The organism is Fictibacillus phosphorivorans (assembly GCF_023715845.1).
Lineage (GTDB): Bacteria > Bacillota > Bacilli > Bacillales > Fictibacillaceae > Fictibacillus > Fictibacillus phosphorivorans_D.
Genome location: NZ_JAMBOR010000003.1, coordinates 230,687 through 278,200, shown reverse-complemented (window position 1 = coordinate 278,200; position 47,514 = coordinate 230,687). Strand labels below are relative to the sequence as shown.

General features: G+C 38.4%; 49 protein-coding genes, 15 tRNA genes, 2 rRNA genes and 2 pseudogenes. 48 read left to right on the top strand and 20 right to left on the bottom strand.

Annotated elements, in window-relative coordinates; translation table 11 throughout:
* The 19 genes from M3206_RS04560 to M3206_RS04470 all read left to right on the top strand — a co-directional run.
* Positions 1–103, top strand: a 23S ribosomal RNA gene (locus tag M3206_RS04560); the annotation flags it as partial.
* A gap of 68 nt (positions 104–171) precedes the next feature.
* Positions 172–287, top strand: a 5S ribosomal RNA gene (rrf, locus tag M3206_RS04555).
* 9 nt (positions 288–296) lie between these two features.
* Positions 297–371, top strand: a tRNA-Asn gene (locus M3206_RS04550).
* 4 nt (positions 372–375) lie between these two features.
* Positions 376–467, top strand: a tRNA-Ser gene (locus tag M3206_RS04545).
* A gap of 28 nt (positions 468–495) precedes the next feature.
* A tRNA-Glu gene (locus M3206_RS04540) sits at positions 496–570 on the top strand.
* A gap of 28 nt (positions 571–598) precedes the next feature.
* Positions 599–674: transfer RNA gene (locus M3206_RS04535), tRNA-Val, on the top strand.
* Positions 675–690: 16 nt separating this feature from the next.
* Positions 691–767 (top strand) — tRNA-Met (locus tag M3206_RS04530).
* A 75-nt stretch (positions 768–842) separates the two neighbouring features.
* Positions 843–918, top strand: a tRNA-Asp gene (locus M3206_RS04525).
* A gap of 163 nt (positions 919–1,081) precedes the next feature.
* Positions 1,082–1,157, top strand: a tRNA-Phe gene (locus M3206_RS04520).
* An 8-nt stretch (positions 1,158–1,165) separates the two neighbouring features.
* Positions 1,166–1,241 (top strand) — tRNA-Thr (locus M3206_RS04515).
* Between the two features lie 115 nt (positions 1,242–1,356).
* Positions 1,357–1,441 (top strand) — tRNA-Tyr (locus M3206_RS04510).
* 28 nt (positions 1,442–1,469) lie between these two features.
* Positions 1,470–1,543, top strand: a tRNA-Trp gene (locus tag M3206_RS04505).
* A 16-nt stretch (positions 1,544–1,559) separates the two neighbouring features.
* Positions 1,560–1,635 (top strand) — tRNA-His (locus M3206_RS04500).
* Positions 1,636–1,645: 10 nt separating this feature from the next.
* Positions 1,646–1,720, top strand: a tRNA-Gln gene (locus M3206_RS04495).
* Positions 1,721–1,747: 27 nt separating this feature from the next.
* Positions 1,748–1,822 (top strand) — tRNA-Gly (locus tag M3206_RS04490).
* Positions 1,823–1,835: 13 nt separating this feature from the next.
* Positions 1,836–1,910: transfer RNA gene (locus M3206_RS04485), tRNA-Cys, on the top strand.
* 29 nt (positions 1,911–1,939) lie between these two features.
* A tRNA-Leu gene (locus M3206_RS04480) sits at positions 1,940–2,024 on the top strand.
* 127 nt (positions 2,025–2,151) lie between these two features.
* Complete coding sequence (locus M3206_RS04475) at positions 2,152–2,367, top strand: hypothetical protein (RefSeq protein WP_251311299.1); 216 nt, start codon at positions 2,152–2,154, stop codon at positions 2,365–2,367.
* Between the two features lie 114 nt (positions 2,368–2,481).
* Positions 2,482–3,168, top strand: a complete 687-nt coding sequence (locus M3206_RS04470; RefSeq protein ID WP_251311298.1) for a coiled-coil domain-containing protein — start codon at positions 2,482–2,484, stop codon at positions 3,166–3,168.
* A gap of 146 nt (positions 3,169–3,314) precedes the next feature.
* On the opposite strand, the gene M3206_RS04465 is transcribed toward M3206_RS04470, so the two are convergent.
* Complete coding sequence (locus M3206_RS04465) at positions 3,315–3,968, bottom strand: B3/B4 domain-containing protein (protein ID WP_251311297.1); 654 nt, start codon at positions 3,966–3,968, stop codon at positions 3,315–3,317.
* Between the two features lie 78 nt (positions 3,969–4,046).
* On the opposite strand from M3206_RS04465, the gene queG reads away from it, so the two are divergent.
* The 20 genes from queG (at position 4,047) to M3206_RS04365 (ending at position 22,326) form a co-directional block, all read left to right on the top strand.
* Positions 4,047–5,192, top strand: a complete 1,146-nt coding sequence (gene queG, locus M3206_RS04460; protein ID WP_251311296.1) for a tRNA epoxyqueuosine(34) reductase QueG — start codon at positions 4,047–4,049, stop codon at positions 5,190–5,192.
* Between the two features lie 59 nt (positions 5,193–5,251).
* Positions 5,252–5,791, top strand: coding sequence for a methylated-DNA--[protein]-cysteine S-methyltransferase (locus M3206_RS04455; RefSeq protein ID WP_251311295.1), 540 nt, complete (start codon positions 5,252–5,254; stop codon positions 5,789–5,791).
* 67 nt (positions 5,792–5,858) lie between these two features.
* The gene (locus tag M3206_RS04450; RefSeq protein WP_251311294.1) at positions 5,859–6,743 is read left to right on the top strand and encodes an amidase domain-containing protein; all 885 of its coding nucleotides are present in this window, start codon (positions 5,859–5,861) and stop codon (positions 6,741–6,743) included.
* An 84-nt stretch (positions 6,744–6,827) separates the two neighbouring features.
* A complete protein-coding gene (gene trmL / locus M3206_RS04445) occupies positions 6,828–7,301 on the top strand; it encodes a tRNA (uridine(34)/cytosine(34)/5-carboxymethylaminomethyluridine(34)-2'-O)-methyltransferase TrmL (RefSeq protein ID WP_251311293.1) in 474 nt (157 codons plus the stop codon).
* 895 nt (positions 7,302–8,196) lie between these two features.
* Positions 8,197–10,092 (top strand): PrkA family serine protein kinase, encoded by a 1,896-nt coding sequence (locus M3206_RS04440; RefSeq protein WP_251311292.1) that lies wholly within the window; start codon positions 8,197–8,199, stop codon positions 10,090–10,092.
* 191 nt (positions 10,093–10,283) lie between these two features.
* The gene (lepB, locus tag M3206_RS04435) at positions 10,284–10,859 is read left to right on the top strand and encodes a signal peptidase I (protein ID WP_251311291.1); all 576 of its coding nucleotides are present in this window, start codon (positions 10,284–10,286) and stop codon (positions 10,857–10,859) included.
* A gap of 32 nt (positions 10,860–10,891) precedes the next feature.
* A complete protein-coding gene (locus tag M3206_RS04430; protein ID WP_251311290.1) occupies positions 10,892–11,068 on the top strand; it encodes a hypothetical protein in 177 nt (58 codons plus the stop codon).
* Positions 11,069–11,262: 194 nt separating this feature from the next.
* Positions 11,263–12,429, top strand: coding sequence for a sporulation protein YhbH (gene yhbH / locus M3206_RS04425; RefSeq protein ID WP_251311289.1), 1,167 nt, complete (start codon positions 11,263–11,265; stop codon positions 12,427–12,429).
* Between the two features lie 120 nt (positions 12,430–12,549).
* A complete protein-coding gene (locus M3206_RS04420; RefSeq protein ID WP_251311288.1) occupies positions 12,550–13,407 on the top strand; it encodes a ComEC/Rec2 family competence protein in 858 nt (285 codons plus the stop codon).
* 76 nt (positions 13,408–13,483) lie between these two features.
* Positions 13,484–14,149: an HAD family hydrolase gene (locus M3206_RS04415; RefSeq protein WP_251311287.1), complete on the top strand. Its 666-nt coding sequence runs from the start codon at positions 13,484–13,486 to the stop codon at positions 14,147–14,149.
* Positions 14,149–14,541 carry a VOC family protein gene (locus M3206_RS04410; protein ID WP_251311316.1) on the top strand — a complete coding sequence of 131 codons (393 nt, stop codon included), beginning with the start codon at positions 14,149–14,151 and terminating at the stop codon, positions 14,539–14,541. Before M3206_RS04415 ends, M3206_RS04410 begins: the two co-directional genes overlap by 1 nt.
* 27 nt (positions 14,542–14,568) lie before the next feature.
* Positions 14,569–16,119 carry a bifunctional GNAT family N-acetyltransferase/carbon-nitrogen hydrolase family protein gene (locus M3206_RS04405; protein ID WP_251311286.1) on the top strand — a complete coding sequence of 517 codons (1,551 nt, stop codon included), beginning with the start codon at positions 14,569–14,571 and terminating at the stop codon, positions 16,117–16,119.
* Positions 16,120–16,333: 214 nt separating this feature from the next.
* A complete protein-coding gene (locus M3206_RS04400; RefSeq protein ID WP_251311285.1) occupies positions 16,334–18,082 on the top strand; it encodes a phospho-sugar mutase in 1,749 nt (582 codons plus the stop codon).
* Between the two features lie 121 nt (positions 18,083–18,203).
* Positions 18,204–18,467: a metal-sensitive transcriptional regulator gene (locus M3206_RS04395; RefSeq protein ID WP_251311284.1), complete on the top strand. Its 264-nt coding sequence runs from the start codon at positions 18,204–18,206 to the stop codon at positions 18,465–18,467.
* 160 nt (positions 18,468–18,627) lie between these two features.
* A complete protein-coding gene (locus tag M3206_RS04390; protein WP_349773992.1) occupies positions 18,628–18,930 on the top strand; it encodes a rhodanese-like domain-containing protein in 303 nt (100 codons plus the stop codon).
* Positions 18,931–18,953: 23 nt separating this feature from the next.
* Positions 18,954–19,526, top strand: coding sequence for a sulfurtransferase TusA family protein (locus tag M3206_RS04385; RefSeq protein WP_251311283.1), 573 nt, complete (start codon positions 18,954–18,956; stop codon positions 19,524–19,526).
* A 36-nt stretch (positions 19,527–19,562) separates the two neighbouring features.
* Positions 19,563–20,690 carry an MBL fold metallo-hydrolase gene (locus tag M3206_RS04380; RefSeq protein WP_251311282.1) on the top strand — a complete coding sequence of 376 codons (1,128 nt, stop codon included), beginning with the start codon at positions 19,563–19,565 and terminating at the stop codon, positions 20,688–20,690.
* A gap of 43 nt (positions 20,691–20,733) precedes the next feature.
* Complete coding sequence (locus M3206_RS04375; RefSeq protein WP_251311281.1) at positions 20,734–20,961, top strand: sulfurtransferase TusA family protein; 228 nt, start codon at positions 20,734–20,736, stop codon at positions 20,959–20,961.
* A 75-nt stretch (positions 20,962–21,036) separates the two neighbouring features.
* The gene (locus tag M3206_RS04370) at positions 21,037–21,519 is read left to right on the top strand and encodes a DsrE/DsrF/DrsH-like family protein (protein ID WP_251311280.1); all 483 of its coding nucleotides are present in this window, start codon (positions 21,037–21,039) and stop codon (positions 21,517–21,519) included.
* 27 nt (positions 21,520–21,546) lie between these two features.
* Complete coding sequence (locus M3206_RS04365; RefSeq protein WP_251311279.1) at positions 21,547–22,326, top strand: sulfite exporter TauE/SafE family protein; 780 nt, start codon at positions 21,547–21,549, stop codon at positions 22,324–22,326.
* Positions 22,327–22,390: 64 nt separating this feature from the next.
* Here the strand turns inward: M3206_RS04365 and M3206_RS04360 are convergent, their stop codons facing one another.
* The 4 genes from M3206_RS04360 to M3206_RS04345 all read right to left on the bottom strand — a co-directional run bounded on the left by M3206_RS04360 (position 22,391) and on the right by M3206_RS04345 (position 25,622).
* The gene (locus M3206_RS04360) at positions 22,391–22,978 is read right to left on the bottom strand and encodes a YitT family protein (protein WP_251311278.1); all 588 of its coding nucleotides are present in this window, start codon (positions 22,976–22,978) and stop codon (positions 22,391–22,393) included.
* A gap of 507 nt (positions 22,979–23,485) precedes the next feature.
* Positions 23,486–23,950 (bottom strand): ArsI/CadI family heavy metal resistance metalloenzyme, encoded by a 465-nt coding sequence (locus M3206_RS04355; protein WP_251311277.1) that lies wholly within the window; start codon positions 23,948–23,950, stop codon positions 23,486–23,488.
* Positions 23,951–23,968: 18 nt separating this feature from the next.
* Positions 23,969–25,261, bottom strand: a complete 1,293-nt coding sequence (locus M3206_RS04350; RefSeq protein WP_251311314.1) for an arsenic transporter — start codon at positions 25,259–25,261, stop codon at positions 23,969–23,971.
* Between the two features lie 40 nt (positions 25,262–25,301).
* Complete coding sequence (locus tag M3206_RS04345; protein WP_251311276.1) at positions 25,302–25,622, bottom strand: ArsR/SmtB family transcription factor; 321 nt, start codon at positions 25,620–25,622, stop codon at positions 25,302–25,304.
* A 129-nt stretch (positions 25,623–25,751) separates the two neighbouring features.
* On the opposite strand from M3206_RS04345, the gene arsC reads away from it, so the two are divergent.
* The 4 genes from arsC (at position 25,752) to M3206_RS04325 (ending at position 29,947) form a co-directional block, all read left to right on the top strand.
* Complete coding sequence (arsC, locus tag M3206_RS04340; protein ID WP_285876713.1) at positions 25,752–26,153, top strand: arsenate reductase (thioredoxin); 402 nt, start codon at positions 25,752–25,754, stop codon at positions 26,151–26,153.
* A 90-nt stretch (positions 26,154–26,243) separates the two neighbouring features.
* Positions 26,244–27,479: a TolB family protein gene (locus M3206_RS04335; RefSeq protein ID WP_251311275.1), complete on the top strand. Its 1,236-nt coding sequence runs from the start codon at positions 26,244–26,246 to the stop codon at positions 27,477–27,479.
* A gap of 223 nt (positions 27,480–27,702) precedes the next feature.
* The gene (locus M3206_RS04330) at positions 27,703–29,112 is read left to right on the top strand and encodes a SpoVR family protein (RefSeq protein ID WP_251311274.1); all 1,410 of its coding nucleotides are present in this window, start codon (positions 27,703–27,705) and stop codon (positions 29,110–29,112) included.
* Positions 29,113–29,446: 334 nt separating this feature from the next.
* Positions 29,447–29,947 (top strand): arsinothricin resistance N-acetyltransferase ArsN1 family A, encoded by a 501-nt coding sequence (locus M3206_RS04325; RefSeq protein WP_251311273.1) that lies wholly within the window; start codon positions 29,447–29,449, stop codon positions 29,945–29,947.
* Positions 29,948–30,016: 69 nt separating this feature from the next.
* Here M3206_RS04325 and M3206_RS04320 read toward each other — a convergent pair.
* A pseudogene (locus tag M3206_RS04320) lies at positions 30,017–30,397 on the bottom strand (hypothetical protein); the annotation flags it as partial.
* A 357-nt stretch (positions 30,398–30,754) separates the two neighbouring features.
* Here M3206_RS04320 and M3206_RS04315 point away from each other — a divergent pair.
* Both M3206_RS04315 and M3206_RS04310 read left to right on the top strand, forming a co-directional pair.
* Positions 30,755–31,666 (top strand): cation diffusion facilitator family transporter, encoded by a 912-nt coding sequence (locus M3206_RS04315; protein WP_251311272.1) that lies wholly within the window; start codon positions 30,755–30,757, stop codon positions 31,664–31,666.
* Positions 31,667–31,810: 144 nt separating this feature from the next.
* Positions 31,811–31,981, top strand: coding sequence for a hypothetical protein (locus tag M3206_RS04310; protein WP_251311271.1), 171 nt, complete (start codon positions 31,811–31,813; stop codon positions 31,979–31,981).
* Positions 31,982–32,293: 312 nt separating this feature from the next.
* Here the strand turns inward: M3206_RS04310 and M3206_RS19170 are convergent.
* The 10 genes and pseudogenes from M3206_RS19170 to M3206_RS04265 form a co-directional block, all read right to left on the bottom strand.
* Positions 32,294–32,404: pseudogene (locus tag M3206_RS19170) on the bottom strand (hypothetical protein); the annotation flags it as partial.
* 44 nt (positions 32,405–32,448) lie between these two features.
* A complete protein-coding gene (locus tag M3206_RS04305) occupies positions 32,449–32,688 on the bottom strand; it encodes a PepSY domain-containing protein (RefSeq protein WP_251311270.1) in 240 nt (79 codons plus the stop codon).
* A 440-nt stretch (positions 32,689–33,128) separates the two neighbouring features.
* Positions 33,129–34,316 carry a chromate transporter gene (locus M3206_RS04300; protein WP_251311269.1) on the bottom strand — a complete coding sequence of 396 codons (1,188 nt, stop codon included), beginning with the start codon at positions 34,314–34,316 and terminating at the stop codon, positions 33,129–33,131.
* 208 nt (positions 34,317–34,524) lie between these two features.
* Positions 34,525–34,809, bottom strand: coding sequence for a hypothetical protein (locus M3206_RS04295; protein ID WP_251311268.1), 285 nt, complete (start codon positions 34,807–34,809; stop codon positions 34,525–34,527).
* A gap of 133 nt (positions 34,810–34,942) precedes the next feature.
* The gene (locus M3206_RS04290) at positions 34,943–35,311 is read right to left on the bottom strand and encodes an SET domain-containing protein (RefSeq protein WP_251311267.1); all 369 of its coding nucleotides are present in this window, start codon (positions 35,309–35,311) and stop codon (positions 34,943–34,945) included.
* Between the two features lie 134 nt (positions 35,312–35,445).
* Positions 35,446–36,024, bottom strand: a complete 579-nt coding sequence (locus tag M3206_RS04285; protein WP_251311266.1) for a 5' nucleotidase, NT5C type — start codon at positions 36,022–36,024, stop codon at positions 35,446–35,448.
* Between the two features lie 12 nt (positions 36,025–36,036).
* Positions 36,037–37,125 (bottom strand): bifunctional diaminohydroxyphosphoribosylaminopyrimidine deaminase/5-amino-6-(5-phosphoribosylamino)uracil reductase RibD, encoded by a 1,089-nt coding sequence (ribD, locus tag M3206_RS04280; protein ID WP_251311265.1) that lies wholly within the window; start codon positions 37,123–37,125, stop codon positions 36,037–36,039.
* Positions 37,118–37,873 (bottom strand): GTP cyclohydrolase II, encoded by a 756-nt coding sequence (locus M3206_RS04275; RefSeq protein WP_251311264.1) that lies wholly within the window; start codon positions 37,871–37,873, stop codon positions 37,118–37,120. Before M3206_RS04275 ends, ribD begins: the two co-directional genes overlap by 8 nt.
* A 161-nt stretch (positions 37,874–38,034) precedes the next feature.
* A complete protein-coding gene (locus M3206_RS04270; RefSeq protein ID WP_251311263.1) occupies positions 38,035–38,682 on the bottom strand; it encodes a DUF2642 domain-containing protein in 648 nt (215 codons plus the stop codon).
* 48 nt (positions 38,683–38,730) lie between these two features.
* On the bottom strand, positions 38,731–40,086 hold the full coding sequence (locus M3206_RS04265; protein WP_251311262.1) for an arsenic transporter: 1,356 nt from the start codon (positions 40,084–40,086) through the stop codon (positions 38,731–38,733).
* Between the two features lie 870 nt (positions 40,087–40,956).
* Here M3206_RS04265 and M3206_RS04260 point away from each other — a divergent pair.
* Together M3206_RS04260 and M3206_RS04255 are read left to right on the top strand one after the other, a co-directional pair.
* Positions 40,957–41,508, top strand: coding sequence for a sigma-70 family RNA polymerase sigma factor (locus M3206_RS04260; RefSeq protein WP_251311261.1), 552 nt, complete (start codon positions 40,957–40,959; stop codon positions 41,506–41,508).
* Positions 41,501–42,610 (top strand): hypothetical protein, encoded by a 1,110-nt coding sequence (locus tag M3206_RS04255; RefSeq protein ID WP_251311260.1) that lies wholly within the window; start codon positions 41,501–41,503, stop codon positions 42,608–42,610. The genes M3206_RS04260 and M3206_RS04255 overlap by 8 nt, the downstream gene beginning before the upstream one ends.
* Positions 42,611–42,641: 31 nt before the next feature.
* Here the strand turns inward: M3206_RS04255 and M3206_RS04250 are convergent, their stop codons facing one another.
* Complete coding sequence (locus M3206_RS04250; protein WP_251311259.1) at positions 42,642–42,791, bottom strand: hypothetical protein; 150 nt, start codon at positions 42,789–42,791, stop codon at positions 42,642–42,644.
* A 378-nt stretch (positions 42,792–43,169) separates the two neighbouring features.
* Positions 43,170–44,630, bottom strand: a complete 1,461-nt coding sequence (locus tag M3206_RS04245; RefSeq protein ID WP_251311258.1) for a SulP family inorganic anion transporter — start codon at positions 44,628–44,630, stop codon at positions 43,170–43,172.
* Between the two features lie 282 nt (positions 44,631–44,912).
* Here M3206_RS04245 and M3206_RS04240 point away from each other — a divergent pair, with 282 nt between their 5' ends.
* A complete protein-coding gene (locus tag M3206_RS04240) occupies positions 44,913–45,431 on the top strand; it encodes a DinB family protein (RefSeq protein ID WP_251311257.1) in 519 nt (172 codons plus the stop codon).
* A 50-nt stretch (positions 45,432–45,481) separates the two neighbouring features.
* Here the strand turns inward: M3206_RS04240 and M3206_RS04235 are convergent, their stop codons facing one another.
* A complete protein-coding gene (locus M3206_RS04235; protein WP_251311256.1) occupies positions 45,482–46,939 on the bottom strand; it encodes a flavin monoamine oxidase family protein in 1,458 nt (485 codons plus the stop codon).
* Between the two features lie 124 nt (positions 46,940–47,063).
* Positions 47,064–47,420, bottom strand: coding sequence for a winged helix-turn-helix transcriptional regulator (locus M3206_RS04230; RefSeq protein ID WP_251311255.1), 357 nt, complete (start codon positions 47,418–47,420; stop codon positions 47,064–47,066).
* Positions 47,421–47,514: the final 94 nt, after the last annotated feature.

Sequence of the window (47,514 nt, the reverse complement as noted above, 5' to 3'; positions counted from 1 at the left end):
AAGTGAGTAAGACCCCTTAGAGATGATGAGGTTGATAGGTCTGGTGTGGAAGCGTGGCGACACGTGGAGCTGACAGATACTAATCGGTCGAGGGCTTATCCTTACTATTGTATGAAACGTTTGGAAAACGTCGTATCTAGTTTTGAGAGAACATACTCTCTATATAATTGGTTCAGTGATGATGGCGAAGAGGTCACACCCGTTCCCATACCGAACACGGAAGTTAAGCTCTTCAGCGCCGATGGTAGTTGGGGGTCTCCCCCTGTTAGAGTAGGACGTCGCTGAGCCATACATATTCCACAGTAGCTCAGTGGTAGAGCTATCGGCTGTTAACCGATCGGTCGTAGGTTCGAGTCCTACCTGTGGAGCCATATTGGAGAGCTGTCCGAGAGGTCGAAGGAGCACGATTGGAAATCGTGTATACGGTCAACCCCGTATCAAGGGTTCGAATCCCTTGCTCTCCGCCAGATACATACTCTCTAAATTTTAAACACTGGCCCGTTGGTCAAGCGGTTAAGACACCGCCCTTTCACGGCGGTAACACGGGTTCGAATCCCGTACGGGTCACCATTTTTACATAACCAACTTTATATGATATGGAGGATTAGCTCAGCTGGGAGAGCACCTGCCTTACAAGCAGGGGGTCGGCGGTTCGAACCCGTCATCCTCCACCATTTATCTTTTTATCATCGCGGGGTGGAGCAGTCTGGTAGCTCGTCGGGCTCATAACCCGAAGGTCGCAGGTTCAAATCCTGTCCCCGCAACCAAATTTATTTCATGAACAGCGTCGAATTACTTCTCTTCATGAAATATTAGTAGTACTGTAAAGTGCAACCAATTATGGACTCGTGGTGTAGTGGTTAACATGCCTGCCTGTCACGCAGGAGATCGCCGGTTCGACCCCGGTCGGGTCCGCCATTTTAATTTTATGGTGGCTATAAAATACCAAGAATATATCTTGGCTCGATAGCTCAGTCACGAGGAATACTTCGTGAGAAAGCTGCGAGTTGTCTCGACGGATTTACTTTTTGTCTTTCTTTTAGAGGAAGAGACAGGGGAACCAACGGACAGTTAAATTCTTGGCTCGATAGCTCAGTCGGTAGAGCAGAGGACTGAAAATCCTCGTGTCGGCGGTTCGATTCCGTCTCGAGCCACCATTTTTTTTGCCGGTTTAGCTCAATTGGTAGAGCAACTGACTTGTAATCAGTAGGTTGGGGGTTCAAGTCCTCTAGCCGGCACCATGTCTACTTCTCTTAGTATAAGTAGATTCAGAAGTTATTTTATCCATATTTGGAATAAAAATCTTCTTGAAATCAGGTCATATCTGTTTTAAAATAGAACCTGTCTTCATTTTGTGGAGGGGTAGCGAAGTGGCTAAACGCGGCGGACTGTAAATCCGCTCCCTCCGGGTTCGGCGGTTCGAATCCGTCCCCCTCCACCATTTTATTTCTTATCATATTTATCCTTACAGGGGCATAGTTTAAAGGTAGAACGAAGGTCTCCAAAACCTTTGGTGTGGGTTCGATTCCTACTGCCCCTGCCATTAAATTTATATTGTGGCGGTCGTGGCGAAGTGGTTAACGCATCGGATTGTGGTTCCGACATTCGGGGGTTCGATTCCCCTCGTCCGCCCCATTTTATGTGTTGGGCTATAGCCAAGCGGTAAGGCAACGGACTTTGACTCCGTCATGCGTTGGTTCGAATCCAGCTAGCCCAGCCATTTTTAATATAATGAATCATATAATTTGCGGAAGTAGTTCAGTGGTAGAATACAACCTTGCCAAGGTTGGGGTCGCGGGTTCGAATCCCGTCTTCCGCTCCATTTTTATTTATCTGGCGGCATAGCCAAGTGGTAAGGCACGGGTCTGCAAAACCCTTATCCCCCGGTTCGAATCCGGGTGCCGCCTCCAATTCAAGTTTTACAATATAGTTTTTCCGTGCCGGTGTGGCGGAATTGGCAGACGCGCACGACTCAAAATCGTGTTCCTTCTGGAGTGTCGGTTCGACCCCGACCACCGGTACCATTACATACAACTTCCAAAGTCAGTGCTAAACAGCACTGACTTTTTTATTTTGCATTTACATTGTTTTTCGCTTGTTTTGAACCTTTTCCTTGTACCTTGAATAGGTAAGTATAAGGGGGAGGAACCTATGTATGGAACGAGACCGCAATGGGGAATGATCATAGGGTTTGTTTTGATTGCCGTTTGTATTACCTCTATTATCTTTTTGGTTTCTGATATTACCCGTTATTTAAATGTAATTGAGGTTATGATAGGGAGAATTTTTTATTCGATTAGATTGATCCTGATTTTTTTATCGATCTTAGTGATCTCCGTGTTATTACTTTTTAAAAATTATAGATGAGAAAGCATTCTTACAGTGTAAGAATGCTTTTTTGTTTCGTGAATCTTGTCATAAAGGTCTACATCCAAAATAAATTTAAGGGGTGATGCTTTTTAAAAAGGGGGTAATGGTAGGATGTTTAAAGATTTTTTTAACTTTAAAAAGCTAAAAAAAGAGTGGATCTATTTTGGGGCAACCACGATCGTTTTAATTCTGGTAAGTTGGTATTGTGCTCATGCATGGGGTTACAATAAAGCTTCCGTTTACTTAGAGGATAAAAAAGTAACGCTAGATAAAATCAGTGATGAGATAAAGAGTTTGAATAAGGACCTCGCTGCAATTGAAGAAGATATTGCTGATGCAGAAGAAAAACAGAACGAAAAACAATCAGAATTAAGTCAAATGAACGCTGAGTATGAGGAAGTTACCGGTATTATTAATCAAAAAAATGATGTTCAGAAAGAGTATGATACCCTCTTAAAGCAAGTAGAAGAGAAAAAGGAAGAGATAAAAGCTTTAGATCAGCAGATTTCAGATAAGCAAAAAGAACTCGATGTAATCACTAAAGGTATAGTTATTAAAAAGAAAGAGCCTAGAATATTGGCTGCTGGTGTGTTTATAGCAGGTAACGATATTCCGCCAGGGAGATACAAAGTAGAACCGAATAGAGGGTCAGGAAATTATTTTGTGAACAGCGGAGCAAAAGTAAATATCATCTTAGGTAAGGGTGATGATTTTTATTTACCTGAATATGTGTTTGAACTGGATGAAGGGGATGAAATTGAAGCAACTTTGTCAGTGAAATACACACTTGTAGAGTAAATAAATGAATTTATAAAAAGTACTAGTCATAAATCAAATACATGCTGCTTATATATAGAACAAGTTAGTTGTAGGTTTTAATGCAGGGCTTCGTTGACTCAATGAAGCCCTGCATTTTTTTGATGGGTCTCTAACTAAACAATTGTTTAAATCATTTGAGTTTCAGCCGTTCCACCATTCACTTGTGTAAACATTTTTGCCATTGACTCCAACATCTCCAGTGCTTCACTTGCTTCCATCGAAGGTTGTAAATAAACGATATGTAGAGCATTCGTTACGGACTCATCGACCATCGTCCGCTTAGAATCGACGATAGGGCTCCCAAACGCTCCAAGAGAGTCTGCAGACAGCAACTTTTCTTCCATATTCATCTCACGGCCGTTCAACGCTTCATATGCGTCTTCAGACTTTCCGATTCTTATCTCTACATCCCCTTCCACTTTATCAAGATTATAAAGCCCAATTGGAATTCCAAATCGAATAGAGAAGAAATTATTAACGTCTACTCCTGAATTGATCGGAGGAAGTTCTTTGCCGCTCAAAACACGGCGTAGAAGTGCTTCAGATGCCGGACGATATCGGGAAGGGTCAGTCCCGAGTTTTTTAAATACAGAACGATATTCGGATACACCCGGATAATCAGCAGGCGTTTTTTCTTCAAGTTTTAAGGCTTCTAGAAAAAGCTGGAATCTGCCTTTTATCATTTGCGGAGACTCGCTAATCGCGATATCATGGTATGTAATTGTGCCTATTTTAAAATTAGGGATAAGTTCCTTTATTTTTGGAGAAATCGTTATCATACTGAACCCCTTTTCTTCTAAATATATAACTGTATTTTACCATAAGAATTGAAAATAAATGTGAAAGGAGGGATATGCATGACAGGTGCCCAGTTGAAAGAGGAGATTGTTGCATATAGTAAAGAAATCGGAATAGATAAAATTGGCTTCGCTAATGCTGATGTTTTTGTTGAATTAAAAGAAAGGCTTCGTATTCAGCAAGACCTTCAATACCAATCAGGATTTGAAGAAAAGGACATTGACAAACGAACAGAGCCAGAACGTCTTCTAACAGGAGCGTCCAGTATCATTTCGATTGCTCTTGCATATCCCTCTAGGATGAAAAATGCTCCCAGAAGTGTAAAAGGGGAGCGTAGAGGTATTTTCTGCAGAGCTTCATGGGGTAAAGATTATCACCATATATTAAGAGAAAAGCTTGCACTGCTTGAGGCCTTTATTATAGAGAGAGTTCCAGAAGTTAAAATAAAATCCATGGTTGATACAGGTGAACTGTCCGACCGCGCTGTAGCTGAACGAGCCGGAATTGGCTGGAGTGCCAAAAACTGTGCGATCATGTCTCCTGAATTTGGCTCCTACATGTATCTTGGCGAAATGATTACAAATATTGCATTTCCACCAGATACGCCAATGGAAGACCAGTGTGGTTCATGCAATAAATGTGTGGAGGCGTGTCCAACAGGCGCACTTGTGCAAGGAGGACAGCTTGATTCATCAAAATGTATCGCGTTTTTAACTCAGACAAAAGATTTCTTGCCAGATCATTATAGAGAAAAGCTAGGAAACCGTTTATATGGATGTGATACATGTCAGACAGTATGCCCTGAAAACCGAGGGAAAGATTTTCATCACCATGAGGTAATGGAGCCAGATCCTGAAATTGCAAAACCTCTTTTACAGCCTTTGTTGTTGATGAGCAATAGAGAGTTTAAAGAGAAGTTCGGGCATGTATCCGGAAGCTGGAGAGGAAAGAAACCCATTCAGAGAAATGCGATTATCGCACTAGCTCATTTTAAAGAAGAAAATGCAATACCTGACTTAGTCAACCTATTAAAGAATGATCCAAGACCTGTTATTAGAGGGACTGCTGCTTGGGCGATTGGTAAAATAGGCGGAGATCAAGCCGAAATAGAACTTTCCTTAGCAAAAGAGCGCGAAAAAGACGATTTAGTGGCGTTAGAGATAGATAAAGGACTTAAAATGCTTCGAAATCAAGAAATTTCGTAATCGCATATCTTTAAAGTGTCCGATATAGTAAGGTCAAGTAATGAAAAGAAGGGATAATTATGTGTCAGATTAAAACGTTACTCTATTACGAAGAAATGGAAAGCGTAATCGGACCGTTAACGATCATTGCAACGGAGAACGGAATCTGCCGTCTCGATTTTGGTTCAATGGAGGATAACCTTCCATCTTTACGTTCTTGGATGGCTAAGCATTTTATTAAGGGAGAACTCATTCATTCTCCTGAATATCTAGCTGATGCTGTTCAGCAATTAAAAGATTATTTTGCAGGCAGCCTGCATGAGTTTAACATCCGCTTTGATTTGTTTGGTACGGCATTTCAGAAAAAGGTGTGGAACCAGTTGACGACCATTCCTTATGGACTAACGTGTTCCTATAAGGAAGTCGCTCAAGGAATCGGTGCACCTAAGGCAGTCCGTGCTGTAGGCAGTGCGAATAACCAGAATCCAGTACCTGTTTTTATTCCGTGTCACCGCGTAATCGGCAGTAATGGTGCACTTGTAGGATACGGCGGAGGATTGGATAAAAAAGAAGTATTATTATCGATTGAACAGAATAGCTACAAGAAGAAAACATCATAGAGCCCTTAAAGGGTTCTTTTTTTTTACTTACCTCTCATATGTTAAAAGAAGCAGGGAGGTATGTCTGATGTGGATGGAGACGTTAAAACGATATATTCAAAATCAGTCCCAATGGATGATCCATGCCGATGCAGACGGTAGGGGCTTCTTTTTAAAAAATGAACAAGAAAGCTTTATACGAAAAAAACAAATGTATACCGATAGAAATGCATTTATCGTAAACAACCAGGCGAATGGAAGTGTATTACGGACGACTGAAACAGAAGACAAAATTCATGTGGACTATCTTGTTCATTACAGCTTTCTCATTAAACATGGATTTGATTTTTATGTGGAAGAAATGTCTCAAGAAAGACGTGCGGTGTTTTTCAAAGATGGAGAAATGAAAAGTGATGAGCCTATTAATGTTGAAGGCAGTTATCGGGAACTGCCGAAGATCGAACGTGAAAATGAATCCATTGCTCCAACAAAAGGCGGGTATGACAGGCTGGCGGCCGTCCGGTACGCGGAACGCTGGTGGAACACGTATAATCCTGCTTACAAATCTTTTGAGAACGATTGCACCAACTATATCTCACAAAGTATTCATGCTGGCGGAATACCAATGACACCGCACTCGATAAAGTCAAAGGGCTGGTGGATGAGAAACAATTCCTGGAGCTACAGCTGGGCGGTAGCAAACGCGCTGAGATGGTACTTAAGCGGTTCGAAATCAAGTCTGCAGGCCCAAGAGAAATCAGCAGCCCACCTTTTGCTGCCTGGCGATGTAATCTGTTATGACTTTGACGGAGACGGGCATTATCAGCATACAACGATCGTTGTCGCAAAAGACCCATCGGGAGAGCCGCTTGTAAATGCTCATACCACCAATAGCCGGATGCGTTATTGGGGTTATGAGGATTCTACGGCTTATACGAAGAGAATTCAATATAAGTTTTTTCATATTCTTTAAGTCGAAGCTCGCCATCTAGAGTGATATTCCTAAAAAAGTGCTATAATAAGTACTTGTTGGAATAATGTTTTTGAGGTGAGCTTTTTGGCTATTCATGTTGTTTTATTTGAACCACTGATTCCTGCGAATACAGGAAATATCGCACGAACTTGTGCGGGTACTAGTACCCATTTGCATCTCATCCATCCATTGGGGTTTTCGTTGGAAGATAAATATTTAAAGCGTGCCGGTCTCGATTATTGGGAGCACGTTAAAATCCATCACCATGACTCATTGGATGCTTTTTATAAGGAATATTCCGATGGCGAGTTTTATTATATAACAAAATTCGGGGAACAGACCTATTCTGATTTCGATTATTCAGATGCTGAGAAGGACGTCTTCTTTGTTTTTGGAAAAGAAACGAAGGGATTGCCGAGGGAAGTTATCGATGCTAACATGGATCGATGTTTGCGCATTCCGATGAACGAACATATTCGTTCATTGAACCTATCGAACACAGCTGCGATCCTAATTTATGAGGCACTACGCCAGCAAGATTTTAGAGATTTAAAATAGATGATTGAAGCTTGTTGAGAGCGGGCTAATAAAGTAAATCAGGGAAAGTAAAAAAACGTCCTTATCAGAAAGGGACGTTTTTGCTTCCATATGTATTATGGATTAGTTTTTTCCAGGACGGTCGTTATAGCCTGCTGTAAAGATTGCAGTCAGGAAGGCGAGCATCACGAGTAGGATGAGGATAAAATCCATCTGAACTCCTCCTTTGAAAGTAGTATTATTCTTTCCAATCTCTCCCCCCATTATAAATGAAAACGGTTTTCATGTGAATGTATTTCTGCGAAAGTTTACAAATTGAGGGGGATCAGAGTTTTTATTGAACACCGATTACATAATCGTCTAGTCTCAGTGATTGTTTATGTCGGAAGATGTCGACTCGTGGTTATTTCTCATTTAACGTGGGATTTTTCGAATTAAGCAAGGAATAATCTTGTTTTACGTGGGATTATTCAAATTAAGTAAGGAATTATTTTACTTTTGTGAAGTTTGATTCATATCTTATCAAGTAAAACCCTGTTGCTTTAACTAGCAGCAGGGTTTTTTGTTTGTTATATGAGATTCTTACTTCTATATTTTCTTCTTCATAATGATTCTATTTTCATTTACTTCATAACCATTTTTTCTATAAAATGCTTTTTGCAAGGCCACCGGAAGCAGTTAACAAGTAAAGATTTTTTGAATTTTTTGATGAAATGGGTAGCAATTCTATTATGGATCACTTCCTTTCTCTTTTTTAATGTTCAATCTAATTTTGGTAAACATTTCACAATAAAACAAGTTTATAAGAATTACACTTTTTTCAAATAAAAATCACTATTCAAACAGAATGATTACGGACATCCTTGCATAGAGTAGATTAACACTTGATGGAGCCAAAACAATCAAGGAGGTACTCATGGATATTTTATCAAAAATCCAACATCATCGAGAAGAAGAACAGCGTCTAGCCTGGGAAGGTACCTTCGCTGAATACCTTGATATTTTACGTGATCGGCCATTTGTAGCCCAGTCCGCGCATTCAAGAGTATACAACATGATTAAAGATGCTGGAATTTCAGAAAAAAATGGTCAAAAGATTTATCATTTTTTCAGCGATCAGATTTTCGGACTAGAAGAATCGATTGAAAGACTTGTTGAAGAGTATTTTCACCCAGCCGCTAAACGCCTTGATGTCCGTAAACGTATATTGTTGTTGATGGGTCCTGTATCGGGTGGTAAATCCACTCTTGTAACGATGTTAAAAAGAGGTTTGGAAAAGTACACAAAAACACCAGAAGGAGCCGTGTATGCAATAAAAGGCTGTCCAATGCATGAAGATCCGCTGCATCTGATTCCGCAGCATCTTAGAAAAGACTTTTATGAAGAGTATGGCATTCGTATTGAAGGAAGCTTATCTCCATTAAATACAATGAGGCTAGAACACGAGTATGACAACAGAATTGAAGATGTGATGGTTGAAAGAATATTCTTCTCAGAAGATAAACGTACAGGTATCGGAACGTTCAGTCCATCTGATCCAAAATCACAGGATATTGCAGATTTAACAGGAAGTATTGACTTCTCAACCATTGCGGAATATGGTTCAGAATCAGATCCGCGGGCATATCGGTTTGATGGAGAACTGAACAAAGCGAACCGAGGGATGATGGAGTTCCAGGAGATGCTGAAATGTGATGAAAAGTTCTTATGGCATCTTCTTTCTCTTACACAAGAGGGTAACTTTAAAGCTGGCAGATTCGCATTAATTTCAGCAGATGAATTAATTGTGGCTCACACGAACGAATCTGAGTACCGATCATTTATTTCGAATAAAAAGAACGAAGCGTTGCATTCTCGTATCATTGTTATGGGTGTCCCTTATAATCTAAAAGTTTCAGAGGAAGAGAAAATATATGCAAAAATGATCAGTGAGAGTGATATGTCACATGTTCATATTGCCCCTCACGCATTGAGGGTAGCCGCGACTTTCTCAGTACTGACCCGATTAAAAGATTCCAAGAAACAAGGGATGGATCTTCTTAAAAAGATGAGACTGTATGATGGTGAGGTTGTTGAAGGCTTTAATCATGTGGATCTCGAAGAACTAAAGAAAGAGTTTCCGGATGAAGGAATGTCTGGCATCGATCCGCGTTATGTGATTAACCGAATTTCTTCTGCCATTATTCGTAAAGATACACCTTCGATCAATGCTTTAGATGTATTACGTTCACTAAAAGATGGACTCGATCATCATGCTTCCATCTCCAAGGAAGACAAAGAGCGGTATATCAACTTTATCTCAGCTGCACGTAAAGAATACGATGATATTGCGAAAAAAGAAGTTCAAAAAGCATTCGTGTATTCGTATGAAGAATCAGCTAAAACCCTAATGGATAACTATTTAGATAATGTTGAAGCCTATTGCAATAAGAATAAGCTTCGTGACCCCCTCACTGGGGAAGAGATGAGTCCTGATGAAAAGCTGATGAGATCGATCGAAGAACAGATTGGAATCTCTGAAAATGCGAAGAAAGCATTCCGTGAAGAAATATTGATTCGGATCTCCGCGTATGCGAGAAAAGGGAAAAAGTTTGATTATAATTCACATGAACGATTGAGAGAAGCCATCCAGAAGAAACTATTTGCAGATCTAAAAGATGTGGTCAAGATTACAACCTCGTCAAAGACACCTGACGAATCCCAATTGAAAAAGATTAATGAAGTAATCGCTCGTCTTGTCGATGAGCATGGCTATAATACAACTAGTGCCAACGAACTATTGCGCTATGTTGGAAGCCTGCTGAATCGATAAAAAGCAGAACACACCCTAAGACACCAATAAGGTCTTTTAGGGTGTGTTTTTTTAGACTAAAATAGGGAAAACTAAAGTGGTTTAAAAGGAATATTATACATTCATTTTTATTTTAAAAATAATGAACTTGTCTTTACTAACTTAAAAATGGTAAATTGATACTAATAAGCTAACTAAAGGAAGTGAGCTGTATGAGCTCGGCTCGAAAAGAAAAGAATGGACTCCTAGATTGGATTAAAGCCATTGGAATTGCACTTATTCTCGCTATTATTATAAAAAAGTTTTTGATTGAGCAGTATGTCGTTTATGGAGAGTCGATGATGCCTACAATCCAAAATGGTAATCGCCTTATCGTAAACAAGATCGGCTATGAGATCGGAAGCCCAGAGCGATTCGATCTTATCGTCTTTAAAGCTAATCCGAAAGAAGATTATATTAAACGAGTGATCGGCTTGCCAGGTGACCATATCGCATATAAGGATGACAAACTTTATATCAACAATAAGCCAGTGGATGAGCCTTATCTTAAAGAATTTAAAAGATTTGCCGGCAACCGTACACTAACTGGAAATTTTACTCTTGAAGAAATCACAGGCTACGATACCGTTCCAAAAGGAAAGATATTTGTCCTTGGTGATAACAGGCTTCATAGTATAGACAGTCGGCATATTGGTTTCATTGAAATGAAGGATATTATAGGAGAAGCCAATATTCGGTATTGGCCAGTAAATGAAATGAGAGTTTTTAATGGTTTTAAAAAGGAATAAATGGGGAAAATTTCAGTAAGAGGTGAATCCCTATGACAAAATCAGTTAAAGAAGTACCTAAAAGAAAAAACAGTTCAATGGCATCAAATTTTAATGAAATGAAAGAACACGGAAAAGTGATGGAACATGTTTCATCTAACGAAGAAGTCCGTAAAAGCGGCAAGACACCTGATCCCCTACAACATGAAAAAAAGGAATATGAAAAATAATGAACGAGCTCTCTTTTCGATTTTGGAAAAGGGGGCTTTTTTATCGCGAAAGTTTAGCAATTCTAGTGAGTACTTGCATAAGATAGAGTAACCAACCCTTTTTTCTAACAAAAAGTGATTAAAAGGAAACAGGATATGCCCCGGGTTGATCAAGAAAAGCAGCATTGATTCTTGCTGCTCTGGAGGGGAAAACGATGAAAGAACAGAATAAGAACAATTTTGTTGTGTCCCAGGAAAATTGGTCCCTCCACCGAAAAGGATATCAAGATCATCAAAGGCATATGGAAAAAGTGCAGGAAGCCATTAAAAACAACTTGCCGGATTTGATAAGCGAAGAAAATATCATTTTATCCAATGGGCGTGATGTGATTAAAATTCCAATCCGTTCCATGGATGAATACAAAATCCGATACAACTACGACAAAAACAAGCACGTAGGCCAAGGTGACGGAGATAGCCAGGTGGGGGACGTAGTAGCCAGAGATGGACGTGCCGGACAGAACGGTGCAGGAAAAGGGAAAGGTCCAGCTGGTGATAAACCAGGTGTGGATTATGCAGAAGCAGAAGTTTCTATTTTGGAACTCGAAGAAATGCTTTTTAAAGAGCTGGAACTGCCAAATCTCAAACAAAAAGAACAAGACCAGATCGTTTTAGAAAAAATTGAGTTTAATGACGTACGCAAAAAAGGCCTCATGGGTAATGTTGATAAAAAACGAACCATACTAACGGCATTCAAACGAAATGCACTAGTAGGAAAACCAAGTGTCGCTCCTATCCATAATGATGATTTACGATTTAAAACATGGAACGAAGTCGTAAAGCCAGAATCAAAAGCCGTAGTTCTTGCTATGATGGATACATCAGGTTCGATGGGCATATGGGAAAAGTACATGGCGAGAAGTTTCTTTTTCTGGATGACGCGCTTTTTGCGGTCTAAATATGAAAAAGTAGAAATCGAATTTATTGCACACCATACAGAAGCGAAAGTAGTGTCGGAAGAAGACTTTTTTAACAAGGGAGAGAGCGGTGGAACGATTTGTTCATCGGCTTACCGAAAAGCGCTGGAACTTATTGAGACGAAGTACTCTTCTAGCCGCTATAATATCTACCCGTTCCATTTTTCCGATGGTGACAATCTCACAAGTGACAATGCAAGATGTGTAAAGCTGGTACAGCAGATTATGGAACACTCCAATATGTTTGGATACGGAGAAGTGAATGCTTATAACCGCCATTCCACGTTAATGAGTGTATATAAAAATATGGATAATCCGAAATTCAGCCATTATATTTTAAAAGAAAAAGCAGATGTTTATCATGCCATGAAGAGTTTCTTCAAAAAAAGCGAAGTCACCACATAATGCAGCCGCCCGCCATCCATGTATTGGATAGCGGGTTTTGTTGTTGAAACACATTTAATTACATATAACTAATGGTAAGTTTTTTTGACGTGACCAATTTGACCGAAAGGGGTGTGAAGTTTGAACAAATTTAACAAATCAGCGGCTTCAGTTCTCTGCTTCATCCTCGTATGGATGTTTATACCAGGAAAGCCTGTACATGCCGACTGGTTTGATCCATTGAAAATACATTTCTTAGATGTTGGGCAAGCGGACTGTATATTAGTAGAAGCACCCAACGGACAAACGATGCTGATCGACGGTGGCGATGAACATGATGCAGAAGAAATTATTACTTATTTGAAACGAGAAGGCATCACCCGTTTAGATATTGTCGTAGCCAGTCACCCGCACCATGACCATATCGGTTCATTAGATGATGTGATCCGTGAATTTCCTGTCAGTGTATTGTACATGCCGAACCTGCCATATGATACAAAATACTATCATGATCTTTTCCGTGTGATTAATGAGAAGCAAATTCCAGTAGACCGTGCAAAGGCTGGCGTTCATTTTAAAATGGGATTTTCGGTAAAGGTAGAAATGCTTGCACCCAGAGGATCTTACTATAAACATATCAATGATTATTCAGCCGTTATAAAGATCCAGCACGGTAAGAAGAACTTTTTGCTGATGGCTGATGCAGGTGCAGAAGAAGAAAAAGAAATTATGAGCCGCGGTGGCATAAAGGCGGATGTTATCAAGATCGGTCATCACGGTGCCAACACTGGAACCTCCATGGAGTTCTTAAAAAAGGTAAAAGCCAAAACAGCTGTTATCTCTGTCGGTAAACACAATCCCTATCAATTTCCCTCTAAAGAAGTCCTATATAGGTTGAACAACAGAAAGATGACTGTGTATAGAACAGATCAACTAGGAGCGATTATCGCAACAAGCAACGGAAAGAAAATTATGTTCCGAACGAATGCGCTTCATTAACCGACTAATTCTGTTTTCTTGCGTCTTTCTAAAAAGTTTAAGAAAATAAATAAAAAAGCGGTTAGGATGGTTAGCAATGATTAAAGCACTAGTCTTTGATTTTGACGGCACCATTTTAGATACGGAGACACAACATTACTATGCCTTTCAAGAGATGTTTAACGAACACGGAAGTGAGTTGCCTTTAGAAGTGTGGGGTCAATATATCGGAACTCATTCGAAATTCAACCCTTATGAATACTTAGAAAAACAAATCAATAAAAAGCTAAATCATGATGAGTTAAGGACTAAGAAAACAGAACGTGCATTAGCCTTAATTAAAGAACAAAAACCGCTCCCTGGTATAGAAAACTACTTAAGAGCTGCAAAAGAGTTAGGTTTAAAAATAGGGCTGGCATCGAGCTCTTCTCGTAAATGGGTAATCGAGCATTTAGAAAGAATTGGTCTCGCTCATTATTTCGAGGTAATCAAAACAGCGGATGATGTAGAAATGGTTAAACCAGATCCTAGTCTGTACACGAAAACAATTAAAGAACTAGGTGTTAAACCAGAAGAAGCAATTGCGTTTGAAGACTCAGTGAACGGTTCGATCGCTGCCAAAAAAGCAGGACTCTATTGTGTTGTCATTCCGAACCCTGTTACAAAGCATATGCAGTTTGACGAAGTTGATCATCAAATGGAGTCGATCGCAGAGCTTGAACTTGAGGCACTTATTCAGCTTACTGAACAACGAACATCATGATTAATGTTCAAGGAATTAATCATATTACAATAAAAGTTTCAGATTTAAAAAAAGCCACGCATTTTTATCAAGAAATATTAGGTGCAAAAATCGTGCATAAAGGGAATACAGATGTATACTTAGACATTAGTGGAGTATGGATATGCCTAATGGAAATCCAAAAGGCAAAACCTAAACAAAAGAATCAAATCGGTGTAGACCATTTTGCTTTTTCGATTGTTAAAGAAGACTTTAACAAAGCAACTGAGTACCTTAAGGAAAAGCAAGTAACCATAACGAGGGGACCAATTGAGCGAGGCGGCGGTTGGACGATTAACTTTCTAGATCGTGACGGGAATGAACTGGAATTATATACGGGTTCTCTTTATGAGCGAATGAAGAATTGGAAATAAGTAAAGCAGGTTAGAGGAGTGGAATAGATGAGCGAGATTGATGTTTCAAAATTTGAGAAAAAGATAGAGCTTAGAAATATAGAATTTGAAGATATTGATGAGATCTTAGAACTTCAAAAAATATGCTTCCCTGAAAACATGGAACCTTGGAAGCGGGATCAGCTGGAGAGTCACCTCCGAATATTTCCTGAAGGTCAATTTTGTGTAACGTATGAAGGGAAAATTGTTGGAAGCTGTTCAAGCCTTATGGTGAACTTCGATGAATATGATGATAAGCATACATGGGACGATATCACAGATAACGGATATATCACCAACCATGATCCTGAAGGATTCAATTTGTATGGAATTGAAGTGATGGTCCATCCAGAATACCGCCGAATGAAAATTGGAGCTAGACTTTATGAAGCACGTAAAGAGCTAGCTGAACAAAAAAATCTAAAAAGTATAATTCTTGGAGGGAGGATTCCGAACTATCATAAATATTCAAAGGAAATGACTCCGAGGGAATATGTTCGTGAAGTCATCCAGCATAATATTTATGATCCTGTTCTAACCTTCCAGCTGATGAATGGTTTTACCATCATGCGTTTGAATAAAAGCTATCTGCCAGATGATAAGCAATCAAAAGCTTATGCCACCTTAATGGAATGGAACAATGTGGATTACATTCCGAATAAAACGAAAAAATATTTTAAAACAAGTGAACCCGTCCGAATCACAACGATCCAATACGCCATGAAATCTATCGATTCATTCGAAGATTTTGCGACTCAAGTGGAGTATTATACGGATGTTGCTTCTGATCAAGGTTCAGATTTTGCCGTTTTCCCTGAATTGCTTACAACACAGCTTTTATCGTTCTGTGAAGAAAAGAGCCCGAGCTTGGCGATCCGTAAATTAACCGAATTCACCGAGCAGTATATCGAATTGTTCACGAATCTTGCTGTTAGATATAACGTGAACATCATCGGCGGCTCGCATTTCGTTGAAGAAGATGGCGATATATACAATGTAGCGTATCTGTTTAGAAGAGACGGTACAATCGATAAGCAATATAAACTTCACATCACACCGAATGAGCGTAAATGGTGGGGAATCTCTGCTGGAGATAAAGTACAAGTATTTGATACAGATTGCGGTAAGATTGCCATCCTGATTTGTTACGATATTGAGTTCCCAGAACTATCACGTATCGTTACCGATCAAGGCGCTAAAATTATTTTCACTCCGTTTTGTACAGAAGACCGGCAAGGATACCTGCGAGTTCGTTACTGTTCTCAAGCTCGTGCGATTGAAAATGAAATTTATACAGCGATTGCGGGTACCGTAGGAAACCTGTCTCAGGTAGAAAATATGGACATTCAATATGCCCAGTCTGGTATCTTCACACCTTCTGACTTTTCTTTCCCAAGAGACGGTATAGTCGGAGAATGCCATCCGAATATAGAAACGGTAGTAGTAGGTGACGTCGATCTTGAAATTCTAAGAAGGCAGCGTAAAACAGGAAGTGTTACGCTTCTAAGAGATAGAAGACTTGATTTGTACAGTGTGGTTCAAAAAGATAAGAATAAATAAGTAATGCGGCAGGCTATATAGCTTGCCGCATTTTTTCTATTTCTCGGGAAATAGAACGAATCGTGTCGGAAATATAGAAGGGTTTTATTTTTTATGCTGAAAACGGTATAATAAAGGCCGTATTTAGTAGATAAAGCAGGAAATAATCGATGGAAATCGAAATTAAAGAAAACCTATTATTTAATCAGCTTCAAAAGAAAAAGGAGGCAGTACAATGTCCTGGGAGAAAACCTATGAGAGATGGATTCAGCATGAAGCACTTGAGCATTCTTTAAAAACTGCACTAGAAGGAATTAAAGATAACAGGACAGCACTTGAAGACTGTTTCTATAAGAACTTAGAATTTGGGACAGGTGGAATGCGCGGGGAGATTGGTCCTGGTACGAACCGAATGAACACTTATACGGTTCGTAAAGCATCGCTCGGATTAGCGAATTATATAATCGAGCAAGGTGAAAAGGCACAAAAACGCGGCGTCGTAATCGCTTATGATTCAAGACATCAATCACCTGAATTTGCGATGGAAGCTGCAAAGACCTTAGCATCAAACGGTGTACAGGCCTACGTTTTTGAAAGCTTAAGACCTACTCCTGAACTTTCTTTTGCTGTTCGATATTTAAAAGCATATAGCGGGATTGTTATCACTGCGAGTCACAATCCTCCAGAATATAATGGGTATAAAGTGTACGGACCTGATGGAGGACAGCTACCGCCTAAAGAAGCGGATGAAGTCATCCAAAAAGTAAATGCAGTCGAGGATGAGCTTTTAATCGAGGTTAAGACTGAAGATGAATTAAGAAGTTCCGGTTTGATTGAAGTCATTGGTGATGAGATCGATCAAGCTTATATGAAGCAGTTGACGAAGATCAGTTTAAACCGTGATGTTATTCAAGAGATGCATGACTTAAGCATTGTATTTACTCCGCTTCATGGAACTGCGAATGTACCTGTAAGAGAAGGACTCAAACAGCTTGGGTTTACGAATGTAACAGTTGTCAGTGAGCAAGAGCAACCAGATCCAAATTTCTCTACAGTCAAATCGCCGAACCCTGAAGAACATGCTGCATTTGAACTAGCTATTCAGTATGGTAAAGAAAACGATGCTGAAATCCTCATGGCGACTGATCCAGATGCAGACAGAGTAGGGATTGCAGTGAAAAATAATGATGGGGAATATGAGATCTTAACGGGTAACCAAACAGGAGCTCTCATGCTGGAATACATTCTTTCTCAGCGTGAAGAAAAAGGCAGCCTTTGCTCAAAGGGTATCGTTTTTAAGACCATCGTAACCTCAGAATTGGGCCGTATTATAGCTGAAGCTTACAGGATAACGTGTGAAGATACATTAACAGGATTTAAATTTATCGGTGAGAAGATTAAGCAATATGAGAAGAGCGGAGAACATTCTTTCCTTTTTGGTTACGAAGAGAGCTATGGTTCTTTAATTGGTGACTTTGTACGAGATAAAGATGCCGTACAAACATGCTTAATGGGTGCAGAAATGGCTGCATACTATAAGAAGCAAGGGAAGACGCTTTATGATGCCCTGACTGATGTTTATGAAAAGTACGGTTATTACAAGGAAGGACTTGAATCCTTAACGCTTAAAGGAAAATCTGGTGCTGAGCAGATCGTGAACCTGCTTTCTGGATTCAGAGCCGATATGCCGCTTGAAATAAATGGCCAAAAGCTGGCTGTTACGGAAGATTATCAAGCAAGTATCCGATATACGATAGAAGCTGATACGAGTGAAGATATTCATCTTCCGAAATCAAATGTACTTAAATATAAATTATCTGATGGTTCATGGTTCTGTGTGAGACCCTCAGGGACTGAGCCGAAAATTAAGTTCTATTTCGGCGTACATGCTGCATCAAACGAGAAGGCTGTCCAAGCATTAGCTTCTTTAAAGCAAGCAGTCATGGATTTGGTTCATGAAAGAATGCAAAAGGTAGCACAATAATAAGAAGGGTTGGCTGTAGGTGATACCTATAGCCAATTTCATTATATTTGAGACAAACGTTTGACATTAATAGCAGATAGGTGTAATATACCCCTATAGGTATTGTTGAGGAGGTGCTGTTATGGAATACACACAAGAAATGAAAAATCGTTTGAAAAGAATAGAAGGACAAATTCGTGGTGTCTTGCGTATGTTAGAAGAAGAGCAAGATTGTAAAGACGTTATAACACAGCTATCCGCTTCACGAACAGCTATAGATCGTACCATTGGGTTAATTGTCGGCACGAATCTTGAACAATGTTTACGTGAACAAATGGAAAATGGGGAAAAAATGAACTCCGACCTTGTAAAGGAAGCTGTACAGCTTCTAGTAAGAAGCCGTTAAAGTCTGTCATAAGCATCGTCTGTTGACAGATTTTCTTTTATCACTTAGTATACCCCTATAGGTATTAGAGTGAAGCGAAGGTGATTTTTTTAGTTTCTTATATACCTATACGGGTATTAGTATTAAATGCTTTACCTTATATGAGAAAGGGGAATAAACCGTGTCTTTTAAAACTATTGAACCACAAGAAGTTAATCGTTTAATGAAAGACGAAAATCAGTTAAATATAATTGATGTTCGTGAAAACGATGAAGTTGCACAAGGAATGATACCGGGCGCTAAACATATCCCGCTCGGTGAAGTTCCTTACCGATTGAATGAATTCGATCCAACAAAAGAATACATCATGGTTTGCCGGTCTGGTAAACGAAGTGAAAAGGCATGCGGCGTTTTAGCTGCTAACAACTTCAAGGTTGTTAACATGACTGGTGGCATGCTTAACTGGGATGGCGAAGTGAAATAAAGAATATATGGAGGTTTGAACAAATGGGAATTAAAGTAGATCAAGTTTTAGACTGTAAAGGACTTTCTTGTCCGATGCCAATTGTACGTACGAAAAAAGCGATGGATCAGCTAGAAGCGGGTCAGGTCATTGAAGTTCAGGCAACTGATAAAGGTTCATTAGCAGATATTCAAGGGTGGGCGAGAAACACAGGAAACCAATATTTAGGTACAAAAGAAGAGGGAGACGTTCTTATGCACTACCTAAGGAAATCAAACCCCGGTGAAGTAAAAGAGGCAGTGAAATTTGAGCATACGATTCAAAACGATGAATTAGAAAAAGCCTTAGCTAAGTATAAAGATGACATGATTCTGCTTGATGTAAGAGAACCCGCAGAATACGAGTTCGAACGAATACCTGGGGCAGTATCTATTCCTTTAGGAGAACTTGAAAGCAAATTAGACACACTTGATAAGAACAAAGAAATCCATGTGATTTGCCGTACAGGCTCTAGAAGTGATATGGCTGCACAACTTTTATCTGAAAAAGGTTTTAAACGTGTCAAAAATGTATTGCCCGGAATGTCAGAATGGACTGGGCCAGTTAAAGTTTATTAAAAAATTTTAGCAAAATATATACCTAGGGAGGTATTAGTGATGGTAAAAGCATTAACAGCAAAAACAATCGCAAAGCATGTTGTGGATGGAAAACTATTTATTCTAGATGTTCGAAATGAAAGTGATTTTAAAAATTGGAAAATCGAAGGTAAAGGTATAAAGACCATCAACCGTCCGTATTTTGATCTTATTGATGGTGTTGAGGATATATTGGAACAACTGCCAAAAGAAGAAGTATTAGTGGTTTGTGCGAAAGAAGGGTCTTCTGTAATGGTAGCGGAGATGCTTGAGGAAGCAGGAATTAATGATGTTTATTACCTTGAAGGCGGTATGAAAGCTTGGAGCGAATACTTGATGCCAGTTAAGATCGGCGACTTAAAGGATGGCGGCTCTATCTATCAGTTCAACCGTATCGGTAAAGGATGCCTTTCTTACCTTGTTGAATCAAACGGCGAAGCAGCAATCATCGATTCTGCTCGTACAGTTGAAGCTTATGAAGATTTTGCTAAAGAAAACCATCTGGAAATTAAGCATATGATTGATACTCATCTTCATGCTGACCACATTTCTGGCGGACGCCGTCTTGCAGAAAAAACGAACGCAACGTACTGGCTGCCTCCGAAAGATGCTGAAGAAGTAACGTTCTCTTATGAAGCGTTAGAAGAAGGCAAAGACATTACGATCGGTCATACAAAGATCGAAATTCAACCGCTTTATACGCCAGGCCATACGATCGGAAGTACTTCTATGATCGTTGACGGACAATACTTGCTTTCTGGAGATATCTTGTTTGTTGATTCAATCGGACGTCCAGACCTTGCTGGCAAAGCTGAGGACTGGGTAAGCGATCTGCGTGATTCTTTATACAACAAATACAACAATCTATCAAAAGATCTAGTTGTCTTGCCAGCTCACTTTGGTAAAATCAGCGAGCTTGATGAAAAAGGTGCTGTTCAAGCGTCTCTAGGCGAACTGTTTGAAAAGAACGAAGGGCTAAACATTGAAAGCGATGATGAATTCCGCAGAGCAGTAACGGAAAACTTACCGCCACAGCCTAATGCTTATCAAGAGATTCGTCAGACTAACATGGGGAAAATTGATCCATCATCTGACGAACAACGCGAGATGGAAATTGGTCCAAACCGCTGTGCAATCACTGAGTAAATAAAACAAAAATAAAACTGAAAACTACTAGGAGGTTCTTCAAATGAACGTAAAACAAACTTTAGACACTAAAGGGTTATCTTGCCCAATGCCAATCGTTAAAACAAAAAAAGCTATGGATGGTCTTGCTAGCGGAGACATCTTAGAAGTACTAGCAACTGATAAAGGTGCAGTAAATGACTTATCAGCTTGGTCAAAATCATCTGGTCATGAACTTTTAGACCATAAAGAAGAAGACGGCGTATTCAAGTTCTGGATTAAAAAAGGGTAAATCAAAAAAATTTTAAACACCCCAATACCTATAGCGGTATAGATATTGGGGTGTAAAAGAGGAGGATAACAAAAAATGGAACAAACACAAGATAAATCAACTATGGTCGTATTCAGCGGTGACCTTGATAAAGCGATGGCAAGTTTTATTATCGCAACAGGTGCAGCTGCTATGGGGAAACAAGTAACGATGTTCTTTACATTCTGGGGATTAAACATCTTAAGAAAAGAAGAATACGTAAATGTGAAGAAAACATTTATGGATAAAATGTTTGCAAAAATGATGCCAAGAGGACCAGAAAAGCTTGGTATATCTAAAATGAACTATGGCGGCCTGGGCGGAAAAATGATGAAGTATACGATGAAAAAGAAAAATATCGTAACACTTAAAGAATTAATCGAAATGGCTCAAGACCTAGATGTGAAGATGGTTGCTTGTACAATGTCAATGGATGTTATGGGTATTACGAAAGAGGAACTTATTGATGGTTTAGACTATGCGGGTGTAGCCTCTTATCTTGCTGATGCAGATGAATCTAAGATCAACTTATTTATCTAATCAAAGACAGTCATGGGAGGTGAAGTCATGGAATTAGGATTCATACTAACGATTTTTCTTATTGGCTTTATAGGTTCTTTTATATCCGGAATGGTAGGCATCGGCGGATCGATTATCAAGTATCCGATGCTTCTATATATTCCAGCGATGCTAGGCTTCACAGCATACACCGCTCATGAAGTTTCAGGTATAAGTGCTGTTCAAGTATTCTTTGCTACGATAGGTGGCGTATGGGCTTATCGTAAAGGCGGTTATTTGAACAGGACTCTTATTATCTATATGGGTTCGGCTATTCTTTTAGGGAGTTTTATAGGCGGATATGGATCACAGGCTATGACAGAAGCTCAAATCAATATTGTGTACGCCGTATTAGCTACAATTGCAGCAGTTATGATGCTTATTCCTAAGAAGGGCATTGATGACATTCCGTTAGATCAAGTTAAGTTTAATAAATGGCTTGCAGCGGCACTAGCATTTATCGTCGGTGTAGCAGCAGGTATAGTAGGTGCAGCAGGTGCCTTTATCCTTGTTCCTATTATGCTTGTTGTCCTTAAGATACCAACAAGGATGACGATCGCAACTTCACTGGCTATCACATTTATTTCTTCCATAGGTGCAACGATTGGAAAGATTACAACAGGTCAAGTGTTGTTATGGCCGGCTGTAATTATGGTATTTGCGAGTCTAATCGCATCTCCACTCGGAGCTCAATTTGGTAAAAAAGTGAATACAAAAATTCTTCAATTCATTTTAGCAGCACTTATTGTTGCAACATCAATTAAAATATGGTTAGATATTCTAAAATAACAATGGTTGCTTGTATGAATAAAATTAAATAAACCAAAAAGGAGCCTACTTCGGGCTCTTTTTTTTATGTGCTCCTATAAAATTGAATCGACCGGATCAGTGTCATTGTCATCGTTGCAAACCCTACTGAAAGAATCGTAACGAGGGAATAAAATAAAATCCCTTCTCCCATCACATAAAGCCCTGCTAATATAACAGCAGCATCGATCAAAAAAATGACCATGCCGACATTGATAGAAAGCCAGCGTGATACGAATAAAGCCAGCAGATCCGTTCCTCCTGTACTTGTTTCATGTCTCAGCATCCACCCGATGCCCGTTCCGATAAACAGACCGCCAATTACAGAACTCTCAATAATTGAAACAGAGAACATCCCTCTTAAGGGACTTAAGAGATCAATGATCAAAGAAGAGACGAGCAGACCATGAATGCTGTTTATAAAATATCTGCGTTCGAGTTTCCACGCAAGGAGATAGATGGGGATGCTTAATAAAATCAGGGTTAACCCCACCTTATAGCCCCACACATATTTTACGAGAAGACTGATACCAATCATCCCGCCGTCAAGTAAATGATAAGGGACAATAAATCCATTAATTCCGATGCCGAGCAGCACGCTGCCCAAAAAGATTGCTACAGTACGTCTCCACATGGCAATCATCCCTGTCCGTTGTGTTTACTAGATAATATGCGGGATTGTCCAAGAATAGTCACTTCTTTATTAATCCAATAATGAATAGGTTCGGTGCGATTCGTTAAGAGAGAGGGAGTCGAAATGTGTCGAAAAATGAAGGCTCGTGGATATGAGTCTAAAACTCGTGGATAAACGGTAGGAATTTATGGATTGAGACCAAAATTTCGTTGATTAAGCACTATTTTTCGTGGATTCATCTTGCCTTACTACTGATAATACCCTACGCGGTATACTGGAAAATCAGTTTGTAAGAGCGAATTTGAACCAAATTGAACCTAATAAGGAGAGGAGTTTTTCTTTTTACGATATACAAGCTCAAAAAATACTGGAAAACTGAATTTTGATGCTGAAAAATATGGCATGATAAAAAAAGGGTACTTTCATCTTTGAAAACATTCACAGACATTAAAAAGCCGACATCAAAAAGATGCTTTTTACCTTTTTGAGTCAGCTCTATGTGAAAATCTATTTTTTTGTAAAACCAAGTTGAATCGTTTGCGGTTTTTGTGGCGGAGCACAGCAAAGTGACAGATCGCGTGCATCTCCAGCCGATTCAAACTCAGAGTCTTCTTTCGTATAGAAAATCTCCCAAGCATTTCCGTCGGGGTCATGAACCCATACCTTATCTTGAACGGCATAACAGCATGTCGTGTCCATCTTATCTATTAATAACAGACCTGCACTGCGAAGACGTCCACCCATAGCAAGTACGTCTTCTGTGTTATTTACTTGGAAACCTAAATGGTTCAGCACGCCTTCTTTTTCGAAGGGACGCACATTCAGAGAAAAGTGAAGTCCAGGTTCATCGATCTCGAATTTTGCATAGTTTTCTCTTACTTTTGCTGGTTCTTGCCCGAAGAAATTTTTATAAAACTCAAGTGATTTCTTTAAATTTGTACAGTTAACAGCAACATGCATACGCTGGATCATGATTGACACTCTCCTTTTTTATGATAGAAGCAACAGCCTTAAATATAGGCCAGTTAAAGTTATGAACAAAGTCGGAAAAGTTAAAAGAATACCAATCTTAAAGTAATAGCCCCATGTAATTTTTACACCCTTTTTAGATAAAACGTGCAGCCATAAAAGGGTTGCTAATGACCCAATAGGAGTAATCTTTGGTCCAAGGTCTGAACCGATAACGTTTGCGTAAATTAATGCTTCGCGAATGACACCAGAAGTTTCTGTGCCTTGAATAGCTAAAGCATCAATCATTACTGTCGGCATGTTATTCATTACCGATGAAAGAATCGCTGCAATAAAGCCCATACCGATCGTCGCAGCAAATAATCCTTGGTCTGCAATAACTTGAATTACGTTTCCAAGCATATCAGTAAGCCCTGCATTTCGTAGGCCGTAAACAACTACATACATACCGATTGAAAATACAACCACCGTCCATGGTGCATCCTTAATGACTTTTTTCGTATGGATGGCCGGACTTTTACGAGCAGCTAAAATAAAGATAAGCGCTGCAGTTCCTGCAATAAATGATACAGGTATTCCGATAAACTCACTTGTTAGATAACCAGCTAAAAGAACAGCAAGGATCACCCATGATAGCTTAAAAAGCTTCTGATCACGAATGGCTTCTTTAGGTTGTTTTAGTTGTGAAAGGTCATAGTTTTCAGGAATATCTTTACCGAAAAAGATTAGCAGAACAAGCATACTCGCAATTAAAGAGAAGAAGTTCGGTATAATCATACGGCTTGCGTATTCAACGAATCCGATGTTAAAAAAATCAGCTGAAACAATGTTTACTAAGTTGGATACCACAAGCGGCAAAGAAGTTGTATCTGCGATAAATCCACTCGCCATGATAAAAGGAAGAACCATTGATTCTTTGAAGTTAAGTGCGCGGACTTGAGCAAGTACGATGGGTGTCAGAATTAAAGCTGCACCGTCGTTAGCAAAGAATGCGGAAACAGCAGCTCCTAGCAAAATGACATATGTAAACATCCTTTTACCGCTGCCGCCAGCGATACGTGCCATATGAAGAGCAGACCATTCAAAAAAACCAATTTCATCTAAAATAATAGATATAAGGATGATTGCAACAAATGCCAATGTCGCGTTCCAAACGATTCCCGTAACGGTCCAGACATCAGCAAAACTTACGACTTTTAAAAGAAGTGCTACTGCAGCACCAATTGTAGCAGACCATCCGATCGAAAGACCCCTCGGCTGCCAAATAACGAATATTATTGTAACTAAAAATACAGCAAATGCTGTAAACGCCATGCTGCCCATAACCATTCCCCCAATTGCTCCTGAATCTAAATCAGCAGCAAACCTTATTGCCCGATTGTTTAAGTTCCTCTATTTTTTCTGTCATATCAGGAAGAGCTTCTAAGTTTGCTTTTATAAATGGATAGATTTCACCATCGATGGAGTAGAAGATCCATTGACTATTGCGTCTTTCTTTCACTAATTTAGCCTGTTTTAATTTTCGTAGATGCTGTGAAATACTAGGTTGTGTCATCTTCAATATTTCAACCAGCTCGCAAACACACAATTCTTCGTGACGGAGCAGGGCTAAAATATTCAAACGAGTTTTGTCTGCCATTGCTTTATAGCATTCCGTTAATTGATCCAGTTCCATATCGATTTCACCTCATTAGTATATAACCATATGTTTATATACGATGTCAAAAGATATATAAACAAATCTTGATATAAGGATGCACTTATATTATGATGGTCACGAAGTTTTACTTAGGAGGTTTTAAACTTGACAAAACCCATTATCTATTTCCTTTGCACAGGAAACTCTTGCCGCTCTCAGATGGCTGAAGGGTTCGGACGCCACTATCTTAGTGATAAATATGACGTATATTCTGCTGGCATAGAAGCGCATGGCGTAAATCCAAACGCGATTAAAGCAATGGAAGAAGTTCATATCGATATTACGAAACAGACTTCTGATGTAATTGATAAGAATATGTTAGAAAAAGCTGATCTAGTTGTAACGCTTTGTGGACATGCGAATGACGTATGCCCAGCTACACCCACTCATAAAAAGCGAGAACACTGGGGGTTTGATGATCCTGCAGGAAAAGAGTGGAGCGAGTTCCAGCGTGTACGTGATGAGATCGCTAGTCGCATTAAACGTTTTGCGGAAACAAGTGAATAATGAAATAGATAAGTTCAGAAACCAAAGTGATCTGAGCTTTTTTTGTATGAATTCCCTCAATTGGTTCATGTTAGTAATGAGGTGAATCATTTGAAACGTTTAACCATTCTATTGATAAGCATGTTACTTGTAATGATGTATGTGCCTAGCCATTCGAAAGCAGCCGAGGGAAAAGCTGCTTTTATTCGGGAAGATGGACTTTGGCTAAAAGACGGTGATGTGGAAAGAAGGTTAGTAGAAGGGAAAAAGCTGACCCATCCGAAATTCTCTAGTGATGCAATGTATATCAGTTATTTAGTTGGTGAGGGTGGAACCAAAGAGCTATGGGTGTACAATCGAGTAACGCGTTTAAAAAGAAAAGTGTTTACCGGTGAAGTTTTAATGCCGAGGTGGTCACCTGAAGGTCAGAAACTAGCTTGGAAAAGCGGGAAAGTGCTTAATGTAATTGATGTTTCAAAGCCTACCGCAACTTTTGAGAATGTCATACTAGGTGCGGGAAATTATAGCTGGACTCCTGATAGCAAAGGATTTGTTGTTTCATCTTCAGCTAATCTGCAGCCAGATGGATGGACTTCAGTTCAAATTTTTTTGGTACCGGCAGATGCAAAAGGTGATTTAAAAAAAGTAAAAAAAATTACGACATTGCCTCCGATGAGTGAATTCTTTTTTGCGATTGGAACAACAACATTTAAGTGGGGGATGAAAAATAAGGTTTTTGCATTTGTTGCATGCCCGACTGCATCCCTGTCAGCTGACAGCAATACATTAATGGTTGTTTCAAAAAACGGATCAACCACAAAAATAATCGGAAACATGTTAAATAACCCTAATTGGTTTCATTGGTCTCCAAATACGGAAAGATTGGCTTATATTAAGGGTATTGGAAGATTAGTTTCTGAGAATAAACGGTTAACGATTTGGGATTCACGAAGTGGAAAAGAAGTCGATCTTGGTTTCCAAGGATATGCCGATGGCGATTTCACCTGGAGAAATAATCGTGAAATTATAGTAAGCAGGCAGATTGAATGGGGATGGGAAGTACCTGTGGAAAAAAGATCAAAGCCCTTCCTGGCATTAGTTGATACAACGACGAGAAACGCAAAAAGATTAACATGGCCAGAGGTTGGTGCTAGAGATGAATTTCCAAAAACATTACCCAATCAAGAAGTTGTCTGGGTTAGATCATTCGAAAATTCTACCCAATCAAAGGTGATGAAAAAGAGCAACCCAGCTTCTAAAGAGACGGTTTGGATCGATAAATTAGCAAGACCAAGCGAGGAATATTACGGATGGCCAAGCGTTCTGGATGTATATCAAGTTAAATAATAAAGGGAAGAAGTATTCCTCCAGGGGTACTTCTTCTTTTAAAGCGCCAGTAAATGACAACTAATTATAGAATTTTAACATGAAGTGCAATTCCTAATAGATTAAGAGCCACAATTCCAAGAACTTTATTTTAAACCATGTCCATTTTTCGGTCATGTTTTCTCATGAATGTCCCTTTTCTTTCATACAGTTAAAAGTAAGGAAAAAGCAGGAGGGGGAAAACATGAACTGGGACTTGCAAAATAAAGAGCTCGAAAAAGCAATTACAGAAATTACTGAGATTGCAGACCACTTTGGCCTCGATTTTTACCCTATGCGGTATGAAATATGTCCGGCAGATATTATTTATACCTTTGGTGCGTACGGAATGCCTACTCGTTTTTCGCACTGGAGTTTTGGAAAACAGTTTCATAAAATGAAGCTTCAATATGATTTGGGATTGAGTAAAATCTATGAATTGGTTATCAATTCGGATCCATGCTATGCCTTTTTGCTGGATACAAATTCCTTGATACAAAATAAACTCATCATTGCACATGTTCTTGCACACTGTGACTTCTTTAAGAACAATGTCCGATTTTCAAACACAAGAAGAGACATGGTAGAGTGCATGACAGCTACAGCTGAAAGGATAGCTCAATACGAGCACCTTTATGGAAAAAAAGAAGTGGAAGAATTTTTAGATGCTATACTGGCTATTCAAGAGCACATCGACCCTTCAATCGTTAGGAACAAACTAAACTATAATTTTGAAGAAGAGGATGAAAGCATTCCTAAGAAAGAAACGCCTTATGATGATTTATGGAATATCGATAATAAAAAAGGCCCTAAACTTGCACCAAAAAAGAAAAAATCTTTTCCGCCTCAGCCAGAAAAGGATCTTCTTCTTTTCATCGAGCAATATAGTCGTGAACTTGAGGAATGGCAGCGGGATATCTTATCGATGATGCGTGAAGAGATGCTCTATTTCTGGCCGCAGCTTGAAACAAAAATCATGAACGAAGGCTGGGCATCTTATTGGCACGCCAAAATTCTACAAGAAATGGACTTAACCTCTCATGAGACGATCGAGTTTGCTAAATTAAATGCAGGTGTTGTGCAGCCATCAAAGACATCCATCAACCCATATTATTTGGGGCTGCAAATTTTTAAGGATATTGAAGAACGCTACAACAATCCAGATGAAGAGTTGATCAGACAAGGTGTTAAACCTGGATCAGGTCGTGAAAAGATGTTCGAGGTGCGTGAGCTGGAATCAGATATGTCGTTCATAAGAAACTATCTAACGAAAGATCTCGCTCAGCGTGAAGATATGTATCTGTTTCAAAAACAGGGGAAAGAATACAAGATTGTTGATAAACAGTGGGAGCAAGTCCGCGATCAGCTCGTTAGTATGCGAGTAAATGGAGGATTTCCATACATCACAGTCAACGACGGAGATTATATGAAGAATGGAGAACTCTATCTTGTTCATAACTTTGAAGGGATTGAACTGGATGTGAAGTATCTGGAGAAGGTGCTGCCGTACGTTCATCATCTTTGGGGTCGTCCTGTTCACATGGAGACGAAAATTGAGCAGAAACCCGTGCTGTTCACGTATGACGGGAAGAGTGTGCATCGGAAGTATCTATGAAAATAAAACAATTGTATAAAAGCTTCCCAGTATAAAAGAGCAAAGGATTCGTATTCCTTTGCTTTTTACATTTCTTTTTTGATATTGAAGAAAAATTAGTTAAGGGGTTACTGTTAAGCGAGATAGGCGTATGATATATAAAACCAATGTTTTCAAGAAGCTGAATGATTTTATGCAGGATTATCAATTTTCACTATCATACTATGAGCTTACTGGTAGCTATTACAGTAGTGACCGAAAATGGTCGTACATATGGGAAATTAATACCATAGGAGTCTTAAGATCATGAAAAACAGGATTATCGCTGGATTAATAACGTCTGGAGGGGAAATAAGTGATTGATGTTGTAATTCGAAAAGCGACAGAACAGGACTTAGAGTCAATTCGAGTCATCTACAACCAAGGTATCGAGGATCGGATCGCAACACTAGAGACAGAACTAAAAGACAGGGCATTTATGGAGGAATGGTTTAAAAACCATGGTGGTCGATATACGGTAATCGTAGCAGAATATGAAGGACTTGTTATTGGTTGGGGTTCCTTAAATCCATACAATAGTCGAAGTGTTTATGATGGCGTTGCAGATTTGTCTCTCTATATCTATCGGGGTTTTAGAGGAAAGGGAATAGGGACTAAAATACTTACGAGACTCGAAAGATTTGCTAAAGAAAATGCATTTCATAAAATCGTTTTAGCGACGTTTTCGTTTAATACATTAGGACAGAAACTTTATCGGAACAGAGGGTACCGTGAAGTAGGTGTTTTTAAGAATCATGGAATAATCGATGGTAAATTTATTGATGTAATGGTAATGGAAAAATTACTTACACACTAGATTTAGTGCAAGAAAAAAGGAAAAGCACGCTGCAGGCGTGCTTTTTATGCTGGAAAACGTTATTTACTTTTATGACTTACAATTCGTAATGACACCTGTTAAGATAGCCGGTCCTAATTTACTCGTTTTGGAATTAGCGAGACGGACTTGTACAGTTGTATTAGTCAAGGTTGCAGAAATATTATCAAATCTTCCAGCATATGTTGGATCATCCACTTCTGGAGTGGGGTATAGTTTGAATCTCCAGCTTATTTCTTCGGGTTTAAATGCAAATCCTTCATAACTATCGTAATCACCCAGAGATGAAGGAGTGGGAAGATGAACAGCGTGGATACTTATACTTGTGCGTGGAGAACTCGGTATTAATTTGACTTTGTATATTAATGCAACACCTTTGCTATTATTAGTTCCAATTGAATTAGGATCTAAAATCAAGCTGCATGGGTCGGGGATGTTTGATTAGCTTTAACGGGAATGTTAAAAAAGCTTAGACTCATGAATAAAACTAAGAAAGTTATTCTGTGTTTCATGAAATCCTCCTAAGTCCCAAGGCTCTAATGATAGTGTTATCTAATGTTGAGAATTTTACTAACATGCTTTAGTTGGAGTTAAGATAAAGATCCTGCAAAATTGGACAAAAGGGGTAAAAAAAAGGTAATGGGAAGAATACTAAAATAAATAGAATACTACTTTTATTAGTGGTATTTTTGTTCATAAAAAAGATTTCAATTTACTTTTGCACAAATAATAAATCTTTGACATAGTGTATATGAACATATATTCATATAATGAGAAAGGTGATTTTGTATGGGGCATTCTCATGATCACGGACACGGTCATCATCATGGAAGTAATAACAAACAAGCACTAAAATGGTCGTTTTTCTTAATTACGGGCTTTATGATTGTCGAAGTAATCGGGGGAATATGGACGAACAGTTTAGCTCTGCTGTCGGATGCAGGGCATATGCTAAGTGATGCCGCCGCCCTGGGGCTTAGTTTTTTAGCTCTTACGATGGGGCAAAAAAAAGCAACCCATTCAAAGACGTTTGGTTATAAACGTTTTGAAATCTTAGCCGCATTTTTAAACGGAATCACTTTAATGTTAATTTCACTTTATATCTTATGGGAAGCCTATCACAGAATCGTAGATCCTCCAGAAGTAGTGAGTTCTGGAATGTTAATCATTTCTTTCATCGGTCTACTTGTGAACCTTGCAGCGGCCTATATTTTGATGAAAGGCGATAAAGATGATAACTTAAATGTCCGTAGTGCCTTTTTGCATGTTTTAGGTGATATGTTAGGTTCTGTTGGTGCAATTGTTGCCGCCTTACTGATTATGTTCTTTGGATGGAGTATTGCAGATCCAGTAGCGAGTATAATCGTTGCTTTATTAATCATCATAAGTGGATGGCGAGTTACGAAAGATTCCTTCCATATCTTAATGGAAGGTACACCGATAAATGTGAATGCAGCAAAAGTAAAAGAAACGATATTATCCGTTCCTAATGTTGTAGAAGTTAATGATCTGCATGTATGGTCAATCACTTCTGATTTTCCTGCACTTAGCTGTCACGTAGTCAAAGAACATTCAGCAGATTATCAGGAAGTGTTGAAACAAGTAAAAAAAGTGTTACACGACGAATTCCATATTCATCATACGACTATTGAAATCGATGAAAAAAGAGAAGATTATCAAAATGATATTTGCGATATTTGATGGATATGTAAAGAAAAATATTAATAAGGCAGCTCCAATAATTATAAGGTTGTATGTTAATCTCTCTTTAGATATCTGCATTTTAGCCACCTCCTACTTTAATATAATTTTATGGTAGAATATCTTTTAAAGGTGGGGTTTTTTATGACTGACAAAAAAATTTGGATACTTTTGCCTCCCTTTGTGCTAATTGGATTGTTTTTATTATTTTATTTACCAAAGGACTTAAAAGCTATCGCACTATTAACTGGCTTGTTTTTTTGGGTAACACATCAAATTTGGATAAACTTAGAAAATAAAAAAAACAGAAAATAAATCAATGAAAAATTGACCCTTAAGAGAGGTTGTATATCCGATAAATTCAAGTTGGTCCTCTTCCAGAAATGGTTTGGGGAATTTTTTGCACCTTAATATTTACTACTTATTGAGACAAAACAAAAAGGCAATTATGCAAAGTCATAATGCCTTTTATAATGACAAACGCTCTTGTTCAGCCATATAAAATTTCCTTTCACACAAGTAGCAGTTAAAAGTGGTTTATAAATACTTTATGAACGCTGTTTATTTTTTAAGCCCTAAAAATTCTCCCAACAACTTAGCCATTGTTCCATTGAAATTGGTGGATCTTTAATCTTCAATGGGATTATAAGTGTGCCCTCCTCTATTTTTCGGTGTTCGATTACTAACAAGATGCCCTGTATAAAATGGGTTAGCAATGATTGCTCGAACTTTTCTTTCTGTCCAATTTTCACGAGACTAGAGTGACTTTTTTGATGTATGCATTAATCAAAATCATTTTCTTCTTCAATTTTTAATATTTTCCCTGTTCTTGCGATGATCTCCACTTCAAATATTCTGTTTTGTGGGGTTAAAATATAAATTTCGTAAACTAATACACCATGATCTAAATCCATATCTACATGTATAACTTGCCCGGGTATCCGTTTTATAGCTATCTCTTGTGCCTGTTGTACTGAGATTCTTTGTCTATACTCTGGTGGTGTATATTGGTTTTCATGCATAGATATTTGCCTCCTTATAAAAAACTCAGTTTACCTATCCATATGTGTTAGACAAATCATTAGTGTCATTTTAAACAGGGAGAAGAATTTCTTAAACAAAAAGACTCCAGTACAGGAGCCTTTAATGCTATTATATGGCTAAATCAATGAGGAGGAGACGTTAATGAAAACCATTTTAATTGTTGATAATGAACCTAAATGACGAGAAGTGGTCTCTTCTCATTTAAAGAAAGATGGGTTTTTAACAATAGAAGCGTCTAATGGGGAGGATGCTTTTCACTATATATCTACCTTTTTGTATGATGTCCATATATAAAGAGACAAAAACTCTGATCTTTCTTATGAATAAATATCAGTTATGAAGAAGTTGTGAAAATTTATTGCACAGTGATTATTTATAGAGAATAAGAAAACTCCTAATCAAAATTGCTTAGGTAATTTTATAGGAAAGACATCAACCATCCACCTGTAGCACCTGTAACAACAATAATCCAAGGTGGAAGCTTCCAATATACGAGCATGCTGAATAGTACCGCTGCAAACGTAAAATCGATTGGTTTGAGGATTGTACTTGTCCATATAGGCTTATAAAAGGCTGAAATCAATATCCCGACAACAGCTGCATTAACACCCAGCAAAGCACCTTTAATTTTAGGATTTCGACGAAGTCTGTTCCAAAAAGGAAGTGTACCCAGGATTAAAAGAAACGCAGGCAGGAAGATTGCAAATGTGGCCAACAATCCTCCTTGCCACCCGTTCATAACTGCTCCAAGATATGCTGCAAAGGTAAATAGCGGTCCAGGTACAGCCTGAGCAGCACCGTATCCAGCTAAGAATGTCTCTTCGCTGATCCATTCTGATGGGACAAATTCACGTTCTAATAATGGCAGGACGACATGTCCGCCGCCAAATACTAATGATCCAGAACGGTAAAAGCTATCGAAGAATGCAATCCAGCTATTGGATGTCGCTTCTCTAAAGACCGGTAAAATCATAAGTAAGCCAAAGAAAAGTATTAAACAAATCATTGCAAACGTACGAGAAATAGGAAAATTAAATTCTGTATCCTGATTCTCGGTTTGATGGCGATATAATAGAAAACCAATGATACCAGCAATAAGAATAACTCCGACTTGTGAGAATGCTGTTTGCCAAAGAAGGGTAACCGCTAAAGCGAACAGAGCGATGGTTTTTCGTTTTAAATCAGGAGTTAATTTTTCGGCCATGCCGAGTATGGCGTGAGCAACAACAACGACAGCAACAATTTTTAATCCATGAATCCAACTTAGATCACTAACATCAAGTCCTTCTAAAAGGAGTGCGAATAAAATAAGCGCAACAACAGAGGGAAGTGTGAACCCGATGAAAGAAATAATTCCTCCTAAGACACCACCTCTTATTACGCCAATTCCTATACCTACTTGGCTGCTCGCTGGTCCGGGCAGGAACTGGCACAGTGCAACAAGATCAGCATAGCTTTTTTCATCCAACCATTTTCGTTTTCTTACATATTCCTCGTGAAAGTATCCTAAGTGTGCGATCGGTCCGCCAAACGAAGTTAAGCCAAGCCTAATGGAGATTAGTAGTATTTCTAGTAATACTTTAAATCGACTTTGTACTTGATTCAATGCTACTCACCTCTTTAAGCGTCATCATCTAAATTTCGAAACTCAATTTCGGTTTTTCGAAAACAACGTAACATGTCTTATCTAACCGTTCAACTGAATCCCATTATGCAAAGAATATTTTAATATGCTTAATTAAACACTCGTTTAAAACAAAAACCGGCATACCATGGCACTCTGGTTTCATCTTCAGGCACTATTTCTAGCTCTTTTAATTAGCTTTATTTTTAATATAGTTGATAAACCCTAACCTGTGTCCTTCACTTTCTAATACTTTGCGGACATAGTAAGGGTCTTTTAATAATCCGTTTTGTTTATCCAATACAACCCATTCTTTTAAATGGGGGTCCTGAATCAATTCTTCATACCATGTTCTTTTTTCTAATTCTTCCCATAGTTCTTTTATATCAGGGTCTTTAATCTTTAAAATTCGTTTTTGTACAGTTTCAATGAGGAGTCCTGCAGTAATTAAACAGAGGAATATGAAAAGCATCATTTTGATAGCCTCCTATTCTATTTCTATTATTGTTTTGCTATGTATCACCTAATCGTTGAATTCTAAAACTCTTTATATATTCTAGAGAAAAGGAAGAACAGCGCGCTCTTTAGCGGGCTGTTCTATTATAACTTTACCAAACTTTAAACCACAATGGTCCTTTGTCATTAGGATCGCCATTGTAATTGACTAAAATTTCTTCTCCAGCTTTAATATCCTTGAGTGCAAAAAAATCAACGGTTTCTTCTGTTAAATTATTCTCGAACACAGCATTTGGCGTATAGGAATGATTAAACAAAGATCCATATCCGAGCGCGATCGCCACATGATCATAATTCTCTCCCCAGTTAAAGTAGTAATCCCGGAGTGTTGTTTTTTGTAGTTTTACATATTCAGTACCAGGGCATACAATGACAGGTGCTTGATGAATTAATTCACCTTTTTGAATCTTACTTGTAGCAAAAATTCCTCTGCCGTATGGGGATTTTTTTATTTCAATCAATTTTTATTCACCGCCATTCTTCTGAACAACAATAATTCATGTCATCATAAGATATGAAGCGTGTAGGTGTTAAGAGAGTGCATGTGCCTACTTTAAAGGGAAATAAGCAAAAAAATAGTGCGCCTTTCAGCGCACTATTTTTTCAAATTGTGATTTTTAACAATGTCTTTTAATTCTGACCAGCTCGTTAATCGAGGAAAATCTAAATGCTGATTATAAGACTGGTCCCGCACATACAATTGTACGGACTCACGAGTAAGGGTCTCTAATACATTAGGTTTGTCATCAAAATAATAGTCTAGATTTAGTTCTTTGATGGTATGAATTTTCTCTTCATCTTTCATACCACAAAAGAACCTGCCTTCTTGCACGGGAAAACCAGCTTTTTCTACCCACTTCTTCGTTTGTTCACAATGTTTCGCTGGTCTTGCAGTAATATAGTAAATTTCATGACCTTGCTCATGAAGCTCTTGAAGCACTTCAATAGCATCGGGATATGCAGGGCAATCGCTGAAATAGATTTCTTCCATAGAATCGATCCATAACTGATTGCCTTCTTGTTTTGAAAGGCCGAATGGTTCATGGATTTCTAATGTTTTAATCGTATGAAACACATCCATGGGAAGATCTTGTTTTAGCTTTTTATTATAGATATGAAAAGCATGCTCTCGTAAACCTATCAAAGTATCGTCAATATCAAAACCTAATCTCATGTGCAAAACCTCTTAATTGTATTTTGGGTAACCGGTAAATTTAAAATCTGGTCCGACTTGAGTAACCTTTAAATCCGTCAGTTCAATAGCATCAGCCATTTTATCGATTCCTTGACCTCCAAAGAAGGAAGGGGAGTCTTTGCCGCCAATTAACTTTGGCGCCATATAAATAATCGTTTTATCAACAAGCTTGTTTTGAAGAAAAGCTGCGTTGATCGTCCCGCCACCTTCGATGAGAAGGGAAGAAACTAGGTTCTCTCCTAATATTTTAAGTACACGCTTCGGATCGACTTGGGAGGTGTTTGTAACGAATACTTTAGCTCCTCGTTCTTCGATCTGCGCTCTTTTTTCTTTATCGTGGTTTTCTGTCGTAAACACCCACGTTTCAGCTTGACGGTCGTTAAGTACTTTTGAATCTAAAAGGATCTTAAGTGTTGAATCCATGATGACCCGTATGGGGTTGCGGCCGTTTGGTATCCTTGTTGTAAGTTCCGGATCATCATGGATCACTGTATTTACGCCAACAAGAATAGCTTGATTTTCATTTCGCAGCTTATGAACATCCTGTCTAGCTTCAGCAGATGTAATCCACTTGCTGTTATTTATATAACTCGCAATCTTACCATCGAGTGTTATCCCTGACTTCAATGTAACAAAAGGGATCTTTTGTACAATGAATTTATTAAATACTTCATTCATCTTACGTGACTTTTCTTCAAGAACACCAATTTCGACCTCAATACCGGCATCCTCTAATATTTTTATGCCACGTCCCGAAACGAGTGGATTAGGGTCAAGCGCTGCAATCACAACCTTCTTGATACCAGCCTCTACGAGTGCAACGGCACATGGTCCCGTTCGTCCGTGATGAGAACACGGTTCTAATGTAACATATATGGTTCCTCCACGGGCTTTTTCACCGGCCATTCGTAGTGCATGGATTTCCGCATGAGGTTCACCTGCCTTAAGATGCGTTCCCACTCCTACGATTCTGTTTTCGTTTACAATCACGGAGCCTACTAGAGGGTTAGGATCGGTTTGACCTTTCATCGTCATAGCATTATCTAACGCTAGTTGCATATAAAATTCATGACTACTCATCTATAAATGTCCCTTCGTCATCGATGTGGCCGGATCGTTGAATCTTTGTCTGAAGGTATTTTTCATTGAATTCAGAGATATCACCCCAGATCGGTGTACGGCCAGAAACAGGCAATCCAGCTTTTACTAGTGCATCCAGCTTTTTAGGGTTATTCGTAATTAATGTGACTGGTTTCTTACGTAAAGCTTTTAATACTTCAATCGCATCATCATAGTTTCTGGAATCATCAACAAAACCTAAGCTTTCATTTGCTTCTACCGTATCTTGTCCATTCTCTTGCAAGACATAAGCCATCGCTTTGCTGAAAAGCCCGATTCCTCGACCTTCATGATTAGCTAGGTAAAACAAAGCACCTGTACCATGTTCTGTGATCATTTTCATCGATTGCTTAAGCTGATAGCCACAGTCACAGCGCTTGCTGCCGAAAATATCTCCCGTATGGCAGATGGAATGCATGCGAATAAGCGCATCCTCATTGAATTCAAAATCTCCATAAACTAATACACTGGACTGCTGATATTCGGCCAGGTTTGTTGAAGATAACTTGTTAATGATATCTTCAAAGTTATCCGTTTGCTCATTACCCTCCAGCCAGCAGTACCATTTAAACACAAAGGTTTCACCATATAGATTAACAGGGAGCCTGATCGGTCCGACTAGATAGATAGCTCCCTGTTCTTTTTTGATCACTTGTATTTTATCTTCTAGAATTGAAAGGACTTTGTTGTTAAAAGTACTTTGTACCATAATTTTTCCCCTTTAGGTTTGCTTAATAAAACAATTCGAGTATATATGTCCATTCTATACTACATAAATCACTTGCAAGAAGTGTTTTGCTCGTATTGGAAAAAAAAAGCATTGAGTCTCCATATCAAAGGCAACTCAAGCTATTATTTACTAAAACTTTTTTATGGAAAATACACCGATTTGACATGATTCAGTTTAAAATAAACGGTTTCTCCATTCGCGTTAATCAATTCGATCAGGTTTCCTTTTCCATTCTTCAGTAACCCTATTTTATCTGGATCCTCACCCATATCAAAAACGGCGATCTTATCCTCGAATTTCTTTAATTGCTCTTCAAATGACCGGCTAAAAGAAGGCGTATCAGGAAGATTAGGTTGTAAAGAGTAGGGGGTATGCTGTTCATGGAGCGTAAGCCATTTCAAATGTGCTAATGGAATGTAAATCAATTTATATACAGGTGAATAGAATACTATATAATCACTTAGTACATGAAGGATTGTCCCGTGGAGCGTTTCTTTTCCTAAAATATGCACTTGAATGTTCAATCCTTTAGCATTGTTTAGGATGCTTCGGTAAGAAATAGGGGAGTCCTCTTGGGAAAAGAGCAATTCCTCAGTCTTATTTATGTCATCGTTATCTTTTTCACTAAGGATTACCTTTTGGACATGCATAAGTGGGATATAGAAAAAGGTTTGTCCATCAAAAAGTACTAAAATGTCATTTCCATAATCAGTCAAAATCCCCTTAAACCTATTTCCGGTTATTTTTAATTGTATTTGTTTATTTAACATGCGGCTAAAATGGTTCAATTACAATCTACTCCTATAAAAATTCATACGTATTTCCATACGGTCCATTTAAGAGGTAATGAAATAGACCCATGTATAAAGCAAGAAGAGTGTTACTGCTAAAGTGAGGGGGATCACTATTAATGATATACGCAGATAGTCTTTCCATTTTAATTTAATTTTGTTTTTCTTTAAAATATGCATCCATATCAGTGAGGCAAGAGTACCGATCGGAAATAAAAGTGCACCGATGTCACTTCCTGCAATACTCGCCAGATACATTGTTTTTAATGTGATAGGATCAAGATTCATCTCTGACAAAGTGATAGTCCCTACCAAAAGTGCAGGATGGTTGTTAAATAGATTTGAAAGAAGTGTAACCAGACCGCCCATAAAAAATGTTGCTTGAAACAGACCTTGGTCAACAATTGGCCGGCAAATTTTCAGCAGCAGTTCAGTAAGTCCCGTATTATGAAGTGCGTAAATAATGACATACATTGAAAAAGCAAAGATAAAAATGTGCCAAGGGGTTTTCTTTATAATATCCAGTGGATTTGTTTTGAGGTAGTACCATCTCCAGATTAACAAGACTGCTGAACCAATTACTGCAATAAGTTCAATGGGGATAGACAAAAATGACGCGATAAAAATGGAGCACCTGATCAATAAGACAAATAATAGGATTTTTATCATGAATTTGCTACGCTGTCTTTTTGTTTCAACCGTACTTCTTACTTTTAAAGGATGGAACTTCTTTATGAAAAATGACTGTTCAATATCATATGACAGATTTGGGAGTGTTTTTGGCAACCTTTTTTTAACGAATATAAACATCAGATAAGACATAAAGAGCAGCCCTAGTGTAGCAGGCACAATCATCATCGCTGTATACATATAGAGGGTCATATCAACTATTTTTAATGAGATCAGGTTTACAATGTTACTTACTCCGATTGGCGTACTTGATGCAGTAGCTGTAAGAGCACCCGTCAGGAGGTAAGGGATTTGGTGGTGCGGTTTTAATCTAAAGTTTTTAAGAAGAAGGATGAGTATAGGTGTGGTGATTAAAATACTTCCATCATTATTAAACAAAAGGGTCATTAAAAAACATAACATTTGGATGTACCAATATAGGCGGTAACCAGAACCTTTTGATAGAGTAGCGAGGCGGGATGCAGACCAATGGAAGAAACCAAAACTTTCTAGAATGACTGCCATGACGATAGTTGAGATGATCGTGATCGATGCTCCGCCAATTTTATGAAAGATTTCAAGTACATCGGCTCGAGTCACTATACCCGCAATTATTATAATGCAGGCTCCGATAGCGGCTGGCCAAGCCTCATTGATGCCCTTTGGTCTCCAAAATATAACTAACATAGTCATAAAGAAGACGAAAACGGAAATCATGATGTGAAGAATCATTGACGTTCTTCGTCCCTTCTATTTTAATTTTCAATAAGTAAATACTTGTCCTACATTATATGAAAAATCACCGTTAACGCCTGTATACTAGACTATATAAAGAAAAATAGTCATATCGTCTAGCAAGATTTTGTTAGTTATGTGACTATAAATGACCAGGGATGCAGGATTTTGAATAGTCAGTAGCGGAGGAAAGCTATCACCTTTACCACAAAGTACCTGTTCCGTTCCATTCACCTAGACGGTAATTTATTTAGTAGATAAATAGATTCACCTGGTGGGACCTGTGAATGTGTTTGTTTTAACGATAGGTTTTCATTTTAACGTTTTATTGTGGACCTATTTGGAACCAACGCAAATAAATGATTGATATAGGGGCTGACTCAAGGAGTAAAAACTTCTGAGCTCAGCCCCTTTTTATATCAAATAAGAGAATAAAGGACGTTTTGATGAATCAAAACCAATTTAGTTATTAACATTGTATGATTCCAAACAAAATGACGACTTATCCGCTGTTTTTATTGCTATGTATGGCCCGAATATAGAAAGTTTGAGCGGAAATCTACCCATTCTGAGCGAAGATCATGGATTTTGAGCGTAGCTCGGCAATTCTGAGCGTTACTTAAGGATTTGGAGCGAAGATGGGGTCATCTTGAGCGAACGTGTAACAAAATAAAAGAACACGTACCGTGTTATATGTGATTCTCTTCTGTTTTTATGTGTTATAAGGATGCCCCATTAAAAAATGAATGCTTTAAGGTAAAGAAATTAAGTTAAAATTTAATAAATGGAAATAAATTCATATTATATGCAACTTTTTATAATTGGTCACCGTCTAACAAACGATTAATTCTTGGGAGGGCGACATATGTGGTAAAGGGCAATACGGCCGTAAAAGACTATCCACGAAGTGAGTTAGATCAATTAATTTACCTTATGGATGTATATGGTGAAGAAATAAAAAGGTTAGCGTTCACGTATACAAAAAACTGGCAGCAAGCTGAAGATATCACTCAAGAGATTTTCATCAATGCCTATAATCACCTGAATGATTTTCGGGAAGAATCAACCATTAAAACATGGATTTATAGAATCGCGATTAATAAATGTAAAGATTATCTTCGAAGCTGGCATTATACGAAAACGCTATTAACCAACACCTTTTATCAAAAATCCAATAGTTTGTCCCCAGAAGAAGAATATCTGGAAATGGAGCAAAGACAACAGATCAGTAAACTGATTCTCGAGCTGCCGGTCAAGTACAGAGAAGTCATTATCTTATATTATTTTAAAGAGTTTTCAATAGAAGAAATTTCTGCAGCACTAGATTGCAACCTGAATACTGTTAAATCCCGTCTCAGAAGAGCGAAGAAAAGTTTGGAAACCAAAATGGCTAGGGAAGGGGGAGGGTATATTGGATAAACTGCTTAAAGACATGAAAGACGATTTTGAGAATTATTTGAACGAAGAGAGAGTATTCACTGGGCATGAGAGAAGAAGGGTTATAAATCAAGTGAATTACTCAAGTACCGAAAACAAGAGGCAAAATTTTTTCCCAAAAGTGCTAAGTTCGGTTACTTTGGTATCACTTTGTGTTTTGATCGTATTTCTAGTCTTAACCTTCACGAATGCAGGCGAGAAAAGTCAGCCTGCAGATTTACATAATGAAATAAATACTATTCAAAAAGATCCTATAGAACAAGAAAATCCCGTAAAAACCCTCCCGAAATATAGTGATAAGGAAATAGCGGATAAAGTGAACGTTCTTCAAAATCAAATTGTATTGGGCATGACTGAGAAAGAAGTGCTTGCTCTGTTAGGGAATGAATACGTGGAATTCGATGACTCTGAGAGCAAAAGGGGTGCTGTTAAACAAATTGGCTATAATTTTTTAGTCAGCGATTCAACTGATCAGCTTAACATTTCTAAAGAAACTGCTGTTGAGAGTATTCAAAATAGAGAGATTGGTGTTCAGTTCTATGTCGGTTTTTCAAATCGAGATGAAGTACTCTTTACAACAATAAATTTTGCAGAAGGAGATTCTGTACTGATAATGTCGAAAGGGAAGAACGGGCGTGTAATTGAGACAATCTCTTCAACGTCTAACTCAGATGTCATCAAATTCACATTAACACCAGAGGAAACTGTTATCTATCAGAAATTTTTGCAAGATCTAGATGAGAAACACCTCAAAGATTTAAATCCCGTATCGATTGCCAAACTATATGTTCAAGCTCAAATTGATAAAAGGTACGATGCCGAATATGCGCTATATACAGATCGGGAAGAATTTGTACATTGGACGAAGGAGGAGCACGACAGTATACCGGAGTCTGATCAGGGTACAACTCTGCAAACTTTAACCACTTATAATCATTTAGAAGCTGGCCGATTTATTCAAGACGGTGAGTATGATGGATACATTGAGTACGAAGCAAGTAAGAATGCTGATGCGAAGTCAGGTTTTAAAATGATAAAGGATGAAGACGGTATATGGAACGTTTCATTCATGCCGATCCAATAAAAAAGAGCTAACCATCTTAGGTTAGCTCCTCTTAAAGAAGTTTGCTGAGTACAATCACGATTATGCCGATAAGGGCTAAGCTGTAATTTTGAACAAGATTTTTTTCCTCTGTCGTATCAACTTGAGGACTGAATAGCTCATCAAAGGCTTTTTTTCGAAGACCGGTTTCATGGATAAACATGATCCTTCGCTTCCTTTCCTTTTGAAATCGCTTTCTCACCTAGTATAAAGCAGTTTCAGCATAAAGACAAAATATTCCGACAAACTAACTTACCGAAATTGGTATTTAACTACTATTCAGGTTTATAACAAAAAAAATAGTTTATTAGTATTGTTTAATGTAAGAATCATTTACTTATATGAATTTTATGTTTATATAGAATTAACTAGAATTAGGGGGAAGGTTAATGAATATAAAAAGATTAGGATTCCCTTTTTATATGATGATCAAGTAAATCAAAAGAATATAAAAGATGCATATTCAAGGATTTTCAAAACTATAGAAGAATATTCAAATTAAAAAACACTCCCAAGATTGGGGGTGTTTTTTATTGAATGACTAGTTAGCATTCGCTTTATCATGAACAGCTAGCTTATTTACAAGCAATGAGCTGTCTTTATTGAGTCCAGTAAGTTCAACTTCTACATCATTCTGACGGTATTTCATCACTACCTTATCGATTGCACCGACAGCAGAATCATCCCAAAGGTGAGACTGGGACAGGTCGATCACTATTGACTTCACGTTATCGGTAAAATTAAATTGAGAAACAAAATCTGTTACGGATGCAAAAAATAACTGTCCTTTAACGAAATACGTTTTTTGGTTTAAAGCATCATCCATTTGGGATTGAATTTCAATTTTTGATATTTTAGCTGCAAAGAACAGTGCACTGAGAATTACACCTGCAAGTACCCCTTTTGATAGATCATGGGTTAAAACAACAGTAACAACTGTAACTATCATTACAGCAGCGTCTGTCTTAGGCATTATGTGCAGTTTCGTTAATGATGACCAATCGAATGTACCGATCGAAACCATGATCATCACACCAACTAATGCTGCCATCGGAATCATAGATAATAAATCATTGAGCGATATGATAAGAATCATGAGGAAAACACCTGCTACAAAGGTAGACAGACGTCCACGCCCACCAGATTTTACGTTAATTACGGACTGTCCAATCATTGCACAGCCTGCCATCCCACCAAAAAATCCAGCAATTATATTAGCGAATCCTTGACCACGCGCTTCTTTATTCTTATCACTTTCCGTATCCGTCATATCATCAACAATTTGAGCAGTTAGAAGAGATTCCAATAAACCAACTAGCGCTAATGCAAAGGAATAAGGAAAAATAATCTGCAATGTTTCAAAGGTTAGCGGGATATCAGGTATTAAAAACATAGGAAGTGCCTGCGTGAGTTCACCCATATCTCCAACAGTACGAACAGTAGAACCGGACATCACCGCGATAATCGTAATTACAATAATGGCAACTAATGGTGAAGGGACTACTTTCGTAAATCTAGGGAACAAGTAGATGATACAGAGAGCACCTGCAACCATCGCATACATCACCCAAGATTCTCCTACAAAATGAGGAAGTTGGGCAGAGAAAATTAAGATTGCGAGCGAATTAACAAAGCCCACCATGACAGAGCGGGGGATAAACTTCATATATTTTCCGAGTTTTAGAACTCCAATAACGATTTGAATGATTCCTGTTAATACTGTTGCGGCTAGTAAATATTGAAGGCCATGTTCAGCAACAAGTGTAACCATGACTAGAGCCATTGCTCCTGTTGCAGCTGAAATCATTCCTGGTCTGCCGCCTAGAAACGCGATGACGACTGCAATACAAAACGAGGCATATAATCCAACCATAGGGTCAACACCTGCAATAATTGAAAAAGCAATCGCTTCCGGAATCAGGGCAAGTCCAACGACTAATCCGGCAAGAACATCCCCACGAATGTTTCCGAACCACTCCTGTTTCATTTTTTGTATATTCAACAACTACACCTCATTTTTTTATGTGAAAAATAATTTAGACTTTCAACTTTCATGAAAGACGGCGTCCGAAATCAACGCGTTCGATTATACCACTAAAGGTAAGAATCAAGTAATGAAATGTAAGCGTATACTTTGACTGTTTTCTTTTAAATTCGCGATTTTTCTTCTTTTTTCAAGGAATTAGGAAAATCATACATTTTTGAACTTTAAAGAGGATTAGTGAGAAGTAAATCGAAATAGAAAAACTAAAGCAATCAGTATGATAAAAAATGAGGTGTAACAATGGAAAAAATGCCATCCGCCTACGAATATCCAGATTATTTTGCTCCTTATGTAAATTTAGTTCCGCAGGGTGATAGGATTCAAATTCTGAGAGACCAGATGAAAGAAACTGTTTCTCTTCTCAGCACGATTACGGATTCAGAGAGTGAATACCGATATGCAGAGGGGAAGTGGAGTGTAAAAGAAGTGATCGGACATCTTATTGATACAGAAAGGGTTATGAGTTACAGAGCACTTTGTATAGCAAGAGGAGAAAAAGTATCGCTTCCAGGCTATGATGAAAAGGAATATGGAGCTAATGCTGATTTTGATAAGCAATCCCTAAAAGACCTTCTTGATCACTTTGCTTGTGTCCGTCAATCTACCATACATCTAGTGAAAAGCTTGAGCGAAGAATCACTTTCACGCAGGGGGATTGCAAATAACAGTGAAATTACTCCTCGGGCTCTGATCTCAGTTATAGCAGGTCATGAACTGCATCACCGAAACATTGTTCAAGAACGATACTTAAATCTTTAATGAAACAAACAAAAAAAACAGCACGCCATTTCCGTGCTGTTTCTTCTTGCTCAGCTATTGATTTCATGTGCAACCCGTATGGCGGATTCAATAGCACCCTCAATCCATCCGTGGTTCAAGGTCGTATGTTCACCAGCAAAATGAAGTCTGCCTTCTGGAGCTTTAATGGCATCAAATAGTTCGCTTTCCTGATAAGGTTTAAAAAAAGCAAAGCAGCCTCCTGCGTTTGGATCGATTGACCAGCTGTGTGCATGCCCCGTTACAAAATGATGGAAGACCTGCTTACCATGAAAGTATGACAAAAAGTGAAGAGTCTCTTTAATTCTCATTTCGTTTGAAGCACTTTTCCATGGTACCGTATCATCTTCCCACGTATAACTTCCTAAAACGATTCCTGATGAAAAGCCTTGTTGATTCTTGTTAGGGTAATAAGTGAAGCGTGAAGAAAGGTCTGTAACGGATTTCCCTCCTGTTAATCCGCTTTTTTCCCAAAAACGATGTTTGAATTCGATTCCTACCTTAGTTGAAGGTACATAGTGAAGCTCTCTGATTGCTTTTCGTTTGTGATAAGAAAGGGAAGTAAAAGGTTCAATGTGAACAAAATTGAGTACAGAAAATGGAATGGTAATGATGACCCGATCTGCTTCAAACTTATAGCGGTGCAGGGTTTTTGGGTTTTCCGTGTATAAGATGACCTTATTCGGATCGTTTACAATTCGGACAAGCTTTTGTCCAAAATTAATATGGGGTCGCAGTTCCTTAAGAAAAGCACGCGGAAGCAGATCGTTTCCGCCGGTTATCTCTACATATTTTAAATCTGGTTTCATAAAAATTATCAGGATATCTCGGAAGACTTCGAGAAAAGAAAGCTCGGGAAGTCCTTCAAGGGAAAGAAGAACTTTTATCTTATCGATTGCACCAGGAGATAAAGATCTTCCGAAGGGATTGTGTCTTAAAAAGTTATCTAGTGAATAATGCTGAAAGTTTTGAATGACGATCGGCCAATGTTTATCTGGGTCTTGTTCGATAAAATTTACTAATGGCTGAACAGCATATTGCATAAGCTTTTCAGCAGTTTTTCCTTTTTCTGTTTCCGCTAAAGGGAAACGGAGAATATCTGGATTTTGTTCATACATGCTCTGATTCGTCCGAATACCATTTACATAGATGATGTCATGAGGATTACTGTTGATAAATTCATTAGTAGGCAAATTAAACTTTTTAATGTATTCCATTACAAGTTTATGGGTTTCAGGGATACGCATCGCACCAGCTTCAAAATAATGACCATGTGAAAAAGGAGCTCGAATTGTATAGACCCTGCCTCCGACACGATGAGAGGACTCAAGAATACGAACATCATGACCGGCGGCCTGTAGAAGGGAAGCGGCAGTCAGTCCTGCCATGCCAGCTCCTACTATAATTATTTTTTGGGGAGAAGATGTTCTGTTTAACCCAATTCTGATCGTGTTCACCATCTCTTCGTCTGTTAACCGACTGAAGTTCATAGGTTATTCCCCCCGTATCTCGTTCTTATCTTTTTGCTTTAATCTATTTCACATTTTTGTAAAATATTAATTTGTAACTAAAACTAAACGGCAGCTGTAGTGGCTGCCGTTTATCTTATTATATTTACTTAATCTCTATAGGTTTGACCAATACAGAATCTTTTTCTGGATATGTTTTCTCAATATGCTGCTCTCCCCAAGCACAAAGAGCATCTAGAATGCCTTTTAATGACCATCCATACTTTGTTAAAGAATATTCAACACGAGGTGGAACTTGATTATAGACTTCTCGCAGAATTACGCCATCTTCCTCTAATTCACGCAGCTGCTGCGTCAACATTTTTTGTGTAATTCCGGGCATCAATCTCTTAAGTTCTCCAGTTCTTCGCTTTTCTTTTATAAGATGACATAAGATTACCACTTTCCACTTTCCACCGATCACTTCGAGTGCAGCCTCAACAGGTATATTATATTTTTTCATGAGCCAGAAGCCTCCAATATCCAATTGTTACTTTTTAGTGCCTACATTACTTTAAAGTGCGTACTTACTAAAAGTTCGTATATGAAACATAATA

Excerpts from the sequence above, each read along its gene's own strand:
- M3206_RS04475 (WP_251311299.1), top strand. The coding sequence starts at position 2,152 with ATGTATGGAACGAGACCGCAATGGGGAATGATCATAGGGTTTGTTTTG.
- M3206_RS04470 (WP_251311298.1), top strand. The coding sequence starts at position 2,482 with ATGTTTAAAGATTTTTTTAACTTTAAAAAGCTAAAAAAAGAGTGGATC.
- M3206_RS04465 (WP_251311297.1), bottom strand. The coding sequence starts at position 3,968 with ATGATAACGATTTCTCCAAAAATAAAGGAACTTATCCCTAATTTTAAA.
- queG (WP_251311296.1), top strand. The coding sequence starts at position 4,047 with ATGACAGGTGCCCAGTTGAAAGAGGAGATTGTTGCATATAGTAAAGAA.
- M3206_RS04455 (WP_251311295.1), top strand. The coding sequence starts at position 5,252 with ATGTGTCAGATTAAAACGTTACTCTATTACGAAGAAATGGAAAGCGTA.
- M3206_RS04450 (WP_251311294.1), top strand. The coding sequence starts at position 5,859 with ATGTGGATGGAGACGTTAAAACGATATATTCAAAATCAGTCCCAATGG.
- M3206_RS04440 (WP_251311292.1), top strand. The coding sequence starts at position 8,197 with ATGGATATTTTATCAAAAATCCAACATCATCGAGAAGAAGAACAGCGT.
- lepB (WP_251311291.1), top strand. The coding sequence starts at position 10,284 with ATGAGCTCGGCTCGAAAAGAAAAGAATGGACTCCTAGATTGGATTAAA.
- M3206_RS04430 (WP_251311290.1), top strand. The coding sequence starts at position 10,892 with ATGACAAAATCAGTTAAAGAAGTACCTAAAAGAAAAAACAGTTCAATG.
- yhbH (WP_251311289.1), top strand. The coding sequence starts at position 11,263 with ATGAAAGAACAGAATAAGAACAATTTTGTTGTGTCCCAGGAAAATTGG.
- M3206_RS04415 (WP_251311287.1), top strand. The coding sequence starts at position 13,484 with ATGATTAAAGCACTAGTCTTTGATTTTGACGGCACCATTTTAGATACG.
- M3206_RS04405 (WP_251311286.1), top strand. The coding sequence starts at position 14,569 with ATGAGCGAGATTGATGTTTCAAAATTTGAGAAAAAGATAGAGCTTAGA.
- M3206_RS04400 (WP_251311285.1), top strand. The coding sequence starts at position 16,334 with ATGTCCTGGGAGAAAACCTATGAGAGATGGATTCAGCATGAAGCACTT.
- M3206_RS04395 (WP_251311284.1), top strand. The coding sequence starts at position 18,204 with ATGGAATACACACAAGAAATGAAAAATCGTTTGAAAAGAATAGAAGGA.
- M3206_RS04385 (WP_251311283.1), top strand. The coding sequence starts at position 18,954 with ATGGGAATTAAAGTAGATCAAGTTTTAGACTGTAAAGGACTTTCTTGT.
- M3206_RS04375 (WP_251311281.1), top strand. The coding sequence starts at position 20,734 with ATGAACGTAAAACAAACTTTAGACACTAAAGGGTTATCTTGCCCAATG.
- M3206_RS04370 (WP_251311280.1), top strand. The coding sequence starts at position 21,037 with ATGGAACAAACACAAGATAAATCAACTATGGTCGTATTCAGCGGTGAC.
- M3206_RS04365 (WP_251311279.1), top strand. The coding sequence starts at position 21,547 with ATGGAATTAGGATTCATACTAACGATTTTTCTTATTGGCTTTATAGGT.
- M3206_RS04360 (WP_251311278.1), bottom strand. The coding sequence starts at position 22,978 with ATGTGGAGACGTACTGTAGCAATCTTTTTGGGCAGCGTGCTGCTCGGC.
- M3206_RS04355 (WP_251311277.1), bottom strand. The coding sequence starts at position 23,950 with ATGATCCAGCGTATGCATGTTGCTGTTAACTGTACAAATTTAAAGAAA.
- M3206_RS04350 (WP_251311314.1), bottom strand. The coding sequence starts at position 25,261 with ATGGCGTTTACAGCATTTGCTGTATTTTTAGTTACAATAATATTCGTT.
- M3206_RS04345 (WP_251311276.1), bottom strand. The coding sequence starts at position 25,622 with ATGGAACTGGATCAATTAACGGAATGCTATAAAGCAATGGCAGACAAA.
- M3206_RS04330 (WP_251311274.1), top strand. The coding sequence starts at position 27,703 with ATGAACTGGGACTTGCAAAATAAAGAGCTCGAAAAAGCAATTACAGAA.
- M3206_RS04315 (WP_251311272.1), top strand. The coding sequence starts at position 30,755 with ATGGGGCATTCTCATGATCACGGACACGGTCATCATCATGGAAGTAAT.
- M3206_RS04310 (WP_251311271.1), top strand. The coding sequence starts at position 31,811 with ATGACTGACAAAAAAATTTGGATACTTTTGCCTCCCTTTGTGCTAATT.
- M3206_RS04305 (WP_251311270.1), bottom strand. The coding sequence starts at position 32,688 with ATGCATGAAAACCAATATACACCACCAGAGTATAGACAAAGAATCTCA.
- M3206_RS04295 (WP_251311268.1), bottom strand. The coding sequence starts at position 34,809 with ATGATGCTTTTCATATTCCTCTGTTTAATTACTGCAGGACTCCTCATT.
- M3206_RS04285 (WP_251311266.1), bottom strand. The coding sequence starts at position 36,024 with ATGAGATTAGGTTTTGATATTGACGATACTTTGATAGGTTTACGAGAG.
- ribD (WP_251311265.1), bottom strand. The coding sequence starts at position 37,125 with ATGAGTAGTCATGAATTTTATATGCAACTAGCGTTAGATAATGCTATG.
- M3206_RS04275 (WP_251311264.1), bottom strand. The coding sequence starts at position 37,873 with ATGGTACAAAGTACTTTTAACAACAAAGTCCTTTCAATTCTAGAAGAT.
- M3206_RS04265 (WP_251311262.1), bottom strand. The coding sequence starts at position 40,086 with ATGATTCTTCACATCATGATTTCCGTTTTCGTCTTCTTTATGACTATG.
- M3206_RS04250 (WP_251311259.1), bottom strand. The coding sequence starts at position 42,791 with ATGTTTATCCATGAAACCGGTCTTCGAAAAAAAGCCTTTGATGAGCTA.
- M3206_RS04240 (WP_251311257.1), top strand. The coding sequence starts at position 44,913 with ATGGAAAAAATGCCATCCGCCTACGAATATCCAGATTATTTTGCTCCT.
- M3206_RS04235 (WP_251311256.1), bottom strand. The coding sequence starts at position 46,939 with ATGAACTTCAGTCGGTTAACAGACGAAGAGATGGTGAACACGATCAGA.
- M3206_RS04230 (WP_251311255.1), bottom strand. The coding sequence starts at position 47,420 with ATGAAAAAATATAATATACCTGTTGAGGCTGCACTCGAAGTGATCGGT.